This window comes from Lapidilactobacillus achengensis, assembly GCF_003946655.1.
Taxonomy (GTDB): Bacteria; Bacillota; Bacilli; order Lactobacillales; family Lactobacillaceae; genus Lapidilactobacillus; species Lapidilactobacillus achengensis.
The window spans coordinates 1-57,671 of sequence record NZ_RHOV01000017.1 but is presented as its reverse complement, the minus strand read 5'-3'; the positions used below and the strand labels follow the sequence as shown (position 1 = coordinate 57,671).

The 57,671-nt window shown below is 50.1% G+C and carries 54 protein-coding genes and 2 pseudogenes (1 of these 56 running past the window's edge); 43 read left to right on the top strand and 13 right to left on the bottom strand.

Annotated features, from left to right (window positions below; all coding sequences use genetic code 11):
• The 3 genes in view from EKM94_RS09280 to mgtE are tightly spaced (at most 22 nt apart) and all read left to right on the top strand, a layout consistent with a single transcriptional unit that may run on beyond the window.
• A protein-coding gene (locus tag EKM94_RS09280) for an NAD kinase (protein WP_125600845.1) crosses the window boundary here: on the top strand, nucleotides 1–49 show its end. The gene continues 782 nt to the left of window position 1, outside the view; the window shows 49 of its 831 coding nt (coding positions 783–831); its start codon lies off the left edge, out of view; the stop codon is at nucleotides 47–49.
• Nucleotides 36–947, top strand: coding sequence for an RluA family pseudouridine synthase (locus EKM94_RS09275; RefSeq protein WP_225422200.1), 912 nt, complete (start codon nucleotides 36–38; stop codon nucleotides 945–947). Before EKM94_RS09280 ends, EKM94_RS09275 begins: the two co-directional genes overlap by 14 nt.
• A 22-nt stretch (nucleotides 948–969) precedes the next feature.
• On the top strand, nucleotides 970–2,337 hold the full coding sequence (gene mgtE / locus EKM94_RS09270; protein ID WP_125600842.1) for a magnesium transporter: 1,368 nt from the start codon (nucleotides 970–972) through the stop codon (nucleotides 2,335–2,337).
• A 94-nt stretch (nucleotides 2,338–2,431) separates the two neighbouring features.
• On the opposite strand, the gene EKM94_RS09265 is transcribed toward mgtE, so the two are convergent.
• The 5 genes from EKM94_RS09265 to EKM94_RS09245 all read right to left on the bottom strand — a co-directional run bounded on the left by EKM94_RS09265 (nucleotide 2,432) and on the right by EKM94_RS09245 (nucleotide 5,498).
• Complete coding sequence (locus tag EKM94_RS09265; protein ID WP_125600839.1) at nucleotides 2,432–2,704, bottom strand: hypothetical protein; 273 nt, start codon at nucleotides 2,702–2,704, stop codon at nucleotides 2,432–2,434.
• 64 nt (nucleotides 2,705–2,768) lie between these two features.
• A complete protein-coding gene (locus EKM94_RS09260) occupies nucleotides 2,769–3,176 on the bottom strand; it encodes a hypothetical protein (protein WP_125600837.1) in 408 nt (135 codons plus the stop codon).
• Nucleotides 3,177–3,233: 57 nt separating this feature from the next.
• Nucleotides 3,234–3,455 (bottom strand): hypothetical protein, encoded by a 222-nt coding sequence (locus EKM94_RS09255; RefSeq protein WP_125600834.1) that lies wholly within the window; start codon nucleotides 3,453–3,455, stop codon nucleotides 3,234–3,236.
• A gap of 77 nt (nucleotides 3,456–3,532) precedes the next feature.
• Nucleotides 3,533–4,804: a sensor histidine kinase gene (locus tag EKM94_RS09250; RefSeq protein WP_125600831.1), complete on the bottom strand. Its 1,272-nt coding sequence runs from the start codon at nucleotides 4,802–4,804 to the stop codon at nucleotides 3,533–3,535.
• Nucleotides 4,794–5,498, bottom strand: coding sequence for a response regulator transcription factor (locus EKM94_RS09245; protein ID WP_125600828.1), 705 nt, complete (start codon nucleotides 5,496–5,498; stop codon nucleotides 4,794–4,796). The genes EKM94_RS09250 and EKM94_RS09245 overlap by 11 nt, the downstream gene beginning before the upstream one ends.
• Nucleotides 5,499–5,862: 364 nt before the next feature.
• Between EKM94_RS09245 and EKM94_RS09240 the strand changes: the two are divergent.
• Nucleotides 5,863–8,148, top strand: a pseudogene (locus tag EKM94_RS09240) (glycosyltransferase family 39 protein); the annotation flags it as partial.
• Nucleotides 8,149–8,492: 344 nt separating this feature from the next.
• A complete protein-coding gene (locus tag EKM94_RS09235) occupies nucleotides 8,493–9,461 on the top strand; it encodes a glycosyltransferase family 2 protein (RefSeq protein WP_125600822.1) in 969 nt (322 codons plus the stop codon).
• Nucleotides 9,462–9,654: 193 nt separating this feature from the next.
• Here EKM94_RS09235 and EKM94_RS09230 read toward each other — a convergent pair whose 3' ends face one another.
• The 6 genes from EKM94_RS09230 to EKM94_RS09205 all read right to left on the bottom strand — a co-directional run bounded on the left by EKM94_RS09230 (nucleotide 9,655) and on the right by EKM94_RS09205 (nucleotide 13,877).
• A complete protein-coding gene (locus EKM94_RS09230) occupies nucleotides 9,655–10,305 on the bottom strand; it encodes a copper homeostasis protein CutC (RefSeq protein WP_125600819.1) in 651 nt (216 codons plus the stop codon).
• Between the two features lie 13 nt (nucleotides 10,306–10,318).
• Nucleotides 10,319–11,158: an undecaprenyl-diphosphate phosphatase gene (locus EKM94_RS09225; protein ID WP_191987502.1), complete on the bottom strand. Its 840-nt coding sequence runs from the start codon at nucleotides 11,156–11,158 to the stop codon at nucleotides 10,319–10,321.
• Between the two features lie 40 nt (nucleotides 11,159–11,198).
• Nucleotides 11,199–12,230: a lactonase family protein gene (locus EKM94_RS09220; protein WP_125600863.1), complete on the bottom strand. Its 1,032-nt coding sequence runs from the start codon at nucleotides 12,228–12,230 to the stop codon at nucleotides 11,199–11,201.
• A 649-nt stretch (nucleotides 12,231–12,879) separates the two neighbouring features.
• The gene (locus EKM94_RS09215) at nucleotides 12,880–13,071 is read right to left on the bottom strand and encodes a hypothetical protein (protein WP_125600814.1); all 192 of its coding nucleotides are present in this window, start codon (nucleotides 13,069–13,071) and stop codon (nucleotides 12,880–12,882) included.
• 141 nt (nucleotides 13,072–13,212) lie between these two features.
• Nucleotides 13,213–13,497 carry a hypothetical protein gene (locus EKM94_RS09210; protein WP_125600810.1) on the bottom strand — a complete coding sequence of 95 codons (285 nt, stop codon included), beginning with the start codon at nucleotides 13,495–13,497 and terminating at the stop codon, nucleotides 13,213–13,215.
• Nucleotides 13,419–13,877, bottom strand: coding sequence for a hypothetical protein (locus EKM94_RS09205; protein ID WP_125600807.1), 459 nt, complete (start codon nucleotides 13,875–13,877; stop codon nucleotides 13,419–13,421). The genes EKM94_RS09210 and EKM94_RS09205 overlap by 79 nt, the downstream gene beginning before the upstream one ends.
• Nucleotides 13,878–14,014: 137 nt before the next feature.
• Here EKM94_RS09205 and EKM94_RS09200 point away from each other — a divergent pair, with 137 nt between their 5' ends.
• From EKM94_RS09200 to EKM94_RS09140, 13 genes are all read left to right on the top strand, one after another.
• Entirely contained in the window at nucleotides 14,015–14,389 is a 375-nt protein-coding gene (locus tag EKM94_RS09200) for a PTS glucitol/sorbitol transporter subunit IIA (protein WP_125600804.1), read from the top strand.
• A gap of 18 nt (nucleotides 14,390–14,407) precedes the next feature.
• Nucleotides 14,408–15,658: an AI-2E family transporter gene (locus tag EKM94_RS09195; protein ID WP_125600801.1), complete on the top strand. Its 1,251-nt coding sequence runs from the start codon at nucleotides 14,408–14,410 to the stop codon at nucleotides 15,656–15,658.
• 546 nt (nucleotides 15,659–16,204) lie between these two features.
• Nucleotides 16,205–16,714 (top strand): tRNA (uridine(34)/cytosine(34)/5-carboxymethylaminomethyluridine(34)-2'-O)-methyltransferase TrmL, encoded by a 510-nt coding sequence (trmL, locus tag EKM94_RS09190; protein ID WP_125600798.1) that lies wholly within the window; start codon nucleotides 16,205–16,207, stop codon nucleotides 16,712–16,714.
• A gap of 129 nt (nucleotides 16,715–16,843) precedes the next feature.
• On the top strand, nucleotides 16,844–19,360 hold the full coding sequence (locus EKM94_RS09185) for a DNA translocase FtsK (RefSeq protein ID WP_125600795.1): 2,517 nt from the start codon (nucleotides 16,844–16,846) through the stop codon (nucleotides 19,358–19,360).
• Nucleotides 19,361–19,691: 331 nt separating this feature from the next.
• The gene (locus EKM94_RS09180; protein WP_125600792.1) at nucleotides 19,692–20,990 is read left to right on the top strand and encodes a M16 family metallopeptidase; all 1,299 of its coding nucleotides are present in this window, start codon (nucleotides 19,692–19,694) and stop codon (nucleotides 20,988–20,990) included.
• Nucleotides 20,968–22,206: an EF-P 5-aminopentanol modification-associated protein YfmH gene (gene yfmH / locus EKM94_RS09175; protein WP_125600789.1), complete on the top strand. Its 1,239-nt coding sequence runs from the start codon at nucleotides 20,968–20,970 to the stop codon at nucleotides 22,204–22,206. The genes EKM94_RS09180 and yfmH overlap by 23 nt, the downstream gene beginning before the upstream one ends.
• Complete coding sequence (gene ymfI / locus EKM94_RS09170) at nucleotides 22,206–22,946, top strand: elongation factor P 5-aminopentanone reductase (RefSeq protein WP_125600787.1); 741 nt, start codon at nucleotides 22,206–22,208, stop codon at nucleotides 22,944–22,946. Before yfmH ends, ymfI begins: the two co-directional genes overlap by 1 nt.
• Before the next feature lie 79 nt (nucleotides 22,947–23,025).
• Nucleotides 23,026–23,946, top strand: coding sequence for a helix-turn-helix domain-containing protein (locus EKM94_RS09165; RefSeq protein ID WP_125600784.1), 921 nt, complete (start codon nucleotides 23,026–23,028; stop codon nucleotides 23,944–23,946).
• 21 nt (nucleotides 23,947–23,967) lie between these two features.
• Complete coding sequence (gene pgsA / locus EKM94_RS09160; RefSeq protein ID WP_125600781.1) at nucleotides 23,968–24,552, top strand: CDP-diacylglycerol--glycerol-3-phosphate 3-phosphatidyltransferase; 585 nt, start codon at nucleotides 23,968–23,970, stop codon at nucleotides 24,550–24,552.
• Nucleotides 24,553–24,664: 112 nt separating this feature from the next.
• Nucleotides 24,665–25,906: a competence/damage-inducible protein A gene (locus tag EKM94_RS09155; protein WP_125600778.1), complete on the top strand. Its 1,242-nt coding sequence runs from the start codon at nucleotides 24,665–24,667 to the stop codon at nucleotides 25,904–25,906.
• 92 nt (nucleotides 25,907–25,998) lie between these two features.
• Nucleotides 25,999–27,054 carry a recombinase RecA gene (gene recA / locus EKM94_RS09150; RefSeq protein WP_125600775.1) on the top strand — a complete coding sequence of 352 codons (1,056 nt, stop codon included), beginning with the start codon at nucleotides 25,999–26,001 and terminating at the stop codon, nucleotides 27,052–27,054.
• 436 nt (nucleotides 27,055–27,490) lie between these two features.
• Nucleotides 27,491–29,059 carry a ribonuclease Y gene (rny, locus tag EKM94_RS09145; RefSeq protein WP_125600860.1) on the top strand — a complete coding sequence of 523 codons (1,569 nt, stop codon included), beginning with the start codon at nucleotides 27,491–27,493 and terminating at the stop codon, nucleotides 29,057–29,059.
• Nucleotides 29,060–29,181: 122 nt separating this feature from the next.
• Nucleotides 29,182–30,282: a glycosyltransferase family 4 protein gene (locus EKM94_RS09140; protein ID WP_125600773.1), complete on the top strand. Its 1,101-nt coding sequence runs from the start codon at nucleotides 29,182–29,184 to the stop codon at nucleotides 30,280–30,282.
• Nucleotides 30,283–30,444: 162 nt separating this feature from the next.
• On the opposite strand, the gene EKM94_RS09135 is transcribed toward EKM94_RS09140, so the two are convergent.
• Nucleotides 30,445–31,095 carry a YigZ family protein gene (locus tag EKM94_RS09135; RefSeq protein ID WP_225422199.1) on the bottom strand — a complete coding sequence of 217 codons (651 nt, stop codon included), beginning with the start codon at nucleotides 31,093–31,095 and terminating at the stop codon, nucleotides 30,445–30,447.
• Between the two features lie 31 nt (nucleotides 31,096–31,126).
• Between EKM94_RS09135 and EKM94_RS09130 the strand changes: the two genes are divergently transcribed.
• The 17 genes from EKM94_RS09130 (at nucleotide 31,127) to EKM94_RS09050 (ending at nucleotide 49,015) form a co-directional block, all read left to right on the top strand.
• On the top strand, nucleotides 31,127–32,503 hold the full coding sequence (locus EKM94_RS09130) for a helicase-related protein (RefSeq protein WP_164511179.1): 1,377 nt from the start codon (nucleotides 31,127–31,129) through the stop codon (nucleotides 32,501–32,503).
• Nucleotides 32,503–33,192 (top strand): ComF family protein, encoded by a 690-nt coding sequence (locus EKM94_RS09125; protein ID WP_164511178.1) that lies wholly within the window; start codon nucleotides 32,503–32,505, stop codon nucleotides 33,190–33,192. Before EKM94_RS09130 ends, EKM94_RS09125 begins: the two co-directional genes overlap by 1 nt.
• A gap of 128 nt (nucleotides 33,193–33,320) precedes the next feature.
• Entirely contained in the window at nucleotides 33,321–33,890 is a 570-nt protein-coding gene (hpf, locus tag EKM94_RS09120) for a ribosome hibernation-promoting factor, HPF/YfiA family (protein ID WP_125600767.1), read from the top strand.
• 219 nt (nucleotides 33,891–34,109) lie between these two features.
• Complete coding sequence (gene tnpA, locus EKM94_RS09115) at nucleotides 34,110–34,574, top strand: IS200/IS605 family transposase (RefSeq protein WP_125600764.1); 465 nt, start codon at nucleotides 34,110–34,112, stop codon at nucleotides 34,572–34,574.
• A 493-nt stretch (nucleotides 34,575–35,067) separates the two neighbouring features.
• Nucleotides 35,068–37,431 (top strand): preprotein translocase subunit SecA, encoded by a 2,364-nt coding sequence (secA, locus tag EKM94_RS09110; RefSeq protein ID WP_125600761.1) that lies wholly within the window; start codon nucleotides 35,068–35,070, stop codon nucleotides 37,429–37,431.
• A gap of 91 nt (nucleotides 37,432–37,522) precedes the next feature.
• Nucleotides 37,523–38,639 (top strand): peptide chain release factor 2 gene (gene prfB, locus EKM94_RS09105; RefSeq protein ID WP_191987501.1). Its coding sequence is split into 2 segments (ribosomal slippage): nucleotides 37,523–37,594 and nucleotides 37,596–38,639, totalling 1,116 coding nucleotides; the frame shifts between segments, so codons are not numbered across the junction.
• Between the two features lie 18 nt (nucleotides 38,640–38,657).
• Nucleotides 38,658–39,371, top strand: coding sequence for a cell division ATP-binding protein FtsE (ftsE, locus tag EKM94_RS09100; protein WP_125600755.1), 714 nt, complete (start codon nucleotides 38,658–38,660; stop codon nucleotides 39,369–39,371).
• A complete protein-coding gene (ftsX, locus tag EKM94_RS09095) occupies nucleotides 39,334–40,221 on the top strand; it encodes a permease-like cell division protein FtsX (protein WP_125600752.1) in 888 nt (295 codons plus the stop codon). Before ftsE ends, ftsX begins: the two co-directional genes overlap by 38 nt.
• Nucleotides 40,222–40,610: 389 nt before the next feature.
• Nucleotides 40,611–41,312: a response regulator transcription factor gene (locus EKM94_RS09090; RefSeq protein WP_125600749.1), complete on the top strand. Its 702-nt coding sequence runs from the start codon at nucleotides 40,611–40,613 to the stop codon at nucleotides 41,310–41,312.
• Entirely contained in the window at nucleotides 41,302–43,014 is a 1,713-nt protein-coding gene (locus EKM94_RS09085; protein ID WP_125600746.1) for a sensor histidine kinase, read from the top strand. The genes EKM94_RS09090 and EKM94_RS09085 overlap by 11 nt, the downstream gene beginning before the upstream one ends.
• A gap of 84 nt (nucleotides 43,015–43,098) precedes the next feature.
• On the top strand, nucleotides 43,099–43,962 hold the full coding sequence (locus EKM94_RS09080) for a phosphate ABC transporter substrate-binding protein PstS family protein (protein ID WP_164511177.1): 864 nt from the start codon (nucleotides 43,099–43,101) through the stop codon (nucleotides 43,960–43,962).
• A complete protein-coding gene (gene pstC / locus EKM94_RS09075; RefSeq protein WP_125600743.1) occupies nucleotides 43,959–44,888 on the top strand; it encodes a phosphate ABC transporter permease subunit PstC in 930 nt (309 codons plus the stop codon). The genes EKM94_RS09080 and pstC overlap by 4 nt, the downstream gene beginning before the upstream one ends.
• Complete coding sequence (pstA, locus tag EKM94_RS09070) at nucleotides 44,885–45,781, top strand: phosphate ABC transporter permease PstA (RefSeq protein WP_125600740.1); 897 nt, start codon at nucleotides 44,885–44,887, stop codon at nucleotides 45,779–45,781. The genes pstC and pstA overlap by 4 nt, the downstream gene beginning before the upstream one ends.
• 2 nt (nucleotides 45,782–45,783) lie before the next feature.
• Complete coding sequence (gene pstB, locus EKM94_RS09065; RefSeq protein ID WP_125600736.1) at nucleotides 45,784–46,593, top strand: phosphate ABC transporter ATP-binding protein PstB; 810 nt, start codon at nucleotides 45,784–45,786, stop codon at nucleotides 46,591–46,593.
• 14 nt (nucleotides 46,594–46,607) lie between these two features.
• A complete protein-coding gene (gene pstB, locus EKM94_RS09060) occupies nucleotides 46,608–47,372 on the top strand; it encodes a phosphate ABC transporter ATP-binding protein PstB (protein WP_125600733.1) in 765 nt (254 codons plus the stop codon).
• 42 nt (nucleotides 47,373–47,414) lie between these two features.
• On the top strand, nucleotides 47,415–48,098 hold the full coding sequence (phoU, locus tag EKM94_RS09055; RefSeq protein WP_125600730.1) for a phosphate signaling complex protein PhoU: 684 nt from the start codon (nucleotides 47,415–47,417) through the stop codon (nucleotides 48,096–48,098).
• Between the two features lie 230 nt (nucleotides 48,099–48,328).
• Entirely contained in the window at nucleotides 48,329–49,015 is a 687-nt protein-coding gene (locus EKM94_RS09050) for a YoaK family protein (protein ID WP_125600728.1), read from the top strand.
• Between the two features lie 205 nt (nucleotides 49,016–49,220).
• Here EKM94_RS09050 and EKM94_RS12860 read toward each other — a convergent pair whose 3' ends face one another.
• Nucleotides 49,221–49,355 carry a hypothetical protein gene (locus tag EKM94_RS12860; protein WP_263853248.1) on the bottom strand — a complete coding sequence of 45 codons (135 nt, stop codon included), beginning with the start codon at nucleotides 49,353–49,355 and terminating at the stop codon, nucleotides 49,221–49,223.
• Between the two features lie 1,111 nt (nucleotides 49,356–50,466).
• Here EKM94_RS12860 and liaX point away from each other — a divergent pair.
• The 8 genes and pseudogenes from liaX to EKM94_RS09005 all read left to right on the top strand — a co-directional run.
• Nucleotides 50,467–52,086: a daptomycin-sensing surface protein LiaX gene (gene liaX / locus EKM94_RS09040; RefSeq protein ID WP_164511176.1), complete on the top strand. Its 1,620-nt coding sequence runs from the start codon at nucleotides 50,467–50,469 to the stop codon at nucleotides 52,084–52,086.
• A gap of 29 nt (nucleotides 52,087–52,115) precedes the next feature.
• Nucleotides 52,116–52,367, top strand: coding sequence for a PspC domain-containing protein (locus EKM94_RS09035; RefSeq protein WP_125600718.1), 252 nt, complete (start codon nucleotides 52,116–52,118; stop codon nucleotides 52,365–52,367).
• Nucleotides 52,368–52,455: 88 nt separating this feature from the next.
• Nucleotides 52,456–52,755 (top strand): hypothetical protein, encoded by a 300-nt coding sequence (locus tag EKM94_RS09030; RefSeq protein WP_125600715.1) that lies wholly within the window; start codon nucleotides 52,456–52,458, stop codon nucleotides 52,753–52,755.
• Nucleotides 52,756–53,086: 331 nt separating this feature from the next.
• Complete coding sequence (gene hprK / locus EKM94_RS09025) at nucleotides 53,087–54,037, top strand: HPr(Ser) kinase/phosphatase (protein WP_125600712.1); 951 nt, start codon at nucleotides 53,087–53,089, stop codon at nucleotides 54,035–54,037.
• A complete protein-coding gene (lgt, locus tag EKM94_RS09020; protein WP_125600709.1) occupies nucleotides 54,038–54,892 on the top strand; it encodes a prolipoprotein diacylglyceryl transferase in 855 nt (284 codons plus the stop codon).
• A 163-nt stretch (nucleotides 54,893–55,055) separates the two neighbouring features.
• Nucleotides 55,056–56,078: an NAD(P)H-dependent glycerol-3-phosphate dehydrogenase gene (locus EKM94_RS09015; RefSeq protein ID WP_125600850.1), complete on the top strand. Its 1,023-nt coding sequence runs from the start codon at nucleotides 55,056–55,058 to the stop codon at nucleotides 56,076–56,078.
• A 91-nt stretch (nucleotides 56,079–56,169) separates the two neighbouring features.
• Complete coding sequence (trxB, locus tag EKM94_RS09010; RefSeq protein ID WP_125600706.1) at nucleotides 56,170–57,117, top strand: thioredoxin-disulfide reductase; 948 nt, start codon at nucleotides 56,170–56,172, stop codon at nucleotides 57,115–57,117.
• 250 nt (nucleotides 57,118–57,367) lie between these two features.
• A pseudogene (locus EKM94_RS09005) lies at nucleotides 57,368–57,484 on the top strand (MFS transporter); the annotation flags it as partial.
• Nucleotides 57,485–57,671 lie beyond the last annotated feature (187 nt).

The window sequence follows — 57,671 nt, the reverse complement described above, 5'->3', positions numbered from 1 at the left end:
TTTGGGCGCCCATCGTGAGGATAATGATGAACAACATGATGGCGTATAAGTGGATCTATCGCCAGGCGCCACATGAACGGCCGCTACTTTTGCAACAATTCTTGAAGCAACATGGTTTTTCGAAGGCGCAGATTGCCCGCTTGAAATTCTCAGGCGGACAACTTTTTGTTAATCACCACCAGCGTTACACCAATTATCAGTTGACTGATGGTGATGTGGTTCGGGTTTACTTGGCGCCAGAACCAGTGGCTGACTCGATCAGTCTCAGTCATTCTCCGCTGTCTGTGATCTATGAAGATGAGATGTTTCTGGTTTTGAATAAGCCACCGCTGGTTCCTTCGATCCCGTCGCGAAGCCACCCAACGGATACGATGGCTAATCGCGTCAAGGGTTACTTGGCCGCCCAAGGAGCGCCGAGTTTGGCGATCCATATCGTGACCCGCTTAGATATGGATACGTCAGGGCTGATTCTCTTCGCCAAAAGTTCTTACGCCCACAGCTTAATGGCGCAACAGGCCCAGACCAAACGCCTGCAGAAAACATATTTGGCGATTGCCGCTGGTGTGTTGACGCCGGCGCAAGGGCAGATCGACTTGCCGATTCGGCGGGCGGCAGAACATGGCATGCGGCGGATCATCGCGGCGGATGGCAAGGCCTCGCGCACCGACTACCAAGTGGTGGCGACCAGCGCCCACGCGTCCTTGGTGCGCTTGCGCTTATTGACGGGGCGGACTCATCAGATCCGGGTCCACTTGGCCGCCTTAGGTCATCCACTTTACGGCGATGCTTTGTATCAGGGACCACAGTGTGCGCAAGCGCCACGTCAAGCGTTACATTGCGCCCAGCTAAGTTTTTATCAGCCGATCTTGAAGCGAGAAATCACGTTGGTAGCGCCATTACCAACAGATATGGCGCGACTTTGGGCAGCGTTGTCATTAACGACTTAAGGTCGCTCAATGAGGTGAGTGCATGGAAAATAAACAGGAACCAACTGAAATTTTAAATGCCAAATTACTACAAGCCTTGGTTAAAGGCGAAAATAAGGTTTTTCGCAAAACCTTTTTAAACATGCATTTTTATGATCAGGCGCAGTTTTATCTGGCGCTTACTGATGAACAACGGCATTTGCTTTATCATATTTTGGATCCGCATGAAGTTGGGGATTTCTTTGATACGATTGAAGATGACCTGCCTGAAATGACGGAGCTTTTGGCGGAAATGGATCCGCAATACGCGGCGGAATTGTTGAACAGCATGTTCGATGATAACGCGGCGGATATTTTGGAGCACTTGCCGAAAGAAGACGTGGACCATTATTTGTCATTGATGGACAAGGCCGACGCCATTCAGTTGCGGAAACTGCTCCATTACGATACAGAAACCGCCGGCGGGATCATGACCACCAATTTCGTCAGTTTGCGGGCTGATTTAACGGTCGGTCAGGCTCTGGCCGAGTTGAAACGGGAGGCTGACGAAGCCGAGACGATTTACTATGTTTATCTAGTCGATGCCGATCGTTACTTGGTCGGGGTGATCACCTTGCGTGATTTGATCATTACCGACAATCACACAAAATTAGCGGAAGTGATGACGCCTAATGTGATCACCGCCAGCGTTCATGACGAACAAGCTGACGTCGCTCAGAAAATCCGGGATTACGACTTCATCGCCTTGCCCGTTGTTGACGACGCTCAGAAATTAGTCGGGATCATTACCGTTGATGACGTCATCGAAGTCATTGATGATGAGGCTCAATCCGATTACTCCGGGTTAGCCGGGGTCGATGTGGATGACGTTTCAGAAAATCCCTTCAAGGCCGCCTCAAAACGGTTACCATGGTTGATCACCCTTTTGTTCTTAGGGATGTCTACCGCCACCTTGATCAACCACTATGAATCGCTGTTAAGCGAAGCCAGTATCTTGGCGGTGTTCATTTCGCTGATCACCGGGACAGCCGGTAACGCCGGTACACAAAGTTTGGCCGTGGCGGTGCGCCGCTTGGCCTTGAGCAATGATGACAAACCCAAGTTATTGCGGTTGATCGGGAGTGAGATCTTGACCGGCTTGGTGACCGGGGTTGTCACCGGCTTAACGATTACCTTGATCGTCGGGATCTGGAAGCAGAATTTTGTCTTGGGTCTGACCATTGGCTTGGCCATGACCGCCGCCATCACCGTGGCCAATTTGGCCGGCAGTTTGATTCCCATGTTGATGGACAAATTGGGCTTCGATCCAGCGGTGGCCAGTGGACCGTTCATTACCACCTTGAGTGACTTGACCAGTGTGCTGATCTATTTCAGCATCGCTCAGATTTTCCTGCATGCTTTTTTGAATTGAGAACGGGTACTGTTTTGCTGGGCTGATCCCCAGCTAAAAAACCTGAAAGTAACGTCAATCGGAACTTGGCTGATTGCTTGCTTTCAGGCTTTTTTTATTCATTCATTTGGCCGGGCGGGCATGAAAGTAGGTTGGCCGCGGCTTGCGCTGGAGCCAATCCGCAAAGTGCGCGGCTTGTCTCAAAATCAGGCCTTGTCCTAAGCGGCAGAGCCGCCAAGGACAATTTCACGGCGATCTCACCCCGAATTTCTCCGCTCCAGCCGCTCAACGTTTTAACAGCCGTTTGAGCACTCACGCCAATTGACAAGCTATCGCCAATTGATGAGGAGCCCCGCAATTGACGACCGTGGTTAGTGGTTATCAGCATTAAATTGGTGACACCAGTGCAGTCTGTCTGATGAACAAACCTAGCTCTCAGCGAATCAACTGAATCAGTCGATTTCCAACCATGAATCGTTCAGGAAACGAGTAAAAATGTTCAACCTACGTAAAATGTCTCGACCTCCTAATCCAAATCCGTTGGTTGCGAAATTCGGGGTGAGCTCGCTGTGGGCGCTGTTTTGAGCCAATCCGCAAAGTGCGCGGCTTGTCTCAAAATCAGGCCTTGTCCTAAGCGGCAAAGCCGCCAAGGACAATTTCACGGCGATCTCACCCCGAATTTCTCCGCTCCAGCTGCTCAACGTTATAACAGCCGTTTGAGCACTCACACCGACTAGCCAGCTATCGCCAACTGATGGAGAGCCACGCAATTGACGACCGTGGCTAGTGGTCACAAGCTTTAAATTGGTGACACCAGCGCAGCCTGTCTGATGAACTAAGGCAAGTTCTTGATGAATCAACCGAATCAGTTGGCCTTCACTCAAGTATTGTCTAGGGAGCAGGTAAAGTTGGTCAACCTACACATGATGGTCCGACCAACAAATCCGAATCCGTTGGTGTTGACATACCACCTCAAAAGTGGGCGATTGTTTGACCTCTATCTTGCAAAACCACTTGGACGTGTGGCTCAGCGGTGAGATTATTCTTAGCGATTTATCGCTTAGAATAAGGCTCGATTTGAAGACAAGCCGCTGGGCTTGCGGATTGGCTTCAAACGATGCCCACCGCGTTCCAGCCACGACAAACGTCCTGAGGCGGTTGCGTCTCCACTCAAACCCAGCACACCTAAAATCAAGCGAAGACTCAAAAACTGAACTTAGACCTTCTGCGGTAGCGTGACGGTAAACCGGGCGCCTTGTGGTTGCTGGTCACTGACCGTGATTGTCCCATGATGCTGAGAAACGATCAACTGCGCGATTGCCAGTCCTAAGCCGCTGCCCCCGGTTGCTTTGGAGCGGGAAGCGTCAGCGCGATAAAAGCGATCGAAAATATGGGCCTTGGCGCTATCTGGAATGGTCACGCCGGTGTCACTGACGCTAAATTGTGTGCGACCGTTGATATTCTTTACATTGACTGTGATACTGTCGCCGGTCTGGGTGTATTTTAAGGCGTTATCCAGCAGAATCACCAGCAGTTGCTGGAGTAATTGAGGGTCGCCCTGGAAATCATGGGGTTCGTAGTTCAGTAGGGTCAGAGATTTCTGTTGGCTGGCGGCGATTTCTTGATAAGGCGCCAGAAAATCGTTCCAGAAACTTGCCCCGGAGATTGTTTGCAAGGTCATTGGTAGGGCAGTGGCATCGGCGCGCGCCAAGGTCAACAGGTCGTGGGTGATTTTTTTCAGGCGGGCGGTTTCATTCAGGGCAGTGGCGATCGTTTCCGCCTCGGTTTCAATCTTTTCTTGAGGTTGGGTCAATAAATATTCCAAATTATTCTGGATCACGGTTAGCGGGGTGCGCAGTTCGTGGGCCGCGTCCGCGCTGAAATCCCGTTGGCGTTGCCAGGCGTTGATGATTGGTTTCATGCTGCGACGCGTCAAGAAATAAGCCAAGCCCACTGCCAGTAATTCGCAGATTGCTAAACTCATGACCAACACCAGCCGGAAATTCTTTAGCGCCTGGATCTGAGTATCAATATTTTGGATCAACAGGACATAATGCCCGGCGTAATGGGGTTCAGGGTTGCTGGCGCTGACCTTGACGAGCAAGGTACGGAAGTTGGCGGTTTGCGCCCCGCTAGTCACGCTGGTGGTGACCAATTGGTTTTTCTGGTCTTTGTTCAACTTGATTTTCTTGAAAAAGCGGTAATTCTGCTGACCGAGGAAATCCACATTCGTGATGTTGCCCTGACTGTCAAAAACCAAGGCATTGGCTTGAAACGGAATGCTGGGGGCGTCGGCGGGTTGGGGCGCTCGATTGGAGCGCAGTTGAGTTTGTTGTTGCGTTAAATCTTGGTCCACCGTGCGAAACAAACTGCTTTGGTAGAGGTTCAAGATCACCACTGCCAGAATCGCGAAAATCAAGGTGAAGCTGATCAATTCACTCCAAAATAGCCGTCGTTGCTGGTGTTGACTCACGGGGTCAGTTTTCATCGGCAGGGCCTCCAGGTTGTTCCAGCAGATAGCCAGCGTTGCGGATCGTGCGGATCGTTAGGTTGGCTTGGGCCTGTTTCAGTTTCTTCCGCAGATTGCTGAGGTAGACCTCGACCACGGTTTGTGCCGTGGTCGAATCGAAGCCCCACAAGCGTTCGAAAATCTGCGCCTTGGTCAAAATGATCTTGGGATTTTGCAAAAAGTAAACCAACAGGTCATATTCTTTGCCCGCAAAAGTTAGGTCCGTGGCGCCCACGGTGACCTGGTGGGTTTGCAGATCAACTTGGACGTTTCCTAGGCGCAATTTTTCCACGGTCACATCATGGCCGGAACGCCGCAAAAGTGCCTTGACGCGCATCAACAATTCCTCGCGGTGAAATGGTTTGACCAAATAGTCATCGGCGCCGAGATCAAAGCCTTGAGCCTTGTCAGCCAGCGTGTCTTTGGCGGTTAAAATCAAGACCGGCAGACTCAATTTGTCCTGTTGACGCCAGGCTTTCAAGATCGCGTAGCCGCTTTTGCCTGGGAGCATTAAGTCGAGAATCACCAGATCGAAGGCGCCGGTTTCACCAGCGACTTGGCCGGACAAGCCATTGGTCTCGATTTGGATCGTCGCGTCGTTCTTGAGAAAACGTTGGATGCCCAAAGCCAATTCTTGGTCATCTTCAATTAATAAAATATTGGTCGAGGTCATATTTCTCCTTTTCTGAAACGTGCTCACCACCCCAGTGCTTTCCGCTTAGCTACGCAATTGTTCCGAAAGCGAAACCCGCTTTCAAAACAATTGCTAGGCTAATGCTCAGAAGCTGCCCAGGTCGGCTCGCACTCTTAGAAGTTTCGCAAAATGTTCATGTTTATTTAAGCTGACTTTATGGTTGGCCGGGTAAACTGAAGTCATTCATTAGTTAATCAGTATTTTGTAGTCAGCAGACGATGAATTACGCTTATTTTAGCATAGTTTGCTGAGATGAATGATAAATGAGGTGACAATTTTGGATAGTACAACGCAGCAACACCCGCAAACGCCACAACCAGCGGCGGTCAACAAACAACGCCCAGTGCGCGCGCGTCTGCGGCTTGATTGGTTCTTAGTTGGGATTTTGATCAGCGCGCTCTTTCTTTACGCCTGGAAAATTTGGGAGGCTGGCAGCGCCAATGACTTCTATACCGCGGCCATTGTCAGTATGACCAAAAGTTGGAAGAATTTCTGGTACGCCAGTTTCGATCCAGCGGGATTCATTACGGTTGATAAGCCGCCAGTGGCCTTATGGTTCATGGCGATCAGCGCGAAGATCTTCGGCGTGCACGGCTGGAGTGTCGTCTTGCCATCGGTTCTTTTCGGCGTCGGTTCGGTCTACTTAATGTATCGCTTGGTCCAGCCGAAATTCGGGCGCATCGCCGGTAATCTGGCGGCGCTGACAATGACCTTGACCCCGATCGTGGTGGCCGATTCTCGAACCAATAATATGGACGCCACGTTGATCTTCTTCTTATTATTAGCGCTTTACGTTTTGCAAAAAGCGACCCAGGCCCAACGACCTTGGTTTGTGATGCTCAGTTTCGGCCTGATCGGAGTTGCCTTCAACGTCAAAATGTTGCAGGCCTTTATGATTTTACCGATCATGTATGTTTACTACTGGTTGGCCACGAAGAAGCCTTGGCGGCGAAAGCTGGGGCATTTGGCCCTCGCCACGCTTTCCTTGGTTTTCTTCACCTTATTGTGGCCCTTATCCGTTGATTTGACTAGCGCCAGCGAGCGCCCGTATGAAGGTGGTTCGGAAACCAATTCGGTTTTGGAATTGGCTTTCGGCTATAACGGGACCCAACGCTTGCTGGGACAAACAACCGGTACCGGTGCTCGATTCAGTGGGATGGGTGGCAGTCGTTCAGAAATGGGTGGCGGCCAAACGCCACCGTCTGGCGATGGCACCGCTCAGGCCGGTGGTAACACAGCCGGCGTCAGCGATGGCACCACCGGGAATACGAATAGTGGGAATAATACGCAAGCGGGAACACCACCAGCAGGAACACCGCCAAGTGGTAGTCCTGGAAACAGTAATGGCGCCACTACTGGCAACAGCCAAGGTCAGGGCGGCACGCCGCCATCTGGCACCGCGCCTAGCGGGAATGGCCAGACTGACGGCACCACTAACGGGAATACGACGGCCGGCAACGGCACTGATGGCACGACGACCAATGGCAACACGACCAATGGCAATACGGCCAATGGCAACACGACCAATGGGAACACCACTAATGGTACGACGACGCCCGGCGGCCCTGGTGGTCAGCAAATGAGAACAGGTGGTCCTGGCGGTGGAAACGGTGGCGCAGGTGGGGCCTTCAATATTGGCACCGCGGGACCTTTCCGAATCTTCCAGAAGGCTCTTGGTCAACAGGTTAGTTGGCTGCTGGCCGTCGCGATGGTTGGCTTGATCGGCGCGTTTTATTTCTATCGCCGGCGCAAGAACCGTTGGTACCAAACCACCGCTCGCCAAAATGAAGTGATCCTCTGGGCGGGTTGGTTGATTTTGACTTATGGATTCTTCTCCGTCGCCAGTTTCTTCCACCCTTACTATATGATCATGTTGGCGCCAGCGATCGCCGCGTTAGTCGGCATTGGGTTACCAGCCATTTGGCGGCAATTCTGGGCCAAGCGGAACCACTGGACTTTGGCGCTTTTGCCCTTGGCCATTCTGGTCACCAGTGGGTTACAGGCTTGGTATGTCTATAGCTATTACCCATGGTTAAGCTGGATCTTGTTGCTGGCCGGCGCGACAGCCGTTGCTTTGCTGTTGATCGGTAAGTTCAGTAATTTGAAAAAGAAATTAGTTCCGAGCATTCTGGTATCCAGTACGATCGCGATGGTGATCGCCCCGGCGTGGTGGTCCTTGACGCCAACGCTTTCCGGCGAATCCGCGGCGATTCCTTACGCCAGTCCGTCACTGTTGAGTACGGGGGGTAGTCAGGCAGGTGGGCTTGGTAGCGAAACCGTTAATAGTGGGCTACTCAGTTATCTGCAGAAACATCAAGGCAGCGCGACTTACCTGTTTGCGACGACCGATTCTGGCACAGCTGCCCCTTATATTATCGCTACTGGTGACGCGGTGATGGCCATCGGTGGCTTCAATGGCACCGATCCGGCGATCACGTTGAATCAATTCAAGCAACTGGTCAAATCCGGTCAACTGAAGTATTTCTATGTCGCTGGCAAGAGCAGCAACAATACCATTGTCAAATGGGTCGAGAAGTACGGGAAGCAAGTCGCCGCTAGCAAGTATGGCGGCACGGACACCACCAGCACCAGTCAAAATAGTGGCGCCGGCCAAACTAATGGGACGACCACCGATGATGGGGCGTCGAACGGGACGACTACCATTGATCCTGGCAGTGACGATTCAACGGCGACGACCACGGATACTACGACCACGGACACTACTACCACGACGAAGTTAGCCACAGGCAGCAATGGCCCAACCACGAACAACAATCAAACCACAACGACTCAGCAAGGTGGTCCTGGCGCAGGTCTAGGTGGTGAAAGTGGCACACTATACGACTTAACCGGTATTTTTGACTAAGCTGGCAAGTTCCGGTGGCCATACTTGACCACCTGGCAACTGAGAAAAAAGACGGTGCCCCTAGCTGACGCAGCGGCACCGCAACGAACAATGAAAGGAGTTGTGCTATGACTCAAGAAACGATTTCGATTGTGTTACCTGTGTTCAATGAACATGAAATTTTGCCGACAACGATCCAAACTTTAGAGAATTTCGTCGCGGCGCAGTCACAGAACTATGAATTGATCTTTGTTGATGATGGCTCCAGTGATTACAGCGCCACGATCATTGAACATGCTCGTCAGCATTATGCCAACATCAAGCTGGTGCAGTTTGCTCGGAATTTCGGTCATCAAATCGCGATCACTGCGGGGATCCGCTATGCCAGCGGCGATGCGATCGTCGTGATGGACGCCGATCTGCAAGATCCCCCGGAAGTGATCAACGCGATGATCGCGCAATGGCATCAAGGTTATCAAGTTGTTTATGGCAAACGCGTTCAACGCGATGGCGAAACCTGGTTCAAGAAAACCAGCGCCCATCTTTTCTATCGCTTGCTGGCGCGACTCACCGACGTGGCCATTCCCACAGATACTGGGGATTTCCGCCTGATCGATCGCCAAGTCGCCGAAGTTCTCAAACGAATCAACGAAGATGACCCCTATGTGCGCGGGTTGATCAGTTGGGTTGGTTTTCGGCAAACGGCGGTGAGTTATGAACGCCACGAACGCCTAGCCGGTGAAAGTAAATATCCCCTGCGGAAAATGATCAAATTGGCGCTGGATGGCATCACCTCGTTCTCGGAAGTGCCCTTGAAGTTAGCCACTTGGTTTGGCGGCGGCTTGCTAGGGGGAGGCCTGCTGATCGGACTGATCAATTTATTGACCGGTAACCTTGGCGGCACGGGACTGATTGCCTTCCTACTAGTGAGTCTAAGCGGCTTGATTCTCCTGACCATCGGGGTGTTAGGCGCCTATCTGGGACGCATCTTCACCGCCAGTCGCCAACGGCCATTGTACATTGTGGCCAAGACGGAGGGGTTTCGCCAGAGCAACAGCCACACCCTGACTTGGGAACAACGCCAGATGACCAATTGACACCGACCCACCAAAACACCAAACAAAAACGCTAGCGGCGGCAGCCGTTAGCGCTTTTTGGCAGTTCTGAAATTCGTGATGACGATATTGATCGTTCCGATCAGCTTGGTTGCAATCACTGCAACGCGCCGCTTGGAGCCGGTTCGTTTGCCCGCATGCCGCCGGTCACCTGGTGAACTGACGCTGCGTCATCCTACTCGGCGCTAAGATCACCTAAGATCTTGGTACCGTGCAATTGACGGACGCCTAATTCAGCGGCGATCCGTTCGGCGTTCTCGTTGGTAATGCCACCACCTGGTAAGATCTCAATGCGGCCAGCCGCCAAGGCGATCGTTTGCGCCAGTTGCGCGAAATGTTGGTCGATCGGGGTGTTCAAAGGCCCACCATGGGTCAAAATCCGACTGACACCGTGATCCACCAGCCAGTCGATCGTGGCTTGTTGGCGCTGCACGGGAATCTCATCGAAGGCCATATGCATCACGACTTGTAAGCCGCCCGCCGCGCCAATCAACATCTCCATCGCTTCCGTATCCAAAGCGCGATCGGCGGTCAAGGCGCCGAAAGTGACCGCGTCCACGCCGACTTGTTGAGCGACGAATAAATCCGATTCCATGATTTTCAGTTCCAGATCATTGTAGACGAAATTGCCGCCACGGGGTCTGATCATCGCCACCAAGGGAATCTCTTGTTCATTCAAATAGCGGGCCGCTTCCGCCATCACCCCGTGACTAACGGTGGTACCGCCAACCGCTAAGTTGTCGTTGAGTTCGATTCGTTGAGCGCCAGCCTGAACCGCCGCGGGAATCTGGGTATAGTTTTCAACACAAACCTCTTTTAACACCATTGATCACTCCTTGTTAGAAACCTAGCATCGCTTTCAGTCCGAAGAACGCGATGACGATCACACCCAGCGCGATCCGGTACCAGCCAAATGCTTGGAAATCGTTCTTCTTGATATAGTTGAGTAAGAAACGAATCGACAGGTAGGCAACGACGAAGGAAACCAAGGTTCCGACCAGCAGCACCAACGATTGTTCACCTGTAAAGGAATTCCCCTTTAGGAAATATTTGCCGATTTTCAGCAAGCTGGCGCCGAACATTGTCGGAATGGCCAGGAAAAAGGAGAATTCGGTGCCGACGAAGCGAGAAGTCCCGATCATCATTGCGCCCAGAATCGTCGCACCGGAGCGTGACGTGCCTGGAATCAAGGCCAGAACCTGGAAGAGACCGATAAATAACGCCGTTTTATAGGGCAGCTGATTCAAATCAGTCAGATCACTTTGACGATTCTTGTTGCGCCGTTCGATCAAAATGAACAGAACCCCATAGACAATCAAGGTTGTGGCGATCACTGGCCAAGAGGTCAAATGAGCGTCCATCCAGTCGTTCAAAGGTAGACCCACAATGATCGAAGGGAGGACCGCCACCAGGACCTTCAGCCATAACGTCCAAGTCTGCTGTTTCTCGTGGCTGTTTTTCTTCGGTGAGAAGGGGTTGAGTTTATGGAAGTAGAGCAGGATCACTGCCAGGATCGCGCCGAATTGGATCACGACCATGAACATATTGATGAACGCGGTGGATTCCTTCAGTTTGACAAACTCATTGGCCAAGTATAAATGGCCGGTAGAGCTGATTGGTAGAAATTCGGTGATACCTTCAATGATCCCCAGGATGATAGCTTTCAGAATATTCAACAGGGTAACGTCCCTTCAGTTTTTTTAGATATAGTTGCCGTGCTTAACGGGTGGGCAGGAACAAAACGCAGACACTTTCAGGCGTGTTGATGTCTTGTTGGATCTTCGTCAACAGGCCGGTCGCGGTGTTGCGGCGATAAAGGGTCGTATTATCTGTGTTCTGATTGGCGCAAACTAAGAATTTCTCGGTAGGATCTAAGTTGAAGTCCCGAGGGAAATCACCTTCAGAGCTGATCCGCTGGATTAAATTCAAGTCGCGGCCATCAGCGGTCACCGCGAAAACAGTCAGTGAATTGTGCCCGCGATTCGACGCGTAAAGGAATTTGCCATCACGGCTGATCCGAATCGCCGCGCTCCCATTGAAATCGGTATAATCGTCAGGAATCAATGAGTAGGTGGTGATCAAACTAAAGTGACCATCAGGATGGTAAGCCAAAACCTGGACCTTACTGGAAAGCTCGCCCAGCAAGTAAGCAATCTGCCCATTGGGATTGAAAACCAAGTGCCGTGGACCATAGCCCGCCTCGGTTCGATAGCTGGCAACCTTGGCCAAGTCGCCACTAGGACTGACATCATAGGTAACCAATTCGTCGATCCCCAAATCGCAAACGACTAAACGGTGATCGGGCGCCAGATCGGTGAAATGCACATGGGCGCTATCTTGTTCCGGCCGTGGACCACTGCCGACGTGATTGACCACACTAGCCAGCTCCAAGCCACCGTTGGCCAAGATCCGGTAAACTTGGACCTGACCCTTATGGTAATTAGCGCCGTAAACCAGTTGCCGATCTTCGTCAACCGCCACATAAGCTGGCGGTGCGCCGGCCGACGTGACCCGATTGATCAGCCGCGGCGTTCCACCAGAAAGATCATAGGCGCTAAGTCCGCCTTCTTCGCCTTCCTTAGTGACCGTGTACAAAACTTGGTTCTGGCTAAGCGCCAAGTAAGTCGGCTGGCCCACTTTGATAAAAGCCTGCGGTTCGTCGATTACTGCTTGTTCAGTATCCAAGGTGGCCTCGTAAATACCTTGACCAACGCGACGGGTATAACCGCCGAAGAGAATTTTTTCTTTCATGGTGTACCTCCATAATTTATCAATGTTAGTATAGCATAATCTAACAAACAAGCGGGCTTTTCTCGATGGTGAGTTTTTGTGCGTTGTGCGGTAATGACAAGCATGATGCGCTGGTATGACTGGCAAAAGTAGGTTGGCCGTGGCTTGCGCTGCAAAAGTAGGTTGGCCGCGGCTTGCGCTCTCGCTGTGGGCGCTGTTTTGAGCCAATCCGCAAAGTGCGCGGCTTGTCTCAAAATCAGGCCTTGTCCTAAGCGGCAGAGCCGCCAAGGACAATTTCACGGCGATCTCACCCCGAATTTCTCCGCTCCAGCCGCTCAACGTTTTAGCAGTCGCTTGAGCACTCACGCCAGTTGACAAGCTATGGTCAATTGATGGGGAGCCACGCACTTGACGACCGTGGTTAGTGGTCACAAACTTTAAATTGGTGACACCAGCGCGGTCTGTCTGATGAACTGAGGCGAGTTCTTGATGAAGCAGCCGAATCAGTCGTTTTCCATCCATGGATTGTTACGGAAACGGGTAGAGATATTCAGCCTATGCAAAATATTCCGACCTTTTAATTCAAATCCGTTGGTATTGCAGTACCACCTCCAAAAGTAGGGTGGCCGTGGTTTGCGCTGCGAAATTCGGGGTGAGCTCGCTGTGGGCGTCACTTTGAGCTTTTCGGAAGGGCGCCGAAAATCTCAAAGCTGAGCCTTATTCTAAGCGGCAAAGCCGCTAAGAATAACGACACGGCGATCTCACCCCGAATTTCTCCGCTCCAGCCGCTCAACGTTTTAACAGCCGTTTGAGCACTCACGCCAGCTGGTAAGCTATGGTCAATTGATGGGGAGCCACGCAATTGACGACCGTGGTTAGTGGTTACCAGCTTTGAATTGGTGACACCGGGGCAGTCTGTCTGATGAACTGAGGCAAGTTCTGGATGAATCAGCTGGATCGGTCGTTTTCACTCATGCATCGTTAAGGAAACAAGTAGAGATGTTCAGCCTACACCAAATGTCCCGGCCTCTTGATACAATTCAGTTGATGTTGCTGTACCACCAAAAAAACGGGCAATTGTTTGACCTCTAACTTGCGAAACCACTTCGTCAAATCCTTCGCCTCGATTGCAGATCGGCTCAATTTTGCCTAGCAACCGCCTCAGGACGTGTGGCTCAGCGGTGAAATTGTCCTTTGCGGCTCTGCCGCTTAGGACAAGGCTCGATTTGAAGACAAGCCGCCGGTTTTGCGGATTGGCTTCAAACGACGCCCACCGCGTTCCAGCCACAACAAACGTCCTGAGGCGGTTGCGTCCACATCGAAACCCACCACACCTGCAATTAAGCGCAGGTTCAAGACCAATCCCAGACTTTCGGAATCCGTTGGCATTGCCGTACCACCCCAAAAGTGGGCAATTGTTTGACCTCTATTTTGCAAAACCACTTCGTCAAATCCTTCGCCTCGATTACAGATAGGCTCAATTTTGCCTAGCAACCGGCTGGGACTGCGCGGCTCAGTGGTGAAATTGTCCTTTGCGGCTCTGCCGCTTAGGACAAGGCTCGATTTGAAGACAAGCTGCTGGGCTTGCGGATTGGCTTCAAACGATGCCCACCACGTTCCAGTCCGCAACAGCAGTCCCAGCCGGTTGCGCTCACGTGCAACACCCACCAAAACCCGCAATCAAGCGCAAGCTCAGAAGCAGAACCGAACGTTCGAAATCAGTTCCCGCTCTTGCCAGTTCCGACATCTGGCCAACTGTGCTAGAATGACAGTAACAACATTTCAAAACGAGGTAGGTTTTTGACATGGATATTGAAGCAAAAGTAACAGCAGTCGGTCCCCAAGCGTTGACCAGCGGGGATCCGATGGTGATTCTGTTTAACGAAACAGCCAGCGCGGCCTTGCGCGAAGTGGCGGTGATTCAAACCTTCACCGATCCGACACAGATGCAACACTTGACCCTGAAAGTCGGCGATCGTTTGACAATCGCTGGGCAGGATTATCCCATCAAGAGCGTGGGAGAATTGGTCGATAATAATCTCCGCTCCATCGGACACGTGACGTTGGTCTTTGACGAAGCGGCGCCTATGGGCTTGCAAAACGCGATTCATTTCGCCAAACAGCCCAAACCGGCTTTCAAAGTGGGCACCACGATCATTTATCACTGTTCATTGGCTTGACGCTAAAGGAGGCCACTAATGGCGGCACAGAAATCTGAGAAAAAGAAACCAGGTTCGTGGTTTTATCAGTGGTTTTTAAATAATAAAGTGACCGTGATCCTGATCAACATCTTGCTTTTCTTAGCGGTGATCTGGATTTTTGCTAGTGTTAGCTGGGTCTTTCAGCCGGTGGGGGATTTCCTGGCGGTGGCGTTACCGCCGATTCTGTTGGCGGGCATTCTCTTCTATTTGATCGAGCCATTGGTTGAGCTAGCGGAGCGCCATCTGAAAATCCCGCGGATCTTGACGATCAGTTTGATTTTTGTGGCGGTTTTCGCGTTGATTGTGTGGGGGATCGTTAATTTGATCCCGATCATTCAAAATCAAACCCAACAGATTTTAGACAATTGGCCGCTATATTGGAAGAATATCGAAAACACCACTCGGAAAATCCTGAATGATTCTGAATTTGCCACGGTGCGTGACCAGATCAATCAGCAGTTGCAAAATATTTCCTCAGAATTTACCAAGCAACTTAATAGTAGTATTTCTGGCTGGTTCAGCAATATTGGTTCCGCGGTGGGCGCAGTTACGAATGTTTTGCTGGTTTTGGGGACGGCGCCATTCATCCTCTTCTTCATGTTGAAAGATGGTCCAAAATTCAAAGGCTATTTGCTGAAGTTCGTTCCAACGAAATTTCGCCACTCTACCGGCGAGCTTCTGACGGCCGTGAACTTATCTTTGAGTAATTATATTCGTGGTCAGCTGACTGTCGCGTTCTGGGTCGGTGTGATGTTTTCGGTGGGCTATGCCATCATTGGTCAGAAATACGCCCTGACTTTAGGTGTCTTAGCGGGTTTTCTGAACTTGATTCCTTATCTGGGCTCATTTTTGGCAATCATTCCCGCGTTGATCATCGCAGCTTTCACGAACACTTTCATGGTCATGAAAGTGCTGATTGTTTTCATGATCGAGCAAACGATCGAAAGCCGGGTCGTTTCCCCGTTGGTCGTGGGTAGCAAAATGGAGATGCATCCTGCCACCACGCTGATTTTGTTACTGGCAGCCGGGAAAATGTTCGGCCTGCTTGGCGTCCTTTTAGGGATTCCAACCTACGCGGTAGTGAAGATCCTGGTTTCACGCCTGTTCGATTGGTTCAAAACGGTGACTGGTCTCTATGATGAAGAAGAGCAATTGGGCTTGGTCGCACCGTCAGATGATCCGACCGCTGGCGGAACGCCGCCAACGGCAGAGCAACCGAAGCAAGAGCAGCATTCACCAAAATCATAACCGTTTTTCGGAAAGATTCACGAATTCTTTTCAGAAAATTCACTTTTTTCAGAAATAGGCTTGCCAATACTGAAAAATGCGTGGTATATTAGGTTCAAGGTCGAAGTCGGGCTTTTATCAAGGGTTTCCTTTGCTAAAAGTGACGGTGATGGTCTTACTAATGTAGCTTCTCGCTGTTGAAAAACCGAGGGGCTACATTTTTTTGTTTTCAGAGCGATCCTGGTTGACCGGTGGGGACTTGCAACCTTGATCCGTTAGCCGCGACCAGTGATTTTCAGTGATCAGTTCTGGATCGGGCCCGCTTTTGTCTCCCTGCCAACTATGTTAGAATAAACGTTGAAACTATTTGCTCGAAGTGGTTAACCACGGGCAAATTTTCTGATCAATGGCGTGGGCGCGAAACGGCGCCAACCTGGCCTGACTTGTTGTTCAGGAGAGGTTAGCACCGTGGACGCTTCCAACTTTAACTGTTTTAGCGGTGGTTTGGTCACGAATCGGTGCTAATCCAGGACACGCCAAAATTATCTATATTGAAGGACTTAGAAAATGACAAATCATATTGCTTTGTACCAACCGTTAATGCCAGCGAACACGGGCAATATCGCTCGGACTTGCGCGGCGACGGATACCGTTTTGCACTTGATCAAACCCCTGGGATTCCAAACTGATGATAAACATTTGAAGCGGGCGGGACTGGACTATTGGGACAAAGTTCGCCTAGTTTATCATGACGATCTGGCCGCGTTTCTGGCTACTGTGCCAGAAATGAAACGTTTGTATTTGATTACTAAATTTTCTGACCGGGTGTACAGCGAACCTGATTTCTCCGATATTTCGCTGGATCATTATTTCTTGTTTGGTAAAGAAACCACCGGTCTGCCAGAGGACTTCATGCGCGAACATCAGCAGAATTGTTTACGGATCCCGATGACTGATAATGTTCGGGCGCTGAATTTGTCGAATACGGCGGCGCTGGTGATTTATGAAGCCTTGCGTCAGCAGCGTTTCACTGGCTTGGAGCTGACCCATCAGTATCCGCATGATAAATTGAAATAGATTTCGTGAAGGCAAGCGCGGGCAGGCGAGTGCAGGTGTTAAGCCGGTCAAGCCGGTCCCTGCTTAGTTTGCCTGACTCAAAGCGCGGGGTATCACGAGTTTAGAAAGCACAGGAGGGAGTTTGGTAGCATGGCGAAACGTAAAGGCAAACGGCGCCAGTCACGGCGTAAGAAAAAATCAAATCTAACCATGAATATCGTGGGGCTGGTCTTCACGCTGTTCGCTGTTTTGGCGATTTTTCGCTGGGGGTTCTTGGGGAATCTGTTTGCTAACACCTTCCGCTTGTTTGTCGGGGACACTTATTTGATCGCGGCAGTGGTCTTTGGGATGACTGGACTATACATGTTGGTTCTGGGACATTTTCCCGACCGAATCCCGGCTCAACGCTTGTGGGGCATGATCTTGGTCTATTTGAGTAACCTGATTTTAAGCGCGACGATTCTGTTTCAGCATAACGCGATCCATGGTCAATTTCTGAAAGTGATCTGGAGTTTACTAGAGGCTGACTTTCGCCGCGGGCGTGTGACCCAATCTGTTGGTGGTGGCTTGCTGGGGACGGCTGCCTATAGCGCGACTTACTTCTTGGCCAGCAATTGGGGAACCATTATTTTCGCAATTATTATGATGATTGCTGGTTTGATGCTGTTCACCAATTTGCCATTCCAAGATCTTGTGCTGGGTTTGCAGAAAATACTAGGTTGGCTTCAACACGCTTTTCAAAAAATGGTTGCGGGTATTCGCGGGTTTCATCAACGGTTCTTTCAATCCGAGTCTGATCATGTGACAGCATCTAGTGCCAGTGAACCAAAACAATCCAGTTCGACGCCAGCGGCCACTGCGGCAGCGGATCAAACTGCGGCACCGACCCCACCACTGGACAAAAGTCAGGCGTCGGTGGATGCCATGATGGCGACGCCCTTTACGACCAGCAGCGCGGCGACCAATGACACCGCCGCGCCGGATCCAACATCGACGTTGGCGACGGACCCGGGCCCAGCGACTGATGACACCGATTTGCCGCGCCCGCACGATGGCTTTGATGTTCATTTTACGCCGACCGGTGGGGTGGTGGAACACGCGGCGACGGCGGCCTCCGCGGTTGCGCCAACTAGCGCGATCAAGCCGACCAAGCCGGTCAGTGTACCAGAACCGGAGCCGCAACCTGATTATGATCATTATCAGTTACCGACGACTTCGCTGCTCAGCGTGATTCCCCCGACGGATCAGTCTGGTGAATTAGCGTTGATCCAGAAAAATCGGACCACGTTGGATCAGACTTTTCGCAGTTTTGGGGTGGATGTTCAGATCATTCACGCTGATCTGGGGCCGACGGTGACGAAATATGAAGTCAAACCCGGTTTAGGCGTCAAGGTCAATAAAATCGTCAATTTAGCTGACGATTTGGCCTTAGCCTTGGCCGCCAAGGATATTCGGATCGAGGCGCCGATCCCGGGGAAACCTTATGTTGGGATCGAAGTGCCAAATCGCACGATTGCCACCGTCTCTTTCCGCGAAGTGATCGAAAAGCAGCAACGCCGACCGGAAAAGGTTTTGGAGGTGCCCCTAGGCAAATCCGTCACAGGCGAAATTGTTAGCGCGGATCTGACCAAGATGCCCCATTTGCTGATTGCTGGATCCACAGGATCAGGGAAATCGGTGATGATCAACGTCATCATTACCAGTATTTTAATGCACGCGCGGCCAGATCAAGTCAAATTGATGTTGATCGATCCGAAGATGGTGGAACTCTCCGTCTACAACGACATTCCCCATTTGCTGTTGCCAGTCGTGACTGAACCGAAAAAGGCGGCCAACGCGTTGAACAAGGCGGTCAGCGAGATGGAGGACCGTTACCAACGCTTTGAAGCCGCTGGTGTTCGTGACATTAAGGAATACAATACCAAGGTTCATCAGAATAACAGTGATAAGGCGAATCCGGTCATGACAGAAATGCCTTATTTAGTGATCGTGATCGACGAATTGGCGGATTTGATGATGGTCGCTGGCAATGAGGTCGAAACTTCGATCGTGCGGTTGGCCCAGAAAGCCAGGGCGGCCGGTGTGCATCTGATCATCGCCACACAGCGCCCATCCGTGGATGTGATCACGGGCTTGATCAAGGCCAATATTCCCTCACGAATGGCTTTCGCGGTGTCCAGTGGGATCGACTCACGGACGATTTTGGACATGAACGGCGCCGAGAAGTTATTAGGGCGTGGGGATATGATGTACGCGCCCTTGGGCTTATCGAAACCCGTGCGGGTGCAAGGCGCCTTTATTTCCAGTCAAGATGTGGAAACAATCAGTGATTTCGTCAAAAATCAGCAAGATGCTGAGTACGATGAAGAGTTGATTGCCCACGTCAATGATGTGAGCGATGATAGCCAACAGAATGAACACGACGAGCACTTCGCTGAGGCGGTGGCCTATGTGATCCAAGAAGATAAGGCCAGCACTTCCATGGTGCAGCGACGGTTTCGGATCGGTTACAATCGGGCGGCATTGATCGTGGAAGACATGGAACAAATGGGTGTCGTCGGTCCATCCGAAGGCAGTAAGGGACGCAAAGTGATTTGGACCATGGCCAATTACCAGCAGTTTATGGCGGCTGAGGGTCCGGCGGATGGCTCGGCTTACTTGTCTTAAGTTGTTTTTGCGGTGAGTTTTAGAATCGAGTCTTTGTATTCGACTTTTTGCAGTCAGTCATCGCATTCATTTTTTATATTTGGCTCTCGTATCGTGTCTGGGCATCAAGTCTTTCCATTTAGTTTTTTGCCGGGCGTTATTTATATTGAGCCCTGGAATATCGGGCCCTAGAACCAAGGTTTAGAACCCGTGCCTAGGCGTGGCGACGTTGGTGGCGCCAGTTAACCGCCTCAAGCTCATTTTCAAAAAAAGTATCAGCGAATTCGGCCGTTGCGGCGACCCCGTTGTTATGGCGGTGGTCGCTTGATTAAATTAAGATCGAGGTTGTTGTGTGATAGTTTCTCTTAAACCTGGGGTCCAATTGACTTGGACCACTACAACTAAATTTCAAACCAATGCGATCGAATGCCATTTCCTGCAGGGCATCGATCAGGCTAATTTCGGTGAGCTTAATTTGTTGAGCCGAATTTTAAGCAGTGGGTGTCAACGTTATCCCCATAGTGAGGAGCTCAGCGCGGCTTTGGCGGCTGGGTACGGCGCGGATCTGCAGATCAGTAATCGACCATTGGGGCAGTGGCATGACTTGATGTTTCGGCTGACCTTTGTGGAACCGCAAGCTGGTGGTGGCAATTGGCAAACTTGCTTGGCGCTGTTGCATGAGGTGATTTTCAAATCCCTCTTGAATACAGACCAAGCGGCGACCGCTTTTCAAGTCGAGAAAAGAGCGCTGATCAGTGAATTGCGTGATCTGCAAACGGATAATGGCTTCCAGGCCTTTTGCCAAACGAAAGCGGCTTTCTTTGTTGAGCCTACGTTTGCCAGCCAATTACAGTCGCCGTCGGTAGGGACACTGGCGGAGGTGGCAGCGGTGGATCTGGCGCGGATGCGTCAGTTGTATCGGGAAATTTTGGCGCAATGGCCGGTGCGGATCATGGGGCTATCGGCGTTGACTTTGCCTGAGGTGCAAGCGCAGTTGACGGCGGCTTTACCGTTTAGCGCCCGGAAGACTACGGCGGTGACCTTGCCGTTAGTTGTGCCGCAACAAGTTCGACCATTGCAACGCCGCGAATTACCGATTGCCGGGGCGCAGAGTCGGTTGTGCCTCGCATACATGGCGCCAACGCCATTAGTGCAGCAGCAACGGGACAACCTGCTGGTCCTGGGCCAAGTATTGGGTGGCAGTGAGCAGTCACTGTTATTTCAACAGGTGCGAGAAGAGCAGGGGCTAGTCTATGACATTAGCGCTTATTTCGATTTCACCTTAGGCTGGCTGCTGGTGGATGCTGGGGTGGCCGGTTCGCAATTGGACCAGGTGGCAAGCTTGGTCAGCGCCGCGCTCCAACAAGTGGCGGCTGGGGCAACGCCGGCGACCTTAGTTGGCTTGGTCCAAGATAATCTGATCCAGCGCCGTCGTCTGGTGGGGGATTCCCCGCAACGGCTGCTCAACCGGCAATTGAATCGCGTACTTCAGCCCCAATCATTGCGTTCCGACGCGGATTTTGCGGCGGCCTTACGCGCGATCACACCGGCGACTTTGGCGGCCAGTGTGGGTCAACTGAATTTACAAGTGGTGACCAAATTGATTGGCCAAGGAGAGGAGGAAGGCGATGAAAACGATGCAACTGAGTAATGGCTTGATGATCGATTTGATTGATAAGCCCGGCTATCTCAGTCAATTTGGCTTGGTGATGGTTGATTTCGGGGCGATCGATCGCCAAGCGGTCTGGCAGCAGCAACAATGGCAGTTTCCCGCCGGCACCGCGCACTTTCTTGAACACCAGCTGTTTAATAAAGCAAGTGGTGACATCAGTGAACGTTTCGCCGTCAATCAAGCGGAAACCAATGCTTTCACCACGCCTTCCAAGACCGCTTACTATTTTGCTGGCGCCGGGCAACTGGCCGAGAATTTAGACCTGCTAGGCGAATTGGTGGCGCAACCCTACTTCACCGCGGCCAACGTTGAGAAAGAGCGCGGCATTATCACGCAAGAACTGAATATGTATCGGGATCAGCCTGATTGGGCCTTGGTGATGGGCATCATGGCCCGACTTTACCCGCAGGAACCGATCGCGGAAGACGTTGGTGGCACGCCTGCCGCTTTAGCTCAGATCACGCCGGAATTGTTGTTGGCTGCCCACCACTGCTTCTATCAACCACAACGGATGCGTGTCAGTGTGGTTGCTGATCTCAGTCGGGTGGACTTGCCCCATTATTTCGCGGCGGCCTCAGTTTGGCAAAACCTGGGCCAGCTGCCCGCCCCAGCGCTGCGGGCGCCGAAGTTGGCTCCGTTGGCACGGGAGCAGGTGCCCACGGATAGTGTCGATGGTCCCACCAAAATTGCCCTAGGCTTTCGTGGTCAGCCATTGACTTCAAGTTTAGCGGCCATGACATTGCAAGTTGCCCTGGAGTTGGTTTTGACCACTTTATTCGGTGAAACGGCGAAACAATGGCGGCAATGGCGCGACGCCGGATTGGTGGATGACAGTTTCCAGTTCACGACTACGGTTGAACGGGCCTTCAATTACGTTTTATTGACCACTAACACCCCGCGACCGGCGGAATGCTTGGCGACGTTGCGGCAAGCGATCTTAACACCAGCAACCGTTGATGTGGCTGCTTTTGAGTTGGCGCGCAAGGAAATGCTTGGTAATGTGATGTTCAGTCAAGATAATTTGGAAAATCTCGGGGTCGAGGCCGCAGAATTAGGCTTTTACCACTGGGATTCCTGGGCCTTACGTGAGTATTTACAGACGGTCACGGTGGAACAAGCTTGGCAACAGGTGCGTCAATTCTTTGCGACCAGCAAAATGGCGGATTATCAAGTTATTGGAGATGACCAGGACTGATGGCAGACACAGCATATAAAGGGCGGGCCGTTGTTTTCGGCGCCTCGGGGAATATTGGCGGGGCGATTTGTCGCCAGTTGGCCGCCGCGGGTTGGTCCGTGACCATGCAGGCCTTTAAACACCAGGACGTGGTGCTGGGATTGATCAAGGAATTGAGCCGCGCTTACCCGCAACAGGATTTTCAGAGTTTTATCTGCGATCTGACCCGACCTGTGGCGCCTGATTTTTGGCAAACCCGGGGGGATTTCCAGGCCTTGGTGTTTGCGCAAGGGACGACGGATTATCAACTCTTTAGTAGCTTGTCCCGTGACCAGATCCAACGGATGTTCCAATTGCACTTATTGACACCGATGCAATTGATCCAACAGGCAGAGGCGAAACTTCTCCAACAGGAGCATGGTCGGATTGTCTTTGTGGGGTCGATCTATGGCGGGGTCGGTAGCGCGATGGAAGTGAGTTATAGTACCGTCAAGGGCGCTCAGTCTAGTTTCGCCAACGCTTACGCTCGGGAAGTGGCCGGCAGTGGGCTGACCGTCAATGTGGTGGCCCCTGGCGCAGTAGCCACGGCGATGAATGCCGATTTTTCTGACCAGGAGTTGGCCGATCTGCGGCAGGAGATTCCGCTGGGACGTTTAGCACAACCGGAAGAAATTGCGCTATGGGTCACCAATTTGGTGGCGCCGCAAGCGGATTATTTAACGGGGCAAACGCTGTACGTTGATGGCGGTTGGTTAAGGTGAAATATTAAGGAATCTTAATAGGTCTAATATTGAGAGTATGATATAATAATAACGATAATAGCTGGTGGTGAAGAAAGCGATGGACGAAGTAGGAAAGAAGTTAAAGAGTGCCCGGATCGAAAAGGGGTACACTTTAGATGATCTGCAACAGATCACCAAAATCCAAAAGCGATATTTGATTGCAATCGAGGACGGTAATTTTGATCAATTGCCGGGTGATTTTTATGTGCGTGCTTTCATTAAACAGTACGCCGAAACGGTCGGTCTGGACAGTCATGAGTTGCTAGATGAATTCAGTGACACGATTCCAGAAACCCAACCGCAAGACTACGTTGAAAATTCGATCGAGAACAAAAAGCGGACATTACACGATGAAACCAATTCGTTTGGCTATTGGTTACGTAATAATCTGGGCAAAATCATCATTGGTGTGGTGATCGTGATCGTGGTCGCCAGCTTGTATTTCTTTGCGGTTCGCGCGGCCAATCAACGCAAGACCCAGATTCCAGATGAGAGTTCTGCCTTGACCTCATCGACCAAGAGTAAGCAAAGTAGCAAAAAAGCCAGTTCAGAGAGTGCTGCCAAGTCTAGCTCCAAAGCGAAGGAATCGAGTCGCTCCAGTGAGAGCTCTGCCAAGAAAGACGAATTGAAAGTCACCGAAAACGGAACCAACGCCTTTACCGTTACCGGCTTGGAGACAACTGCGGATAACAAGCTGACTTTAGGTGCGTCTGGAAGTTCGGCTTGGGTCCAAGTCACGTTCCCCAGTGACACCAGTAGTAATTGGCAAAGTGTGTTGACCGACGGCGGGACCCATGAGCTGACGATTCCAGCTGGAACCACAACGTTCACATTGCAAAGTGGGAACACACCTTCAACGACTTTAAAAATCAATGATACAACCGTTTCGTTACCAACGGGTACTTCGGTTGTTCAGACCTTTACCTTTACGGTGCAGGCGACAAGTGATGATTCAAGTTCCAGTAGCGTTACTGAATAATAGTTGGGGTGGTTTTGTGGCATGAATTTACCAAATAAGTTAACTGTTTTTCGGATTATTTTGATTCCGGTATTCATTATTTTACTCGTTTTTAATTGGCCATGGGGACAAGTTAGTTTAGTTGGTTCGGTGATTCCGTTGCAGCAGTTTATCGCGGCCATTGTTTTCATTGTGGCGTCATTGACGGACTTGTTGGATGGTAAGATTGCCCGCAAGCACCATTTGGTCACTAACTTCGGTAAGTTCGCCGATCCGTTGGCGGATAAAATGCTGGTGATGACCGCGTTCATTTTCCTGGTTTCTTTGGGCAAAGTCCCGGCCTGGGTGGCAGCAATCATTATTTGTCGCGAGCTGGCGGTGACTGGCCTGCGCTTGCTGATCGTGGAGCAAGATGGCCAAGTGATGGCTGCAGCGATGCCTGGCAAGATCAAAACAACTACTCAGATGTTGTCGATTGTTTTCTTACTCTTGAATGATATTTTCTTTGCGGGGATCCATTTTCCGATTGGCACGGTGCTCCTGTATATCTGCCTGTTTTTCACGATTTATTCAGGGGTCGATTACTTCGTCCAAAATCGCAATGTGTTTCAAGATACCAATGACTAATTAATAATGACTGAAAACGACAGGCTGTGGCAGATGCGCACCCTGTTCGTTTTTTTATTTCAAGATTTTTCGGGAAAATAGGTTGAGTTGGCGTACTTTAGGAGGTAGCAGCTTGAAAGCAGAAATCATTGCAGTTGGCACCGAAATTTTATTGGGTGAAATCGTGAATACGAATGCGCAGACAGTGGCGCAATTACTGGCTCGCCTAGGCATTACCGCCCAATATCAAACGGTAGTTGGCGATAACCCGCAGCGATTGACAGAGGTGATCACCACCGCTGAACAACGCAGTCAGGTGATTTTTTTGATTGGCGGTTTAGGGCCGACGCCGGATGATTTGACCAAGCAAACGCTAGCAACACATTTGCAGATCAAGTTGGCTCAGGATCCCCAGGCCGTGGCGAAGTTGGTGGCGTGGCATCAGCAGAAGCAGCAGCCAATGCCGGCAAATAACTTGGCCCAGGCCGAATATTTAGCTGGGGGTGAGCCTTTGACCAACGAAATTGGGTTGGCGGTGGGCAGTTACCTGAAGACGGAAGCTCATGCCTATTTTATTTTGCCAGGACCGCCACGGGAATTTGGTCCGATGTTGCGCCAACAGGTTCAGCCGCGATTAAGTCAGCTTCTAGGGCGTCAACAAGTGATCGTTTCGGAAATGGCGCGTTTCTTCGGGATCGGTGAATCGCTAATGGCCGAGCAACTTCAAGATTTGATCGCGACACAAACAAATCCCACCCTCGCGACCTATTTGAAACATTTTGAGGTTGGGGTGCGGATCACCGCTGCTGCAGAGAGCCAGGCTGCGGCCGAAGCACTGATCGCTCCGGTGTTGCAAGAGGTTAAACGCCGCCTCGCGCCATATTACGTTGGCCTAGGGGAGGAGCGGACACTGCCGGAGGAGGTCTTGACCCTGTTGCGGCGTCGACAAGCAACGGTCACGGCGGCCGAAAGCTTGACCGGTGGTGCCTTTCAAGCTCTATTAACCGGATTGGCGGGTGCCTCTAATGTGTTCCCCGGTGGTTGGGTGACTTATGCCAATCAGGTAAAGGCACAATTGCTGGGAATTGATCCGCAGCTGATCGCAACGGCGGGTGTTGTTAGTGCCCCGGTGGCGCAAGCGATGGCCGAACAAGCTCGACAATTGCTGGATACCGATTTCGCGTTGGGGTTCACCGGCGTGGCTGGACCGGATTCGTTGGAGGGTCAGCCGGTCGGGACGACCTTCATTGGGTTGGCCGAACGTGATCGACCCACGCAAGTGATCGAGTGTCATTTCGCCGGTGTCCGGAATGAGATTCGACAGCGCGCTGCGTTGAGTGGGTTCAAGTTACTTTATGATCGGTTACAACAGTGAATTAGAACATTTGTTCGCATTTTTCTTGATTTTTGACACGATTATCTGTAAAATTGTAGTTGTGACTAAGCGGATGCTTAGAAGGAGGACATATGGCTAAAGACGAGCGACAGGCGGCCCTAGATGCCGCACTTAAGAAAATTGAAAAGAACTTCGGTAAAGGCGCCATCATGCGGATGGGGGACAAGGTTGACACGCAGATCCAAACCGTATCGACTGGTTCGCTGGCTTTAGACCATGCGCTTGGTGTTGGCGGGTATCCCCGTGGCCGGATCGTGGAAATTTACGGACCAGAAAGTTCCGGTAAAACCACTGTCGCCCTTCATGCGGTGGCAGAAGTACAGAAGCAGGGTGGCACGGCGGCCTATATTGACGCGGAAAACGCGATGGATCCTGCTTATGCAACGGCGCTGGGTGTCAACATCGACGAATTGCTACTTTCGCAGCCGGATACCGGTGAGCAGGGGTTGGAAATTGCGGATGCCTTGGTAACCAGTGGCGCTGTGGATATTGTTGTGGTTGACTCGGTCGCTGCGCTAGTACCTCGAGCCGAAATCGAAGGCGAGATGGGCGATGCTCACGTTGGTCTGCAAGCACGTTTGATGTCGCAGGCCTTGCGGAAGTTGTCAGGCTCAATCAACAAAACGAAAACAATTGCCTTATTTATCAATCAAATCCGGGAAAAAGTCGGAATTATGTTTGGTAATCCAGAAACCACTCCTGGTGGCCGGGCGCTTAAGTTCTATGCGACGATCCGCTTAGAGGTTCGTCGAGCAGAGCAGATCAAGAACGGGACCGACATCATTGGGAACCGGACCAAGATCAAGGTTGTTAAGAACAAAGTTGCGCCGCCATTTAAAGTGGCTGAAGTCGATATCATGTACGGTCAAGGGATCTCGCGGAATGGCGAATTACTGGATATGGCGGCCGACAAGGATATTATCAAGAAGAGCGGCTCTTGGTATTCTTACCACGATGAGCGCATTGGTCAAGGACGGGAAAATGCTAAGCAATACTTGACCGATCATCCCGAGATGGAGACCGAAGTCCGCCATCTGGTCCGGGTCAGCTACGATATGGACCAAGATAGTGCCGCCGGTGAAACTGATTCGGTTGATGAAACAGTTTTGCCAATTGATAAAGAATAGGCGTTACGACGCTATAACGGTCGGCTGCGAGAATCAAGTCAACGCTGGATCCCTCAACGATTCAATTGACTCACCAGGGGTTTTCGCTAGACGCGTTCTGTGTCAGCACAAGTAGATTCATGCGTTATAACGGCGTTCCATCGATGGCTCGCTGGCTTGAAACCAGTTGTTAAACGATTGTTTAGTTGGTGTGATCATTCAAATGATCACGCCTTTTTTGTTGCAGGCCGTTGTTCTCAGGCGTCTAGGAATCACGATTACCGCTGAGAAACTTGGCTACCAATTGTTAAAATAAATGAGTAAAGCCAGCAGCTTCGATTGACACACTATCCGCTAACGTCTAGAATAGAAAGTGTGTAATCAATCTAAAATTTAACATCTTTAAAAATTACGTTTAGTATTTTTTGATGATGCGGAGGTGGATAGTATGGATAAAATGGGTCCTAGCCTACCGGTAATCCTCGTAATCGCATTCATCATGTTGGCACTTGGTGTTATTGTTGGCTATTTGATTCGTAAGGGAACTTACGAGGAGCAATTAAAGGAAGCTCAGGGAACAGCTGAGGATATTTTAGCCAGGGCCAAAAAAGAAGCAGAGACTGCAAAAAAAGCAGCATTGGTGGAAGCACGGGATGAGAGTCATCGTTATCGTGCTGAAATCGAAAATGAATTGAAGCAACGACGCAACGAAGTTCAACGTTCAGAAAATCGCGTGGTTCAGCGGGAAGAGACGCTGGATCGGAAAGATGATGCGCTAGATAAGAAAGAAGCCAATCTTGATGATCATGAGGCTCGCTTGAATAATCGGCAGGCTAAAATCGAGCAACAAGAGGTCAAAGCGCAAAGTTTAGTGGATGAACAAGCAACCGAGTTAGAACGGATCGCCGCCCTCACGAAGACTGATGCACGTCATGAGATTCTTGATGAATTGAATGGCCAGTTGGTTCATGAACGTGCGGTTCAAATCCGAGAAAGCGAAGCCGATGCAAGACGCGAAGCAGACAAGAAGGCGAAGAGCCTAGTTGTTGATGCGATCCAACGCAGTGCGGCTGATTTAGTCACGGAGAATACTGTGACGGTTGTCAACCTCCCTAACGATGAAATGAAAGGGCGTATTATTGGGCGTGAAGGCCGAAATATCCGAACTTTGGAGACTTTGACCGGGATCGATCTGATTATTGATGATACCCCAGAGACTGTCGTTTTAAGTGGTTTTGACCCCATCAGACGGGAAATTGCCCGTTTGGCATTGGAGAAGTTGATTCAAGATGGGCGGATTCATCCGGCGCGCATTGAAGAAATGGTGGAGAAGGCTCGCAAAGAAATGGATGAGCGCATCCGCGATTTAGGTGAACAGGCTATTTTTGAGCTGGGCATTCATTCGATGCATCCGGATCTGATCAAGATCGTCGGGCGGCTTCATTTCCGGACCAGTTATGGTCAAAATGTGTTAAACCACTCCATCGAAGTGGCGAAATTATCTGGAGTTCTTGCTTCTGAACTTGGTGAAGACGTAAATTTAGCGAAACGCGCAGGATTATTACACGATATTGGTAAGGCAATCGACCATGAAGTCGAAGGATCTCATGTTGAGATCGGCGTCGAATTAACGACGAAGTATCATGAACCAGAAGTGGTGATCAATACCATCGCTTCGCACCACGGAGACGTAGAACCAACCTCAGCGATCGCGGTTTTGGTCGCGGCGGCAGATGCCATTTCAGCTGCTCGTCCTGGGGCCCGTTCAGAATCATTGGAGAATTACATTCATCGCTTGGAGAAGTTGGAGAATATTACCAAGACCTTCCCCGGTGTGGATCACAGTTTTGCGATCCAGGCTGGTCGTGAAGTGCGGGTAGTCGTGAAGCCAACCGAGATTTCTGATGATCAATCCGTGATTCTAGCACGGAACATCCGTAATAAAATTGAAAATGAATTAGAATATCCTGGTCATATCAAAGTGACCGTGATTCGCGAAACGAGAACCATTGAATATGCAAAATAGCCGGTTACCGGCTATTTTTTTGTTGCTGTTTTTTCTTGACTGAAATTTAATCGAAATAAAATGTTAAACTAGCGGTAACCGTTGTATAATAGTTGTTACTGAGTGAGAAAGCGAGCTTATCAATGTTTAGGATTATTGTTAAACTTTTTCTAACTATGATCATTGCGGCGGTGATCACACCGTTTGTTCGGCGGATCGCGTTTGTCTTAGGGGCGGTGGATAATCCCAACGCGCGACGGGTCAATAAAAAACCAATGCCAACAATGGGCGGCTTGGCGATTTTTATTGCCTTTAATTTTGCTGTCTTCGTGTTGTTGCGCCAGCAATTCCCGACCCACGAGCTTCTCGGGATCACGATGGGTGAGTGTGTGATCGTGTTGACCGGGATGATCGACGATATTGATGAATTATCACCGAAGAAGAAAATGTTAGGCATTATTATTGCTGGTATCGTTGTTTATTTTGTTGGTGGCGTGCGGATGGATCTGGTCTCCTTACCGTTGATCGGCACGTTCCATCTGGGTTGGGCCAGCTTCCCGATCACGATTTTCTGGATCATGGCGATCACCAACGCCGTTAACTTGATCGACGGGTTGGATGGCTTGGCGACAGGCGTCTCGATCATTGCGCTGTTTACCATGGGGGTGATGGCGTATTTCTTCCTATCCGTTGCCAACACCTATGTGGCCATCATGATTTTCGCGTTGGTTGCTGCTTTGATCGGCTTCTTGCCCCACAATTTCCACCCGGCGAAGATTTTCCTTGGGGATACCGGGGCGCTTTTTATCGGTTTTATGATCGCGGTCTTGTCGCTTAAGGGTTTGAAAAATGTCACCTTCATTACGTTGGTGATTCCCGTGATTATTCTCGGCGTGCCGATCACCGATACTGTTTACGCGATGTTGCGCCGATTATTAAATAAGCGGCCGATTTCGGAAGCCGATAAACACCATTTGCATCACCGTTTGATGCAGTTAGGCCTGTCGCATCGCCAAACAGTTCTGGTTATCTACGGCTTAGCCTTGATTTTCTCCTTTATCGCGTTACTTTATCCATTGTCGTCCTTGTGGGGCAATATTTTATTGACGATCGCGGTTTTGGTGGGGCTGGAACTATTCGTGGAAGTGATCGGTTTGGTTGGCGAGGATCGCCAGCCGTTACTGCGTGCAATCAGGCGTCTTGTTAAGAAGATGGAACGGCATTCTGATACCCCAGAGAACTAGGTCTGTTGGCTCCCGGTCGTGGCAGGCGCAGTCTGATTTATGCGGTGACAGTTTGAGACATAGATGTCTCCACTTAATCTAAAAACCCTCAAGCCAAACTTAGCGGCTAAGGGGCAAAAGAAATTATCGATGCAAAAGAAAACGTAGCCCGCGGCGGCTACGTTATTTTTTTGCAGTGAGGGGGACTTCGCGAAACGAGGTTTGTAACTGTTCAACTTGAACTTGCCCTCGCAGCCAATCTTCGATCTGCGCCATTTGGGCAGTGGCGGTTTGCTGGTCCAGCCAGATCGTTAGGCTGACTTGATCGGTATAATCACTGGCAGCCACCTGGATCTGGGCGCGCTGTAATTGGTTCTGTAAATAATCCAAGTCACTATAAGCAAACGTCAACCGATAGGCCGTTTGCTCGATTCCTTGGACCAAACCAGCGGCGTTGATCGCGGCGGTGGTTGCTTGACCATAAGCACGGATCAAGCCGCCAGCGCCAAGTTTGATTCCCCCAAAATAGCGGGTCACAACACAGAGGAGGTTATTTAAATTTTCCTGTTGGAGGACATTCAGAATCGGCGAGCCGGCCGTGCCGCTTGGCTCACCATCATCACTAAGTCGCTGGATTTCATTAGCGAAGCCTAATTGATAGGCGAAACAATTATGGGTGGCCTTATGTTGCGCTTGGCGGACTTCCTGCAATTTAGCTTGAGCTTGGTCCTCGGTTTCGACACGAAAAACTTGACCAATGAAGCGCGATTTCTTGATTAGAAGTTCTGCCTGCGCGTTTTGCGCGATTGTCCGATAAGTTTCGATGAAAATCAATTCCTTTGCGTAATTAGTTAGGGTGATGGCGATGATGAAAGTGTGTGAGCAGAGTGAAGCAGAAGCTGCCTTGGTCCAGCAGTGGGGCTGGCTCCTGGCCGGTCGGCAATTATTACTGGAGACACTGCCCCAGGAATTGCAAGTGGCGCTTAAGGAGCTGGGCGCCACCGGGCAACAAATTCAGTTGGTTCCCGGAGCTTTTGCCCAAGGATCACGGTGGTATTGTCAGCGGTGTGGTAGTCGCTTGCGAACCGATCAACGGTTACCAAGTGGTCAACTTTATTGTACCGCTTGTTTAGCGTTGGGTCGAGTTTGCCAAAACAGTCAATTGGTCCGCTTTCCCAGCGCGAATCATTTTTCTGTGCAGACGCCGGTGTTAACGTGGACAGGCAAATTAACGCCGCAGCAAGAAAAGCTGACCCAGTCTTTGCTGGCTGGTTATCAACAAGGGGCGTCGGTGCAACTGTTGTGGGCGGTGACAGGCGCAGGCAAGACGGAAATTACATTTAAGCTGATTACGGACTATTTAGCCCGGGGGTTACGAGTGGGTTTTGTCTCGCCGCGGGTGGACGTTTGTAATGAGATCTATCCCCGTTTGCAGCAAGCGTTCGCGCGGACGGCGATGGGCCTTCATCATGGACAAGCGAAGCCAGTGCCGCAAGCGGAACAGTTAGTGGTCGCCACGATCCATCAGTTGGTCCGTTATTATCAAGCCTTTGATCTCTTGATTGTGGATGAGGTCGATGCCTTTCCCTATGTTGGCGATCCCATGTTGGAGCGGGTGATGCGCCAGGCGGTCCAGCCTACGGGGCAACGGCTCTATTTGAGCGCGACGCCGCCGGCTGCCATGCGGCGCGCGGCGCGGCGTGGACAACTGCCCCTACATTATTTGGCCCGTCGCTTTCACGGACGCCCTTTAGTCCAGCCCCGGGTCGTTTTCGGGCAAGTCTTTCAACAAGATCAGTGGACCGGGCGTCTGCGCCGACTGTTAGCGCCTTGGTTGGGGCGCCAACGACGCATCTTGATTTTCGTGCCGCAAGCCGCTAGTTTGCCCCGTTATTTGGCTGCCTTACAACGGGCTTTTCCTAGTGTTCAAGCGCAAACTGTCCACGCCCAAGATCCCCTGCGCTTGGAAAAAGTCGCTGACTTTCGCGGCGGTTCGGGGCAAGTCTTATTGACGACGACGATTTTGGAGCGGGGCGTGACTTTGCCCCATGTGGATGTGCTGGTTTTGGCGGCGGATCATCCTAACTTCAATGTGGCCAGTTTGGTTCAGATTGCCGGTCGGGTAGGGCGGGCACCCACGAATCAAGGGGATCAGGTGGTCTTCTATTGTCAATATGAGAGTTGGGCGATCAGTCAGGCGTGCCATCAAATCAAGCAACTGAATCGTCGTGGTGGCTTCTGATGGCCGTTTGTTTGTTGTGCGGCCAGTCGTTCACGCCGCGGTATTCGTTGAAGCAATTGTTAGTGGATCGGCATTGGTATTTGGATCGACTTTGCCCTCTTTGTTTTCGCGGATTTCAGCCCCTTGACCGCCGCCACGCCTGTCCCCAGTGCGGGCGCCTTTCTGAACAGGGGCAACGCTGTTATGACTGTCAACGCTGGGCTTTAACGGCAGAGCTCCTGACCAACCGGGCTTTGTTTACCTATAATGAGGCGATGCAGGCCTATTTTCAACAGTATAAAGGGGTCGGGGATTATCGCTTGCGGTTGGTTTTCGCCGGGCATTTGCAGGCGGCTTTCACGGCGTTGCCCCGTCAGACGCTGATCATCCCGATCCCCACCAGTCCCAGTCATTGGACCCAACGCCAATTCGATCCGGTGCTAGGACTGATCGAATCGGTTTGCCGGCCGGACCGACGTTTAGCCAGTCAAGAACAATTGCAGCATCAGGCGCAGCTGACGCGGCAAGAGCGTTTGGTGAGCCCACAACACTTTTATTGTCCGCAGCCTTGCCCTAGCGCCGACCAACAACGCCCCGTCTTATTAGTCGATGACATCTATACCACTGGGCGCACTTTGCGTCATGGACAGGCGGCCTTACGCCAGGCTGGTTATCAGGGGGAGATCACCTCATTGACAGTGGCGCGGTGAAGGGCTTCTGTTTCTTTTTTATGATTTTTACAGTCTTTTCATTGTTAAATGGTAAGCGCTTCGATATAATAAAGGTGAGCCAATCATTATCATTGGCTACTGATGTAACTTGAAAGGAGCGAACGACTATGTTATCGTTCAATGTTCGTGGTGAAAATATCGAGGTTACCGAGGCAATTCGGAGTTACGTGGAGAAACGATTAAGCAAGTTAGATAAATATTTTGAAGAGCCTGCTGATTCAATTGCCCATGTTAACCTAAAAGTTTACACAGATAAGACCGCAAAAGTCGAAGTGACGATTCCACTTCCCTATTTAGTTTTGCGGGCTGAAGAAACATCTCCTGACATGTATGCCAGTGTCGATCTGGTCACAGATAAGCTTGAACGGCAGATTCGCAAGTACAAGACAAAAATCAATCGCAAGAGCCGGGAAAAGGGAATCAAGAACTTTGAGTTGACTGGTCCCGCTAATGGCGCAATCGATGTTCCTGAACAAGCACCAAAGGTTAAAGATGAGATGGTTGTCGTGCGCACCAAGCGGTTAGCGTTGAAACCAATGGATTCAGAAGAAGCAATTTTACAAATGAATATGCTTGGCCATAATTTCTTTATTTTTGAAGATGCTGAAACCAATGGCACTAGTATTGTTTATCGTCGTCGCGACGGTCGTTTCGGTTTGATCGAAACTGACGAATAGCGAGTGGACAATTGATTAGATTTGATTGAAATGGTCGCGCGGTTGCGCGGCCATTTTTCTTAGTGTCTTTAGACCCAGTTGAGCCCGCGAAGCGCGCGAAACAAAAAACCACCCGCTATGCGGGTGGATAACAATAGGGTTATACCAAAACGCCCTCCCAAGATATAGAATGGAGGTGTTCAAAGCCAAACCATTCAAAATTGAAGGAGGACGTCAGTAATGGCGAATAAACTCAACAGCCTTGCACATACCAAATGGCTGTGCAAATACCATATCGTATTCACTCCAAAGGATAGAAGAAAAATCATCTATAATCAATATCGACGTGACTTGCAAGAAGACATTCGATTGTTATGCCAGTATAAAGGTGTCAAAATTCTTGAAGGTCATATGATGCCAGACCATGTCCATTTGCTGGTCAGTATTCCACCGAAATTAAGTGTATCTAGCTTTATGGGATATTTGAAGGGAAAATCAGCATTAATGATGTTTGACCAGCATGCAAATTTGAAATATAAATTTGGTAATCGACACTTTTGGTCCGAGGGATATTATGTTAGTACAGTGGGTCTAAATGAATCAACCATTAAGAAGTATATTCAAGATCAAGAGAAACATGATCAAGCAGTCGATAAATTAAGTGTCCGCGAGTATTCTGACCCTTTCAAGGGTCAAGGTAAGTAGTACAAACACCGCTTAAAGCGGTGGCAAAAGTGACAAACGCAGTTTGGCTTTGAATTATAAAAGCCAGCGCCTTGAGACGCTGGCCAGTACATAGGGCTTATAGCCCTGGAGCAAACCACCCGTTTTACGGGTGGTTATGATAATGGAGCGCTGTTTGCGGCGTTGGGTGGGATGGTTAGCGCCGCCGGAATCAGTCCAAGCCATGATCGGCTGACTGTCACCCTGAACGAGGCCAGTGGGACGCCAGCTGTAGGAAACGTCTTTGCAAATCCGGCTAAAATAACTTGCTGGCGATTGCCCCTTTTTTTATGCAGCGTTTTTGGTTACAATGAAGATAATGCAGTTTGGCATCGATGATGGGAATCAAACGAGTGGGGAACTTGCTTGTTTATTTAAATCAATCTATTCACACGCAGGTCTTTTAATGATAAAATAGATTGAATACTGTCAAATGACAACTAGAATTCGATTGACAGGAGAGGAATTCTGATTTATGGCGAATATGTTAAAGAGATGGATCGAAAGTGATAAGCGTGAGGTTGCTCGGATGGGCAAGATCGCTGATAAGGTCGAAGCTTACGCTGACCAGTTCGCTGAACTTTCCGATGAAGAATTACAAGGTAAAACAGAGAAATTCAAGGCGCAGGTGGCTGGTGGCGCGACCCTTGATCAAATTCTGCCCGAGGCGTTCGCGGTGGTCCGCGAAGGTTCACGGCGGGTTTTGGGCTTGTATCCATTTAGAGTCCAGATCATTGGCGGAATCACCTTACATGAAGGTAATATCGCCGAAATGAAAACCGGTGAAGGTAAAACTTTGACGGCGACCATGCCAGTTTACTTGAACGCGCTGGCTGGTAAAGGTGTTCACGTTGTCACGGTCAATGAATACTTATCAAGTCGTGACGCGGAAGAAATGGGCGAACTCTATCATTGGTTGGGCTTAAGCGTTGGCTTGAACCTGAACAGCAAGAACACCGATGAGAAGCGGGATGCATACAATTGTGATATCACTTATTCCACGAACAGCGAACTTGGGTTTGACTATTTGCGGGATAACATGGTGGTCTACAAGGAACAAATGGTTCAGCGGCCGCTGAATTACGCGATCGTCGATGAGGTCGATTCGATTTTGATCGATGAGGCGCGGACACCGTTGATCATTTCCGGTCAGGCCACAGGTACGACGGCGATGTATGTCCGGACCGATCGTTTCGTCAAGACTTTGAAAGAAGACGACGATTATAAGATCGATTGGCAGACCAAGTCGATTGCCTTGACTGAACAGGGTATCCAAAAGGGCGAAGCTTATTTTGGCACCAAGAACCTTTATGACATTGACAATACCGTGCTGAACCACCATTTGGATCAGGCTTTGCGGGCGAACTATGTCATGTTACGTGATGTGGATTACGTGGTCCAAGATAACAAAGTCCTGATCGTTGACCAATTTACTGGTCGGGTCATGGATGGACGTCGTTATTCTGATGGGTTGCATCAGGCAATCGAAGCCAAAGAAGGGGTCAAGATCGAAGAAGAATCCCAAACCATGGCCAACATTACTTATCAGAACTACTTCCGGATGTACAACAAGCTTGCCGGAATGACCGGGACGGCCAAGACCGAAGAAGAAGAATTCCGTGAGATCTACAATATGGATGTCATTTCGATTCCAACTAACCGGCCGGTGATCCGGGTGGATCATTCTGATTTGCTTTACCCTTCATTGAAGAGTAAATTCAACGCGGTCGTTGGTGATATCAAGCAACGTCACGATAAAGGTCAACCGATTTTGGTCGGGACTGTCGCCGTTGAATCTTCTGAATTATTGTCCCACTTATTAGATCAAGAACACATTCCTCATGCGGTCTTAAACGCTAAGAACCACAAGAGAGAAGCGGAAATCATTATGAACGCGGGTCAACGTGGCGCGGTGACGATCGCGACCAACATGGCTGGGCGGGGGACCGATATTAAATTGGGACCTGGCGTGGTTGAATTAGGTGGTTTGTGCGTGATCGGGACCGAACGCCATGAGTCGCGGCGGATCGATAATCAGCTGCGGGGCCGTTCTGGTCGTCAAGGCGATCCTGGTGTCACCCAATTTTATCTGTCCTTACAAGATGATTTGATGAAGCGGTTTGGTTCCGAACGAATCAAGGCCTTCCTTGATCGCTTAAATGTTACCGAAGACGAGCAGGTGATCCAATCACGGATGATCACACGTCAAGTCGAGAGCGCGCAGAAGCGGGTCGAAGGGAACAACTACGATACGCGGAAGAACACGTTGCAGTATGATGATGTGATGCGGCAACAGCGTGAAGTCATTTATCAGCAACGGCAACAAGTGATTTCGGCAACGGATAGTTTGCAGGATGTGATTCTGCCAATGATGAAGCGGACTGTGAGCCATCAGGTCGATATGCATACGCAAGGGGCGCAAAGCGAATGGAATCTGCAAGCTTTGTATGATTACGCTTTGGCCAACTTGGTCAGCGATAAGCAATTGAAGCTGGCCGACCTTGAAGGCAAATCAGTGGAACAATTGAAGCAATTGTTGACTGACTTCGTTGAAGCTAATTACCAGGACAAGAAAGAAAAGCTGGTTGATCCTAGCCAAATGCTGGAATTCGAAAAAGTCGTTGTGCTACGGGTCGTGGATGATCATTGGACTCAGCATATTGATGAAATGGATCAATTACGGCAATCCATTGGATTACGTGGTTATGGCCAAATGAATCCGTTGGTTGAATACCAAGAAGAAGGTTATCGCATGTTTGAAGAGATGATCTCCGATATTGATTTCGATGCGACGCGTTTATTCATGAAGGCAGAGATTCGTCAAAATATTCGGCGTTAAAGTCGGAAAACATAGAGAAGGACGCTGAACAAAATGAAGTAATTTTGGCGGCGTCTTTTTCTTTATCGAAGGTTGCGAAAGGGTGTTTAAAATGGAATTCGCTGAAATGCGCCATGCGCTGGAAGACGCGCAAACAAAGATCAATCAATTTAGGGGGTCTCTTTGACTTAGATGGCCTCGCCGAGGGAATCGCGGCAAACGAAGATGAAATGAGTCGACCTGATTTCTGGGAGGATTCCGAAAAAGCCCAAAAAGTCATCGATGATAACAATAATTTAAAGGAAAAGTATGACAATTTTAATCAGTTAGTTACAATGGCGGACAATATTTCTGTTACGCTAGAGTTATTGCAAGAAGGACCAGACGCGGAGTTACAAACGGAAGTGGAAGCCGATTTGGTCCAACTGCAAAAACAACTACAGGATTATGAGTTGAACCTTTTGCTTGCGGAGCCCTATGACAGTAGCAACGCGATCTTAGAAATCCATCCTGGCGCTGGCGGCACCGAGTCCCAAGACTGGGGCGCGATGTTGTTGCGGATGTATCAGCGCTGGGCCGCCGCCCATCATTTCGGCGTGGAAATGGCCGATTATCAGCCAGGCGATGAAGCCGGGTTGAAGAGCGTGACCCTAATTATCAAGGGGCATAACGCTTATGGCATGCTGCGCTCTGAAAATGGAGTCCATCGGCTGGTGCGGATCTCGCCGTTTGATTCTGCCGGTCGGCGGCACACGTCGTTCGCGTCGGTGGAGATCATGCCGGAATTAGATCGCTCGATCAAGGTCGACATTAGTCCCGATGACTTGCGCGTCGACGTTTTTCGATCGAGTGGCGCTGGTGGTCAGCATATCAACAAAACCTCTTCCGCCGTGCGGCTCACTCATTTACCTACGGGGATCGTGGTGAGTTCGCAAGCCCAACGTTCGCAATTGCAGAACCGAGAAACGGCGATGGCAATGCTGGAGGCCAAGTTGTACCAACGGGAACAAGAAGAACAACGCCAAAAAGAAGCGGCGATCAAGGGTGAGCAGCCGGAAATCGGTTGGGGTTCACAGATTCGTTCTTATGTTTTTCACCCTTACACCATGGTCAAGGATCACCGCACCAACTATGAGACCGGTAATGGTCAAGCAGTGATGGATGGCGATCTCGATGGCTTCATTTATAGCTATTTGCAATGGCAATTACAACGAAAAAATCCGAAATAGAAACTTTGAGGTGACAAAATGCTTAAGCTTTTAAATGTTGAGAAACGCTACGACAATGGCGTCTCGGCTTTAAAAAATGTAACGCTGACCGTCGAACAAGGCGAATTTGTCTATTTAGTTGGACATAGTGGCGCCGGTAAATCGACGTTGATCAAGCTCATGTACCGTGAGCTGGTGCCAACCAGTGGCTTCATTCAAATCAACAACTTCGATCTGCGCCAAATGAAAGAGCGACAAGTGCCTCAATTGCGGCGAACACTAGGGGTCGTGTTCCAGGACTTCAAATTGTTGCCGAAAATGACCGTCGGCGAGAATATCGGCTACGCCCTCCAAGTTATCGGGAAAAGCGATTCCGAAATCAAAGAAGCGGTCGAGCAAGTTTTGAACGATGTGGGGTTGGAAAAACAGGCCGACCATTTTCCTAATGAGTTATCCGGGGGTCAGCAGCAGCGGGTCGCGATCGCCCGGGCTATTGTCAATCGGCCGAAAATCCTGATCGCTGACGAACCGACGGGGAACTTGGATCCTCAAACAACTGAAGGCATTATGGATATTTTGCAACGCATCAATAATCGCGGGACAACGATCATTATGGCAACCCATAACCAACAAATCGTTGATGAATTACCCCATCGTGTGATTGAGATCTCTGAAGGTCAAATCATTCGTGACGAACAAGGAGGACAATACACACATGAATTGGACAACAATCAAACGACATCTACGCGATAGTCTGCGGAGCCTGCAACGTAACGGCTGGATGGCTTTCGCGGCGATCAGTGGGGTCGCCGTAACGATTCTGTTGGTGGGGATCTCCTTAGCCGTCGTCTTTAACGTGACCAAGCTGTCTCATGACGTGGAAAGCGATGTTCGGGTCCATGTTCTGGTCGAGCCCAAGACCACCGCGGCGCAAAAGGATCAACTGGAAACGAAATTAAAGGCGCTGCAAGGTGTGACCAAGGTGACTTATTCTTCCAAGGCCAATGAATTGAAGAAAGTTGTCAGCCAGTATGGTGATTCTTTCAAAATGTTCGGCGGCGATGATAATCCTTTGAATGATGTTTATACCATCAAGGCGACTGATCCGGAACAAACCGTGGCGATCGCGAAGAAAGCCACCAAATTGAAGCACGTCGCCAAAGCGAATTATGGTGGCGATGAAGCTAAGAAATTGTTCCGCACGATGGATAGTGTCCGCAATTACGGCATGGGCTTTTCCGTTCTTTTACTGATCGTGGCGATTTTCTTGATTGCGAACACGATTCGAATCACGATCCTGTCGCGGCATAATGAAATCGAGATCATGCGTTTAGTTGGGGCGACTCGCTGGTACATTCGCTGGCCATTTATTCTGGAAGGCGCATGGACTGGCTTGCTAGGAGCGATCGTGCCGTTGGTGATCATTGATCTTGGCTATGCCAATGTTTTCCGCGCGGTCGGGCGGCAATTGGCGACCTCCGGCTACAGTTTGATGACACCAGGTCAATTGATCTGGCCGTTGAACTTAACGCTGGTTTTAGTGGCCATGTTGATCGGGGCTTTCGGCGCCGCCATCTCCATGCGTCGTTTCTTGAAAGTCTAGGACTCTTACCGCAAGTAGCGTTTTTACTTGAAGTCCGCCGCTATTTTTAAGATCGGCTAGGTTGCAGTTGCTGTTGAATCTATCATTGAATAGATCATTAAAATCTATCACTGAATAGCTCATTGAATAGATCATAAAATGGGTCTAGAATTTTCGGGGTCATTAAAGTGGATTTTTAAATAGATCATTCAAAAAAACCAAGTTAAAAAGTCTGTTCGCGCTGGCGCTCAGGCTTTTTTTCGTGGATGCGGCGCCGGGGCTCCCGGGAGATTTGCTGGAATTGAGAACCGCATTCAACTTTTACGGCAGAAAATGCTATACTTAAATCAGTAGATTAGCTAGAAAGCGCTGACTCGATTAGACATTACTTGGGGAACGTGGGGTTATTTATGGTGAAAATCTTGGTCGTTGATGATGAGGTCGCGATCCAGCAATTGATCAGCTACAACCTGGAACAAGTTGGTTATCAAGTTGCGACTGCCGGTGATGGGGCAAGCGCCTACCAACTGGCTGTGGCCGAAGAGTTTGATTGTATTGTTTTAGATTTGATGCTACCGAAAATGGACGGGATCGAAGTGACCAAACGCTTGCGTCAGGCCGAGGTCCAAACACCGATCATTATGTTGACGGCCCGTCATGAGGAAGCTGACAAAATCATCGGTTTGGAACTCGGCGCGGATGATTATATGACGAAGCCGTTTAGTCCCAGGGAGTTGCTGGCGCGGATCAAGGCGATCCGGCGGCGCGTCCAGGTGACGACGGCGCCGTTGACCGGCGATGAAGTTGTTTTCGCGGAAACCACCTGGCAAACTGGGGAAAGTTTCGTGATCCGGGCGGGTGAACGGCTGCATTTGACCCGTAAGGAATTTGAGTTATTGACCTATCTGGTGCAACACCGCGGTAAAGTGATCTCACGGCAGCAGATCATGACCAATGTTTGGCAGACCCATGAAGCCATTATGAGTCGGATGGTGGATATGCAGATCAGCCATTTACGAGATAAAATCGAACCAGATCCAAAACACCCAACGTTTTTGTTGACGGTGCGAGGGTTTGGTTATCGTTTGGAGGTTACGAAAGTTGAAGCATAAACAGAAATTACGCTGGTTGATTGTCGGAATTTGCGCGCTCATTTTTTATCTTGCCTTCTTTTTCATGGGCAATCATTTCATTCAGAGTAACCAAAAGGAACAGGTCAAAGCCCTGGGACAGGATTATCAGGATGCTCTCTTGGGTCAGGCCAAGGCCCAAACGTTGAAGCGCTGGCAACGAAATTATCAAGTTGAAGTGGTTGATTTGCCGGTCACCGGCACGTCTGAGTTGGCCAAGGTCGCCCAAAACGTGGCGAAACATAATTTGGTCAATACCGGCGCGCCTTATTTGAAGGTGGAGTATCGGCAACAGCGGTATTTGTTGTACTTGATTAGTGACAGTGTTTCTAAGCAAAACGAGGCGATGCTGGTGCAACCGCTGGCCGGTATTTGGTCCGATTTCCGCGGGCTTTGGGTGACTTTTTCGCTACTTTATTGGCTGTTGATCGCCGCCTTTTTCTGGTTGATGTGGCAACACCAAAAAAGTGTACGCCGTAAACTAGGCTTATTGAGCCACAATGTGGTGGCAATCACTCAGCAGCAAGAACCAGAACCAGTCCTTTTTACCGCCGACGATCCTTTCTTCCCTTTAGGTAACCAATTGAAGGATTTGAGCCAGATCCGCGATCAACAATTGTTGGCGGCCCAACTTCATGAGAAGAGTTTCCGTTCCCTGATCAACAATCTGCCCTTAGGCGTGATGCTGCTTGATCGCGATGGTCGCGTGGAAATGGCCAATCAAGCGGTGGCGACGATTTTGAATGTAGCGAGAATCGACAGCGCCTCGGAGAATTATGTGGATTATGTCAAAACTTATGCCCTCAGTCGCATGATCGAGCACGCGCTGCGGCAGCCAACGGTCAAGCGTCATCAGCGCCGGGATATTCAGTTGGTTGGCGATGACGGTCGTTTTGTGGAAGCCGATGTGATCTCTTTGATCGGCGATGAAGCGGAACTGAATGATATGCGGGTTTTGGTGATGCTGTACGATTTGACCGAGATCAAGCAAAATGAACAGATGCAACTGGACTTTGTCGCCAATGCCAGCCACGAGTTGCGCACTCCGGTGACCGTGATCGCCGGATATGCGGAAACATTGTTGGCCGGCGCGCAACATGATTCGCTCAAATCGCGGGAGTTTATCCAAACGATTGCCGAACAGGCTCATCATTTGGAGGAGTTGATCCACGATATCTTGTTGCTCTCCCGGGCCGATCAAGACATGCCGATCAAATGGCAGACGGTCAATTTGGAGCAAGTCGCGCAACAAACAATCAAAGTTTTACAAGACCCAATCAAGGCTAAACAATTGAAAGTTAATCTAGATGTGGCGCAATACACGGGTCCGATTCTGTCGGATGAAGTGAAGTTGGAACAGATCATCAAGAATTTGGTGACCAACGCGGTCCGTTACAATCGGGAACAGGGCGAAATCACGATTGCCTTGGCGACGACGGCGACCGCCACCACGATCAAGGTGCGTGATACCGGGATCGGACTGACAACGGAGGATCAGACACGGATCTTCGAACGCTTTTATCGGGCCGATCACGCTCATAACGCTACGGAGAAGGGCACCGGCTTGGGCTTGGCGATTGTCGCCAATTTGGTCGATCAGCTCAATGGTCAGGTGACCGTGCAAAGCCAGTTAGGGGTCGGTTCCACGTTTATCGTGACCTTACCAGTCAACCACGTTGAATAATTTACCTAAAATTTACAAGGAACGTGATTATCTGTTACATTGGCCTCGTATACTAGTTAGGTAGTTAACTTGGAGGACTTAAACTTGAAGAAAAAATGGCTCTACTTGCTAGGCCTGCCAGCCTTGACCTTAATGCTGACGGCTTGCGAATTCAAGCAAACCGGACAGTCGATCACCGCCGTCGGCTCCTCGGCGTTACAACCGTTAGTCGAAGCGGCGGGGGATGAATTTACTAAAGAGAACAGTGGCGAATTTATCAACGTTCAAGGTGGCGGGTCCGGGACCGGATTATCGCAGATCCAATCGGGTTCAGTGGAAATCGGCAATTCCGATTTGTATGCCAGCCAGAAAAGCGGGATCGACGCCAGTAAACTGGTTGATCATAAAGTGGCGGTTGTCGGGGTCACCCCGGTAATCAATCCTAAATTGAAATTGACAAATTTGAGCATCGCGGAGTTGGCTAAGATTTTCTCCGGGGACATCACGAATTGGCAACAATTGGGGGGACCTGATCAGACCATTGTGGTGATCAATCGGGCACAAGGTTCGGGCACGCGCGATACCTTTGAACGCTGGGTCATGAAGGGACAAACCTCAATGCAGGCTCAGGAACAGGATTCAACCGGAATGGTGCGCCAGATCGTGGCTTCCACCCCGGGCGCGATCAGTTACATGGCCTTTCCCTACGTTGATAAAACAATCAAAACCATTAAAGTGGACGGGGTGAGTCCAACTTCGGCCAATGTGACGACCAACAAGTGGCAGATCTGGTCCTATGAGCATATGTACACCAATGGCCAACCGACTGGTCTGACCAAACGCTTCATGGCTTACGTGCTGTCGGACAAGATCCAACAGAAGGTCGTCGCGGAAATGGGTTATATTCCCGTCAACGACATGAAGGTCAGCCGGACATTGAAAGGAAAGGTGGCGAAAATCAACTCATGAAAAATGATGAAATTCGTGCGAGTTTGTTGAAACGCTCGCGGGCAACTAAAAACGAACGCTTTGGCAAGATTTTGACCGGGTTGTGTATCGCGATTATCTTGACCGTCGTCTTGGCGATCTTCTACTTCGTCGCCTCAAAAGGGTTGGCGACATTCTTTAAAGATAAGGTCAATCTTTGGAAATTTCTGACCGGGACCGTCTGGAACCCAGGCACCACCGACGCGCAAGGCAACCCTCAAGTCGGAGCGCTGCCTATGATCGTGGGCTCTTTCGGCGTTACTTTCTTAGCGGCGATCGTCGCGACGCCTTTCGCCATTGGCGCGGCTGTCTTTATGACCGAGATCTCGCCGAAAGTCGGCAAGAAAGTCTTACAGCCCGTGATCGAATTGCTGGTGGGGATTCCTTCCGTTGTTTATGGGTTCATTGGCTTGTCCGTCGTGGTTCCTTTTGTGCGGCGGACCTTTGGGGGTAGCGGCTTTGGCATCTTGTCCGGGACCTTTGTCTTGTTCGTCATGATCTTGCCCACAGTCACGTCCATGACCATCGACGCTTTGAACGCGGTCCCGCGAAATTATCGTGAGGCGTCCTTAGCACTGGGCGCGACCCGCTGGCAAACGATTTATAAAGTGGTATTGCGGGCGTCAACTTCGGGCATTATCACCGCGGTTGTTTTCGGGATGTCCCGGGCTTTTGGTGAGGCGCTAGCCGTCCAAATGGTAATTGGGAACGCGATGTTACTACCAAGTAACTTGATTTCGCCAGCGTCCACCTTGACGTCAGTTTTGACCATGGGCATGGGGAACTCAGTGATGGGCACCTTAAGTAATAACGCGCTGTGGTCCTTGGCCTTGTTGCTATTGATCATGCCGTTAGTCTTTAACCTCATTATTCGGCGAATTGCCAAGAAGGGAGCGATGCATCGATGACACCACGTAAATGGGATAAAGTGGCGACAACCATGTTGTACCTGATTTCGGGATTCATCATTGTCGTACTCGCTTTCTTACTCCTCTATATTTTGATTTCTGGTTTGCCCCATGTGACTTGGAAATTCATTACCGGCCGCTCAAGCTCGTTCGCCGCTGGTGGTGGGATCGGCATCCAGCTGTTCAACTCCTTGTATTTATTGATTCTCTCCATGTTGATCTCAATTCCGCTATCTTTAGGCGCCGGCATTTATCTCTCTGAATACGCGCCGAAAAATTGGCTGACTGATTTGATCCGCAACATGATCGAAATCCTAAGCTCCTTACCATCCGTTGTCGTGGGCTTATTCGGCTTTCTGGTGTTTTCGATCAACATGAAATTAGGCTTCTCGATCCTTTCCGGAGCCTTGGCCTTGACTGTTTTCAACCTGCCTTTATTGACGCGAAAAGTTGAAGATTCTTTACAAGCGGTCCATTACACGCAACGTGAAGCGGGTTACGCATTAGGCTTGTCCCGCTGGGAAACCGTGACGCACGTGGTGGTTCCGGCAGCGTTACCTGGGATTCTGACGGGGATGATCCTCGGCGCTGGCCGGGTCTTCGGTGAGGCGGCCGCGCTGATTTATACGGCTGGCCAAAGTTCACCGCCACTAGACTTCAGCAATTGGAACCCAACTTATATTGCCAGCCCCCTGAATCCATTGCGCTCCGCCGAAACATTGGCGGTCCATATCTGGAAGATCAACTCAGAAGGCATCATTCCTGACGCCAGCGCGGTGTCCGCCGGTTCATCGGCAATCTTGATCTTATTCGTTTTGTTATTTAATTTTGCGGCTCGGTACTTCGGCAACAAATTGTATCGCCATTTGACGGGCGCAAGGGAGCGAGGTTAAGCATGGAAAAATATGATCGTTCCCAACGTTATTTGAAAGAATTGGATGATGGTCAACATGAAATCGCCTTGTCCACGGATGATCTGCACGTTTCTTACGGAACGAAAGAAGCGATTCACGGGGTTTCCCTGGCTTTTGAGCGTTTTAAGATCACCGCGTTGATCGGCGCCTCTGGTTCGGGGAAATCCACTTATCTGCGTTCGTTGAATCGAATGAATGATAATATATTCGGAACCAAGGTCACTGGCAAAATCATGTACCGCGGGCTGGACGTGAACAGCAACGACATTGATGTTTATGAAATGCGGAAGCATATTGGCATGGTGTTCCAGCAGCCCAATCCTTTCGCCAAATCGATCTATGACAACATCACCTTCGCGCCGAAACGCCATGGTGAACGGCGCAAGGCCGCTTTGGATGAGATGGTGGAAACGACCTTGAAACAGGCGGGCTTGTGGGAACAGGTCAAAGATGATCTGCACCAAAGCGCCTTGGCGTTATCCGGTGGTCAGCAGCAGCGACTTTGTATTGCCCGGGCCATCGCGATGCAACCGGACATTCTTTTGCTAGATGAACCGGCCAGTGTTTTGGACCCGATTTCGACCGCCACCGTTGAGGACACGCTACTGCAATTGAAGGAACATTATACGATCATTATCGTGACTCACAATATGCAGCAAGCTGGACGGATCAGCGATTACACCGCCTTTTTCCATTTGGGCGACGCGCTGGAATACGATGAGACCCGGAAGATCTTCACCCGACCGAAAATCAAGGCCACTGAAGATTATGTCTCCGGACATTTCGGCTAAAAAGGAGTTTGAGCATGGCAGAAAACAAAAATGTGATCACTGTTCAAGATCTCCATTTGTATTACGGACAGCTTGAGGCCCTGCGTGGGGTCTCCATCGATTTCCGTAAAAACGAGATCACGGCGGTCATTGGGCCGTCTGGCTGCGGCAAGTCGAGTCTCTTGAAAACCATTAATCGGTTGAATGACCTGATTCCCAATGTGACGGTGACCGGTACGGTCAAACTGAATGACCAAGATATTTACGCGCCCAGCATGGACGCGGTGGAATTACGCAAACAAGTGGGGATGCTGTTCCAACAGCCTAACCCTTTCCCCTTTTCGATCTATGATAATGTTATTTATGGCCTGCGGATCTCAGGTGAGAAGAATAAGCAAGTTTTGGATGAAGCGGTGGAGCGTAGTTTGCAAGCCGCCGCGATTTGGGATGAAGTGAAGGACCGGTTGCACGAGAATGCGATGGGTCTATCTGGTGGTCAACAACAGCGGATTTGTATTGCCCGCGCTTTGGCGACGCGGCCGAAAGTTCTGCTGATGGATGAACCGACCAGCGCGCTGGATCCAATTTCCAGTAGTGAGATCGAACGAACCATGTTAGAATTGAAAAATGATTATAGTATTGTCATTGTGACCCGGAATATGCAACAAGCTTCCCGAATGTCTGATCGGACCGCCTTTTTCTTACAAGGTGAGTTGATCGAATACGGTCAGACGCGAGATATTTTCCTACAGCCGCAACAGAAAGAAACGGAAGATTATATTTCCGGACGCTTTGGCTAGTTGAGATCATGACAATTAAGAATGAATAGTGAGGTAAAGTGAATGTTCAGAAGAAATTTTGAAGATGAGTTGAATGATCTCCACGTCCGTTTCTCAGAAATGGGAATGATGGTCAATGAAGCGATCTATAAATCCGTCAATGCCTTTATCAATCATGATAAAACGCTAGCCAAGGAAGTGATTGAGGCCGACGCGCGCATCAACCAGCGTGAAGTCGATCTGGAGAAACGTTCCTTCGAAATGATTGCCCTGCAACAACCTGTGACTGGTGATCTGCGGATGATCGTCACGGTGATGAAGGCCAGTTCCGATCTGGAACGCATGGGTGATCACGCGGTCAGTATCGCCAAGTCAACGATTCGGGTCAAGGGCAATGTCCGTGTTCCTGAAATTGAACAAACCTTGGCGGAAATGGCGACCAAGGTCAAGCAAATGGTCGAAGAAGTTCTGGACGCTTACGTCAAGGCAGACATGAAACGGGCTCGGGAAATCGCGTTGGAAGACAAAAACATCGACGCCTTCTCCGGCAAAGTTTACAAAATGTGCCTGAAACAAATGCAATCCGACCCCGATACCATCGTTGGTAGCATGGATTACATGTTGGTTGACAGCTATTTGGAACGGATCGGCGATTACGTGACCAACATCTGTGAATGGATCGTTTACCTAGAAACCGGGAAATTGGTGGAATTAAATGCCAATGCCAAAGAGGACAACATCTTCTAAAATGAATTTTATGAAACAGACTGGGCTTGCTTGGTCTGTTTTTTCATTGCTTTCGCGATCATATGCGTTAGTGCGACGCCTTGCTAGTGGCCAAGGTGGATCTGTTTTAAATGGATTTGCTGGTTTGCGCTGATTTTTCAGAGATTTTCCGCAAAAGCGGCGGGAACGCTGGTCTTTTTTTCTGAAAATAGTATACTAGAAGGCATAACGTTTGAGGAGGAGACCAATTTTTGTCTAAAGAATGCGATCCCATGCATGAGCACTTACTGATCGGCTTTTTGCTGACCATGGCCGGCGGGGCATTGGACGCTTACTCATATCTCAATCATGGCCAAGTTTTTGCGGGACTACAAACCGGTAACGTGATTTTGTTGACGCTGCATTTGGCGCAGGGTCATCTGGAAATGCTGGGGCGTTATTTGTTTCCCTTGCTGGCCTTTTTCATCGGTGTTTTCGCGACGGTCTCGATTGAACACCACTTTGACAAGAATGATCGCTTTCTTTGGCAACACATTGTCCTGATCGTGGAAATCATCGGGCTGATCATTGTGGCGTTTGTCAGCCCCCATCTCAAGAATATTTGGGTCACCTGCTTGATTTCATTGATCGCCTCGATTCAATATCAAACTTTCAGAAAAGTTCGCGGCCGTCCTTTTGCCACCACCATGACGACTGGAAATTTACGAAATACCGCCGTGTTTCTCTGGCTGGCTCTCCTGAAAAAGGAGCCGGAAAACCTACGTAAGGCGCTAGAAACGCTGTTGATCGTGGTGGCGTTTATGCTTGGCGCGGTGATCAGCGGGCTGTTGACGCCGATTTATCACAACGCGACGGTGTTGTTCATCAGCGCTGATCTGGCTTGTGTCTTGGCGATTCTGCTGATCATGCAGCGGCATGGGCAAGAAGAAGCCATCTAATCTGTTATTTTGCGAACGTTCCTTTGCGGAACGTTTTTTTGATCTCGTCTGACTGCAGGTTTTAGTGGGTGTTGCGCGTGAGCGCAACCGGCTGGGACTGCTGTTGCGGACTGGAAACGTGCTCACCGACCCAGCTCCCTGCGCTTAGCTACGCAATTGTTCCGGAAGCAAAATGCGGCTTCCAAAACAATTGCTAGGCTAATGCTCAGGAGCTACCCGGGTCGGTTCGCACTCTGTTTCGAACGTGGTGGGCATCGTTTGAAGCCAATCCGCAAAGAGCGCGGCTTGTCTTCAAATCGAGCCTTGTCCTAAGCGGCAAAGCCGCCAAGGACAGTTTCACCACTGAGCCGCGCAGTCCCAGCCGGTTGCTAGGCAGAATTGAGCTTATCTGCAATCAAAGTTGGGTATCTGACGAAGTGGTTTTGCGAGCTAGAGGTCAAACAATTGCTTTCTTTGGGGTGGTACGGCAACACCAACTGATTCCAAAGGTCCGCGCGCTGTTATTGAACCTTTGCTTGATGAGTGGGTTTAGGAGAGACGCAACCGCCTCAGGACGTTTGTCGTGGCTGGAACGCGGTGGACGCTGTTTTGAGCCAACCCGCAAAGTGCGCGGCTTGTCTCAAAATCAGGTCTTTGTCTAAGTGATAAATCACTAAGACAAATTTCACCGCTGAGCCACACGTCCTGAGGCGGTTGCTAGGCAGAATTGAGCTTATCTGCAATCGAGGCGAAGGATTCGACGAAGTGCTTTTTGCAAGATTGAGGTCAAACAATTGTCCGCTTTTGGGGTGGTATGGCAACATCAACAGATTTGAATTAGTAGGTCGATACAGTTTGCATTGATTGGACATCTTTACCTGTTCCCTAAACAATCCACGGGTGGAAATCGGCCGATTCAGTTGATTCACTAAGAACTGAGTTTGTTCATCAGACGGGCTTTACTGGTGTCACCAATTTAAAGCTTGTAACCACTAACCACGGTCGTCAACTGCGTGGTTCTCCATCAATTGACCATAGCTTGCCAGCCGGCGTGAGTGCTCAACGGCTGCTAAAACGTTGAGCGGCTGGAGCGGAGCGTGGCGTTGGTGGTTCGTTTACTCGTTGGCGGAAGGTCGGGCTGGGGGTGAGTCAGCCGCGATATTATTGTTGGCGATTTATCGCCTACAATAAGGCCGAGTTTTGAGCTTTTCGGTGGGCTTCCGAAAAGCTCAAAATCGTGCCCGCCGCGTTCCACCACCCCCAGCCCGACCTGGAGCCCCACCACATCTGCCCACCACCAACGCCACGCGCAGCGCAAGCTGCGGCCAACCTACTATTATCATTTGAACCATTCTCCGCAAAAAGTCACAGGTCTGAGCCGAAAATCCACCCTAAGGCCTATGACGAAACCGAAATAAACAGGCATAATAGAGAATGTAATCAATGCGAAGTGACCAATGGAGGTTATCGATATGAATGAACGTCAACGTATTCTAGAATTAGTAAAAAAAGGTGTCATTACCTCAGAAGAAGGTTTGGTTCTGCTGGAGAACTTAGCCAAGAAAAATTCCGAAGCCGAACAAACCGTTAATTTCAAAACCAATCAAACCACGGCGCAACCTGAAGACAAGCAGGCTGATGCCACCTCGACCCAAGTTAAAGATACTGATGAGGCTGCTGAGGCGGAGCGTGATCGCGCCGAGGCCGAAGCTGATAGAAAAGAAGCCGAAGCAGATCGGGCTGAAGCGGATCAGCAACGCGCTGATGATGATGCCGCTGCTGGCGATGATGACCAACAACGCTATGAAGACGAATTGAATCGGCTGAAGGCGGAGTTAGGTGAATGCATTCAGTCACAATCAGAAACCAATCGGAAAATTGCCGCCGTGCAGAAGCAAATCGATTTTGATCAAGAACACATCACGGTAATTGATGCGATGGAAGATCTGGATAGCTTGACCGATGAGAAACGAGAAGAGCGTGGCGCGGCGAAACGCCGGGTCGTGGAATTGCAGCAAACCATCGAAAACTTGCAGTTGACCCTGGATGAGCTTAATCACAAAATCAGTGATTTGAATAAGCAGATCGCTAAGATCACCCGGGACCGGATCAAGGCCAGCATCCATTTCGATGATATTCGCGATCAAACCGCGGAAACGTTCGGTAATTTCGGCGATAAAATGGCTGATTTCGGTACGCAAATAGGCGGTTACGTTCGCGATACCGTCAAGAGTGTGGTTGACAATATCGATTGGAACGATGTGACGGTCAAAGTCCCTGGCTTGGCTTCAACGAGTTTGAAGCATGACTTCGTTTATCCGGCTTGCGCCGCGACCATCCTTGATATTAAGAATGCCAATGGCGATGTGGTTTTGCAGACTTGGGACAGTGAAGACATCAAGGTCGTTGCCGATATCAAGTTTTATGGTAAGCTGGACGGCGATTTGCTTTCAGCTTTCGCAGAGCGCAGTCGCATCGATGTGAACGATGATCATTTCATCTTCCAGGTTCCAAACAAGCGGATCCGCGCTAACCTTGAGATCTTCTTGCCTGAACGGACTTATGACCACATCAATGTGCGGTTATTGAATGGCGGCCTGCGCGCGGAACAATTGCACTTCAAAGATGCGTACCTCAAGACCACCAATGGTAAGATCACGCTAAATGGCGCCGAAGGAACAATGGCGGAAATTGAGGATACTAATGGTAATGTGGAGTTGCAGGAAATCAATTTGCGTCAAGGTCTGCTGAGTACAGTCAATGGTTCGGTGATCGTCGCAGGCAAGGTCCAAGCTGGCGAATTCTCCACGGTCCACGGCTCGATCAAAACATCATTGAGCAACAACGATTTGCATCGTCTGAACATTTCTTCCGTCAATGGCAATGTGAAAGTTTCTTTGCCACGTGACCTGGCTTTTGCTGGTCACGGTCAAACGAAATTTGGCAATGTCAATACCCGCAGTTACAACTTGGAAATCGTTGATAGTCGTTCAACCACCGGTGCTAACGTGACCTTTAAACGTGGCGATAATGGTGCTAAAATTGAACTGACGAGTACTTCTGGTTCGATTTTCTTGAAAGATAACAATTAGAAACAGTTTAACTCGGGGAGGAGTTTAGGATGAAAAAGAAATTATATCGCGCCCGTCATGATGTGAAAATTGCCGGTGTTTGTAGCGGTTTAGCCGATTATTTCAATATCGATGTGACCTTGATTCGGGTGATTTTCGCGGTGTTGGCGTTAGGCTGGGGCTCGACGATTGCCTTGTATATTATTTTGTGGATCGTCATTCCGGAAGAACCTCGGGATGCGGGCCACAGTGAGAAGAAACGGAAATCCGTCGATGACAATGGTCAATGGAGCGATTTCTAGAGCGGCCGGCATGACTGGCAGGATTCGGTTAGTTTCAAGTCGATGATGTGTGGGTTGCCAGACCACGGAAAATAAGTGAGGTGTTAAGATGTTAACGTTGATTTTACTTTTGATTTTCATACCAATATTGTTGATCGTGGTCTTTAGTCTGATTGCTGGCGCGGTTGGTCTGGTCTGGGGCATGTTGAAATTCCTCTTGCCCGTGATCATTATCGCCGCTTTGATCAATCTCGTCTTTAGTCGGCACCGTCGCGAGTCCCGGACGCGACCGATGACCTATGAGAGTTACGATGAGCATCAGTCAGTGAAGCGGCCGCGGAAAGATTTGCATGACGTTCATGTGCATGACCAACATGCGAATGATGACGACGAGTGGAGCGACTTCTAAGCGTTGGACCAATTGGATCAATCAGATAAATGGAAACTGCTTTAATGAGCGAGAAGCTTGGGTAAACATCGTGTTTGCCCAGGCTTTTTTTGCGAGCTGTGGTGGCGCGTCGGTCGCGACGTCGACCATTAAGTTGCCAGTACTGGTCGCTAAGTTGCTGGCCCCGGCGCCAGTGCCGGGGTCTTGAGCTTGACCGCGGCAGAATGCCGCGGTTTTGCGGCCGAGATTTACTGGGTCCTTGGCCTTGTCCGAAAGTAAACTAGTGAATTTCGCTGAAAAAGCAGGGGAATAATGTTAAAATTAAAGGTAAATGAAGGCGCAGGAGGAAATCATGGCTGAAGGTATTACAGTTAAACAATTAGTTGATGCGGTGGGATTGCACGTTTTCTCAGGGAAAGAGTTCTTGGGCGACCGACAAATCACGATCAGCGATATTTCGCGACCAGGCTTGGAATTGACTGGTTACTTTACTTATTATCCCCACAATCGTTTGCAAGTGTTTGGCCGGACGGAATCGGCGTTTGCGGCTAGTCTAACGGCGGAAGAGCGTAAAGTTATTTTCCAACGGATGTCGGAGAAGGACACGCCTGCCATGGTGATCAGTCGTAGTTTGCCTGCGCCGGATGAATTGATCGCCATGGCGACGGCGGCAGGGATCCCGGTCTTAGGTTCGGATTTGCCGACGACGCGCTTATCCAGTGTGCTGACCGAATATCTCCATGATCAGTTGGCCGAACGCCGCAGTATGCATGGGGTTTTGGTCGATGTTTATGGTTTAGGCGTGTTGATCGTGGGTAACTCTGGCGTTGGTAAGAGTGAAACCGCCCTGGAGCTGGTCAAGCGAGGTCATCGCTTGATCGCCGATGATCGGGTGGATGTCTATCAAAAAGATGAGAATACCATTGTGGGCGAAGCACCGAAAATTCTGAAGAACTTAATGGAAATTCGGGGCATCGGCATCATTGATGTGATGAATCTGTTCGGCGCCGGCGCGGTGCGGACGGAAACGGAGATTTCTTTGATCGTCAATTTGGAAAACTGGCAGAAAGATCAGAATTATGATCGCCTAGGTAGCAATGAGGCGCAACAATTGATTTTTGATGTGCCGATCCCTAAGATCACCGTGCCTGTTAAGGTGGGTCGTAACTTGGCCATTATTATCGAAGTCGCGTCAATGAACTTCCGAGCGCGGAAGATGGGTTATGACGCGACAGAAATGTTTGAAAAGAATTTAAGTTCCTTGATCAAGGAAAACTCTGCGACAGACGAGGGTGACCACTAGATGACGAATTTGATCCAAGCTTTGAATCCAACAGCATTGCGGCTGGGCCCTTTGCATATTCAATGGTATGGCATTATTATTACGGCTGGCGTGTTGATCGCGGTTTACATGAGTCTGCGTGAAGGCGCGCGCCGTAATATCAGCGGCGATGATCTGATGGACCTGATTTTCTGGATGTTGCCACTTTCCCTGGTGGGTGCGCGGCTTTACTATGTGATTTTCGAATGGGATTATTATCGCGCGCACCCGGCGGATATCATTAAGATCTGGAACGGGGGGATCGCCATTTATGGTGGACTGATCGCCGCTTTGATCGTGTTACTGATTTTCTGCGCGAAACGGTTCATTCCTGCTTGGTTGGTCCTTGACGTGATCGCGCCGACCGTGATTTTGGCCCAGGCCATTGGGCGTTGGGGTAACTTCATGAATCAAGAAGCCTATGGCGCCAAAACAACGCTGAGATTCTTGCAGTCGTTACACTTGCCCAACTTTGTGATCAAGCAAATGTTGATCGATGGCGCCTATCGCCAACCAACTTTTCTCTATGAATCGGTTTGGAGCTTGCTCGGCTTTATTCTTCTGATAGCTTTGCGTCACCGCCATCACTTGTTCAAGCAGGGTGAGATTTTCCTTAGTTACGTGATCTGGTACGCGATCGGACGTTCTGTGGTCGAAGGAATGCGGACCGATAGTTTATATCTGTTCGGTTCAATTCGAGTTTCCCAGGCGTTGTCGCTAGTCCTGATCGTGGTGGGGATCGTGTTGATCATTGTCCGTCGCCGCCTAGACCCACCAATCGAATGGTATTTGGACGGAAACACCCTATTTGGACCAGCAAAGTCAAAAAAAGAGTGAGAGCCACCCCGGGTAGTGCTTGAGCATTAGCCTAGCGATTGTTTTGGAAGCAAGGTTTTGGCTTCCAGAGAAATTGCGTAGCTAAGCGGAAAGCACTGGGGTGGGGAACACGTTTGAAAACAATAGTTAAAGATTAGGAGTGGATTTTTTGCCAAGTCAACCAATGAAAATCGCAGTATTAGGTGCCGGTTCTTGGGGCACCGTCTTAGCGGATCTGTTGGTCCATAATGGACACCAGGTGATGCTGTGGGGCAATAGCCAGCCAGTCGCCGATGAAATCAATCAAGCCCATACTAATCGGCATTATTTGCCGGAGTTTGCCATCGATCCCGCCGTCGAAGCAAGTTTGGATCTGGAGGCGACGTTGGCGGACGCGGCGGGTATCTTATTTGTGATTCCCACGGCAGCGATGCGGATCGTGGCGAAACAAGTCGCGGCGGTGTTGGCGAAGACTGGGGCGAAACCAATCTTGATCAGCGCGACGAAAGGTTTGGAACAGAATTCCCACAAGCGGATCTCCCAGATCATTGGTGATGAATTCCCTGCGGAATTGGCGCAAAGTTTGGTGATCTTCTCAGGACCCAGCCACGCGGAAGATGTGGCGACCCATGATATTACCTCGTTGACCGTCGCCTCGGAAAATATCAAGGATGCCGAGTGGGTCCAGGGTATTTTTATGAACGAATATTTCCGCTTGTATACCAATGATGATATGGTTGGTGTTGAATTAGGTGGCGCTTTGAAGAACGTGATCGCAATCGGCGCTGGGGTATTGCACGGCTTGGGATATGGCGATAATACCAAGGCGGCGTTGATCACCCGTGGGATCGCGGAGATCAGCCGGCTGGGCATTGAATTGGGCGCGAACCCCTTGACCTTTATGGGGTTGTCGGGTATTGGCGACCTGATCGTAACCTGTACCAGTGTCCATTCCCGTAATTGGCGTTGTGGCAATGCCTTAGGTCAAGGTCAGAAGTTGGCCGATGTGTTGACCAACATGGGCATGGTTGTGGAAGGTGTGGGCACCGCGAAGGCCGCGCATGAACTTAGCGCCCAGTGCAACGTGGAAATGCCGATCTCCGAAAGTATTTACCGCGTTCTCTACGAAGACGCCGACGTTCATGAAGAAATCGATCGTCTGATGCAGCGCAAAGGCAAACGGGAGCTAGACTTCCAGCGGTATTAAGCCTCTGATTTCGTCAGTTCGGATTAATCAGTGGACAAAAAAGGATTTTTGCAGTATAGTTTAACTTATTAAAAGTAAGGGAGATTTGACCATGACAAAGCAATATGATGTGATCGTGATCGGCGCCGGTCCTGGTGGGATGACGGCGGCATTGTACGCATCGCGCTCAAATCTGTCGGTATTGATGCTTGATCGGGGAATTTATGGTGGTCAAATGAACAATACCGCAGAAATTGAGAACTATCCTGGCTTTACTTCGATTTTAGGCCCAGAATTGGGCGAGAAAATGTACGCGTCCGCGACGCAATTTGGCGCGGAGTACACCTATGGCACCGTTAAAACGGTCGAAGATCATCATGATTATAAAACCGTGATCACCGATGAAGGCGAGTACCAAGCCAAGGCTGTGATCATCGCCACTGGCGCGGAACACCGGCATCTAGGCGTTCCCGGCGAGGAAGACTATTCTGGCAAGGGTGTTTCCTACTGTGCGGTCTGCGACGGCGCCTTCTTTAAGGGCCGAGAAGTCGCGGTGATCGGCGGCGGTGATTCAGCTGTTGAGGAAGGCATTTATTTGGCGCAATTGGCGAGCAAGGTGACGATCGTTCATCGCCGTGATCAGCTGCGGGCGCAAAAGATTTTGCAACAACGGGCTTTTGCTAACGACAAGATCGAATTTGTTTGGAATGCCCAAGTTGAAGCCATTGAAGGCGACGGCCAGAAAATCACCTCAGTACGCTATCGTGATAAGGTAAGTGGTTTAGAAAAACAATTGCCAGCGTCTGGTGTCTTCATTTATGTTGGCATTGAGCCGATGACCGAACCTTTCCGCGCGTTAGGCGTGTTGGATGAGGCGGGTTGGATCCCAACTGATGAACAGACTCGCACTAAGGTACCCGGCGTCTTCGCGGTGGGTGATGTGCGTGCCAAGCATCTGCGCCAAATCGCCAATGCGGTCGGTGAAGGTGGACAGGCTGGCCAAGCGGCTTTCGATTTCATTCAAGAATTGCAAGACGAACAAAGTGGGCGGACCGTCTAGTTAACAAATTTAGAGTGGGTGCGCAACAAGCAGGCTCGCGCAGCAGGTTTCAAGTAGCGCGTCAACGCCATTGATCGGTAGAAAAACGATCAATGGCGTTTTTTTGATGGTGGGGCAGGTGCTGGGGGGGTCCACGATGATGATCATTGTGGCTGAAACGGCGTTATAACGGTTGTTTTGCGTCCTGATCCGCCCTATACTGAAGACTAATACTAGCTAAAGTTTAGCTTGATCGAGGTAGGTAAAATTCATGGAAGATGAGCGAATCTCTCCTAAAGTTGTCGGCGCGATCGTCGCTACAGGCTTACTCTCTTTTGCGGGAGTGATTGTGGAAACGGCGATGAATATTACGTTTCCAACGTTAGTCAACCACCCGTGACTAAAGTCACAGGCTTGTGAGAGCATCGCCTAACGGCGACACGACCACAATTTGCTTAGATACAGCCATCGCCTGCAAGCAGGTCTTACGTGCTAATTACCAAAGCCTTTAGAGTCCGCAGGTTGCCAGACGGACTGTGATTCTTAGTTAAGGGCTAAGCCTTTAGCCAAGATAT

Bases quoted from the DNA above. Each gene is read 5' to 3' on its own strand.
- EKM94_RS09275 (WP_225422200.1), top strand. From the start codon at position 36: ATGATGGCGTATAAGTGGATCTATCGCCAGGCGCCACATGAACGGCCG.
- mgtE (WP_125600842.1), top strand. From the start codon at position 970: ATGGAAAATAAACAGGAACCAACTGAAATTTTAAATGCCAAATTACTA.
- EKM94_RS09265 (WP_125600839.1), bottom strand. From the start codon at position 2,704: ATGCTGATAACCACTAACCACGGTCGTCAATTGCGGGGCTCCTCATCA.
- EKM94_RS09250 (WP_125600831.1), bottom strand. From the start codon at position 4,804: ATGAAAACTGACCCCGTGAGTCAACACCAGCAACGACGGCTATTTTGG.
- EKM94_RS09245 (WP_125600828.1), bottom strand. From the start codon at position 5,498: ATGACCTCGACCAATATTTTATTAATTGAAGATGACCAAGAATTGGCT.
- EKM94_RS09235 (WP_125600822.1), top strand. From the start codon at position 8,493: ATGACTCAAGAAACGATTTCGATTGTGTTACCTGTGTTCAATGAACAT.
- EKM94_RS09230 (WP_125600819.1), bottom strand. From the start codon at position 10,305: ATGGTGTTAAAAGAGGTTTGTGTTGAAAACTATACCCAGATTCCCGCG.
- EKM94_RS09220 (WP_125600863.1), bottom strand. From the start codon at position 12,230: ATGAAAGAAAAAATTCTCTTCGGCGGTTATACCCGTCGCGTTGGTCAA.
- EKM94_RS09200 (WP_125600804.1), top strand. From the start codon at position 14,015: ATGGATATTGAAGCAAAAGTAACAGCAGTCGGTCCCCAAGCGTTGACC.
- EKM94_RS09195 (WP_125600801.1), top strand. From the start codon at position 14,408: ATGGCGGCACAGAAATCTGAGAAAAAGAAACCAGGTTCGTGGTTTTAT.
- trmL (WP_125600798.1), top strand. From the start codon at position 16,205: ATGACAAATCATATTGCTTTGTACCAACCGTTAATGCCAGCGAACACG.
- EKM94_RS09185 (WP_125600795.1), top strand. From the start codon at position 16,844: ATGGCGAAACGTAAAGGCAAACGGCGCCAGTCACGGCGTAAGAAAAAA.
- yfmH (WP_125600789.1), top strand. From the start codon at position 20,968: ATGAAAACGATGCAACTGAGTAATGGCTTGATGATCGATTTGATTGAT.
- ymfI (WP_125600787.1), top strand. From the start codon at position 22,206: ATGGCAGACACAGCATATAAAGGGCGGGCCGTTGTTTTCGGCGCCTCG.
- EKM94_RS09165 (WP_125600784.1), top strand. From the start codon at position 23,026: ATGGACGAAGTAGGAAAGAAGTTAAAGAGTGCCCGGATCGAAAAGGGG.
- pgsA (WP_125600781.1), top strand. From the start codon at position 23,968: ATGAATTTACCAAATAAGTTAACTGTTTTTCGGATTATTTTGATTCCG.
- recA (WP_125600775.1), top strand. From the start codon at position 25,999: ATGGCTAAAGACGAGCGACAGGCGGCCCTAGATGCCGCACTTAAGAAA.
- rny (WP_125600860.1), top strand. From the start codon at position 27,491: ATGGGTCCTAGCCTACCGGTAATCCTCGTAATCGCATTCATCATGTTG.
- EKM94_RS09140 (WP_125600773.1), top strand. From the start codon at position 29,182: ATGTTTAGGATTATTGTTAAACTTTTTCTAACTATGATCATTGCGGCG.
- EKM94_RS09130 (WP_164511179.1), top strand. From the start codon at position 31,127: ATGATGAAAGTGTGTGAGCAGAGTGAAGCAGAAGCTGCCTTGGTCCAG.
- EKM94_RS09125 (WP_164511178.1), top strand. From the start codon at position 32,503: ATGGCCGTTTGTTTGTTGTGCGGCCAGTCGTTCACGCCGCGGTATTCG.
- hpf (WP_125600767.1), top strand. From the start codon at position 33,321: ATGTTATCGTTCAATGTTCGTGGTGAAAATATCGAGGTTACCGAGGCA.
- tnpA (WP_125600764.1), top strand. From the start codon at position 34,110: ATGGCGAATAAACTCAACAGCCTTGCACATACCAAATGGCTGTGCAAA.
- secA (WP_125600761.1), top strand. From the start codon at position 35,068: ATGGCGAATATGTTAAAGAGATGGATCGAAAGTGATAAGCGTGAGGTT.
- ftsE (WP_125600755.1), top strand. From the start codon at position 38,658: ATGCTTAAGCTTTTAAATGTTGAGAAACGCTACGACAATGGCGTCTCG.
- ftsX (WP_125600752.1), top strand. From the start codon at position 39,334: ATGAATTGGACAACAATCAAACGACATCTACGCGATAGTCTGCGGAGC.
- EKM94_RS09090 (WP_125600749.1), top strand. From the start codon at position 40,611: ATGGTGAAAATCTTGGTCGTTGATGATGAGGTCGCGATCCAGCAATTG.
- pstC (WP_125600743.1), top strand. From the start codon at position 43,959: ATGAAAAATGATGAAATTCGTGCGAGTTTGTTGAAACGCTCGCGGGCA.
- pstA (WP_125600740.1), top strand. From the start codon at position 44,885: ATGACACCACGTAAATGGGATAAAGTGGCGACAACCATGTTGTACCTG.
- pstB (WP_125600736.1), top strand. From the start codon at position 45,784: ATGGAAAAATATGATCGTTCCCAACGTTATTTGAAAGAATTGGATGAT.
- pstB (WP_125600733.1), top strand. From the start codon at position 46,608: ATGGCAGAAAACAAAAATGTGATCACTGTTCAAGATCTCCATTTGTAT.
- phoU (WP_125600730.1), top strand. From the start codon at position 47,415: ATGTTCAGAAGAAATTTTGAAGATGAGTTGAATGATCTCCACGTCCGT.
- liaX (WP_164511176.1), top strand. From the start codon at position 50,467: ATGAATGAACGTCAACGTATTCTAGAATTAGTAAAAAAAGGTGTCATT.
- EKM94_RS09035 (WP_125600718.1), top strand. From the start codon at position 52,116: ATGAAAAAGAAATTATATCGCGCCCGTCATGATGTGAAAATTGCCGGT.
- EKM94_RS09030 (WP_125600715.1), top strand. From the start codon at position 52,456: ATGTTAACGTTGATTTTACTTTTGATTTTCATACCAATATTGTTGATC.
- hprK (WP_125600712.1), top strand. From the start codon at position 53,087: ATGGCTGAAGGTATTACAGTTAAACAATTAGTTGATGCGGTGGGATTG.
- lgt (WP_125600709.1), top strand. From the start codon at position 54,038: ATGACGAATTTGATCCAAGCTTTGAATCCAACAGCATTGCGGCTGGGC.
- EKM94_RS09015 (WP_125600850.1), top strand. From the start codon at position 55,056: ATGAAAATCGCAGTATTAGGTGCCGGTTCTTGGGGCACCGTCTTAGCG.
- trxB (WP_125600706.1), top strand. From the start codon at position 56,170: ATGACAAAGCAATATGATGTGATCGTGATCGGCGCCGGTCCTGGTGGG.